The organism is Kribbella orskensis, assembly GCF_004342085.1.
GTDB lineage: Bacteria > Actinomycetota > Actinomycetes > Propionibacteriales > Kribbellaceae > Kribbella > Kribbella orskensis.
Genome location: NZ_SLWM01000004.1, coordinates 168,955 through 225,488, shown reverse-complemented (window position 1 = coordinate 225,488; position 56,534 = coordinate 168,955). Strand labels below are relative to the sequence as shown.

General features: G+C 68.7%; 50 protein-coding genes (2 of these 50 only partly in view). 14 read left to right on the top strand and 36 right to left on the bottom strand.

Going from position 1 to position 56,534, the window contains the following annotated elements; translation table 11 throughout:
* Positions 1-337 carry the 3' portion of a VOC family protein gene (locus EV644_RS13315; protein ID WP_132188557.1) on the top strand. It extends 125 nt beyond the left edge of the window, so the window shows 337 of its 462 coding nt (coding positions 126-462); the start codon falls outside the window, past its left edge; the stop codon is at positions 335-337.
* A 38-nt stretch (positions 338-375) separates the two neighbouring features.
* On the opposite strand, the gene EV644_RS13310 is transcribed toward EV644_RS13315, so the two are convergent.
* Both EV644_RS13310 and EV644_RS13305 read right to left on the bottom strand, forming a co-directional pair.
* Entirely contained in the window at positions 376-1,116 is a 741-nt protein-coding gene (locus tag EV644_RS13310) for an alanyl-tRNA editing protein (RefSeq protein ID WP_132188556.1), read from the bottom strand.
* A 24-nt stretch (positions 1,117-1,140) separates the two neighbouring features.
* Entirely contained in the window at positions 1,141-1,692 is a 552-nt protein-coding gene (locus EV644_RS13305; protein ID WP_158292817.1) for a COG4315 family predicted lipoprotein, read from the bottom strand.
* 141 nt (positions 1,693-1,833) lie between these two features.
* Here EV644_RS13305 and EV644_RS13300 point away from each other — a divergent pair, with 141 nt between their 5' ends.
* Both EV644_RS13300 and EV644_RS13295 read left to right on the top strand, forming a co-directional pair.
* Entirely contained in the window at positions 1,834-2,349 is a 516-nt protein-coding gene (locus EV644_RS13300) for a sigma-70 family RNA polymerase sigma factor (RefSeq protein ID WP_132188554.1), read from the top strand.
* On the top strand, positions 2,346-3,110 hold the full coding sequence (locus EV644_RS13295; RefSeq protein WP_132188553.1) for an anti-sigma factor family protein: 765 nt from the start codon (positions 2,346-2,348) through the stop codon (positions 3,108-3,110). Before EV644_RS13300 ends, EV644_RS13295 begins: the two co-directional genes overlap by 4 nt.
* A gap of 75 nt (positions 3,111-3,185) precedes the next feature.
* Here EV644_RS13295 and groL read toward each other — a convergent pair whose 3' ends face one another.
* From groL to EV644_RS13250, 9 genes are all read right to left on the bottom strand, one after another.
* On the bottom strand, positions 3,186-4,877 hold the full coding sequence (gene groL / locus EV644_RS13290) for a chaperonin GroEL (RefSeq protein ID WP_132188552.1): 1,692 nt from the start codon (positions 4,875-4,877) through the stop codon (positions 3,186-3,188).
* A gap of 54 nt (positions 4,878-4,931) precedes the next feature.
* Positions 4,932-5,957 (bottom strand): NAD(P)-dependent alcohol dehydrogenase, encoded by a 1,026-nt coding sequence (locus EV644_RS13285; protein ID WP_132188551.1) that lies wholly within the window; start codon positions 5,955-5,957, stop codon positions 4,932-4,934.
* Complete coding sequence (locus tag EV644_RS13280) at positions 5,954-6,670, bottom strand: iron-sulfur cluster assembly protein (protein ID WP_132188550.1); 717 nt, start codon at positions 6,668-6,670, stop codon at positions 5,954-5,956. The genes EV644_RS13285 and EV644_RS13280 overlap by 4 nt, the downstream gene beginning before the upstream one ends.
* Positions 6,670-7,713, bottom strand: coding sequence for an amidohydrolase family protein (locus tag EV644_RS13275; protein ID WP_132188549.1), 1,044 nt, complete (start codon positions 7,711-7,713; stop codon positions 6,670-6,672). Before EV644_RS13275 ends, EV644_RS13280 begins: the two co-directional genes overlap by 1 nt.
* A gap of 19 nt (positions 7,714-7,732) precedes the next feature.
* Complete coding sequence (gene mimD, locus EV644_RS13270; RefSeq protein ID WP_132188548.1) at positions 7,733-8,104, bottom strand: propane 2-monooxygenase effector subunit MimD; 372 nt, start codon at positions 8,102-8,104, stop codon at positions 7,733-7,735.
* Positions 8,101-9,282 (bottom strand): ferritin family protein, encoded by a 1,182-nt coding sequence (locus tag EV644_RS13265; RefSeq protein WP_132188547.1) that lies wholly within the window; start codon positions 9,280-9,282, stop codon positions 8,101-8,103. Before EV644_RS13265 ends, mimD begins: the two co-directional genes overlap by 4 nt.
* Positions 9,279-10,352: an NADH:ubiquinone reductase (Na(+)-transporting) subunit F gene (locus tag EV644_RS13260; protein ID WP_132188546.1), complete on the bottom strand. Its 1,074-nt coding sequence runs from the start codon at positions 10,350-10,352 to the stop codon at positions 9,279-9,281. Before EV644_RS13260 ends, EV644_RS13265 begins: the two co-directional genes overlap by 4 nt.
* Before the next feature lie 77 nt (positions 10,353-10,429).
* Positions 10,430-12,079 carry a ferritin family protein gene (locus EV644_RS13255; protein WP_132188545.1) on the bottom strand — a complete coding sequence of 550 codons (1,650 nt, stop codon included), beginning with the start codon at positions 12,077-12,079 and terminating at the stop codon, positions 10,430-10,432.
* Between the two features lie 187 nt (positions 12,080-12,266).
* Entirely contained in the window at positions 12,267-12,512 is a 246-nt protein-coding gene (locus tag EV644_RS13250; RefSeq protein WP_132188544.1) for a hypothetical protein, read from the bottom strand.
* Between the two features lie 169 nt (positions 12,513-12,681).
* Here EV644_RS13250 and EV644_RS13245 point away from each other — a divergent pair, with 169 nt between their 5' ends.
* Positions 12,682-14,463 carry a sigma-54-dependent Fis family transcriptional regulator gene (locus EV644_RS13245; protein WP_132188543.1) on the top strand — a complete coding sequence of 594 codons (1,782 nt, stop codon included), beginning with the start codon at positions 12,682-12,684 and terminating at the stop codon, positions 14,461-14,463.
* A gap of 6 nt (positions 14,464-14,469) precedes the next feature.
* On the opposite strand, the gene EV644_RS13240 is transcribed toward EV644_RS13245, so the two are convergent.
* The 7 genes from EV644_RS13240 to EV644_RS44520 are packed head-to-tail and all read right to left on the bottom strand — an operon-like array spanning position 14,470 to position 24,745.
* Positions 14,470-18,285 carry a M15 family metallopeptidase gene (locus EV644_RS13240; RefSeq protein ID WP_132188542.1) on the bottom strand — a complete coding sequence of 1,272 codons (3,816 nt, stop codon included), beginning with the start codon at positions 18,283-18,285 and terminating at the stop codon, positions 14,470-14,472.
* A 1-nt stretch (position 18,286) separates the two neighbouring features.
* Complete coding sequence (locus tag EV644_RS13235; RefSeq protein ID WP_132188541.1) at positions 18,287-19,147, bottom strand: trypsin-like serine peptidase; 861 nt, start codon at positions 19,145-19,147, stop codon at positions 18,287-18,289.
* A 7-nt stretch (positions 19,148-19,154) separates the two neighbouring features.
* Positions 19,155-20,483 (bottom strand): hypothetical protein, encoded by a 1,329-nt coding sequence (locus tag EV644_RS13230; protein ID WP_132188540.1) that lies wholly within the window; start codon positions 20,481-20,483, stop codon positions 19,155-19,157.
* 18 nt (positions 20,484-20,501) lie between these two features.
* A complete protein-coding gene (locus tag EV644_RS13225; protein ID WP_132188539.1) occupies positions 20,502-20,981 on the bottom strand; it encodes a hypothetical protein in 480 nt (159 codons plus the stop codon).
* A 26-nt stretch (positions 20,982-21,007) separates the two neighbouring features.
* Positions 21,008-22,264, bottom strand: coding sequence for a hypothetical protein (locus tag EV644_RS13220; RefSeq protein ID WP_132188538.1), 1,257 nt, complete (start codon positions 22,262-22,264; stop codon positions 21,008-21,010).
* On the bottom strand, positions 22,257-24,425 hold the full coding sequence (locus EV644_RS13215; protein WP_132188537.1) for a hypothetical protein: 2,169 nt from the start codon (positions 24,423-24,425) through the stop codon (positions 22,257-22,259). The genes EV644_RS13220 and EV644_RS13215 overlap by 8 nt, the downstream gene beginning before the upstream one ends.
* A 32-nt stretch (positions 24,426-24,457) precedes the next feature.
* Positions 24,458-24,745, bottom strand: coding sequence for a hypothetical protein (locus tag EV644_RS44520; protein ID WP_158292816.1), 288 nt, complete (start codon positions 24,743-24,745; stop codon positions 24,458-24,460).
* A gap of 187 nt (positions 24,746-24,932) precedes the next feature.
* On the opposite strand from EV644_RS44520, the gene EV644_RS13210 reads away from it, so the two are divergent.
* Together EV644_RS13210 and EV644_RS13205 are read left to right on the top strand one after the other, a co-directional pair.
* Complete coding sequence (locus EV644_RS13210) at positions 24,933-25,646, top strand: AfsR/SARP family transcriptional regulator (RefSeq protein ID WP_158292815.1); 714 nt, start codon at positions 24,933-24,935, stop codon at positions 25,644-25,646.
* Positions 25,647-25,710: 64 nt separating this feature from the next.
* Positions 25,711-26,187 carry a hypothetical protein gene (locus tag EV644_RS13205; RefSeq protein ID WP_132188535.1) on the top strand — a complete coding sequence of 159 codons (477 nt, stop codon included), beginning with the start codon at positions 25,711-25,713 and terminating at the stop codon, positions 26,185-26,187.
* Here the strand turns inward: EV644_RS13205 and EV644_RS13200 are convergent.
* Positions 26,184-26,744, bottom strand: coding sequence for a TetR/AcrR family transcriptional regulator (locus EV644_RS13200; RefSeq protein WP_132188534.1), 561 nt, complete (start codon positions 26,742-26,744; stop codon positions 26,184-26,186). The genes EV644_RS13205 and EV644_RS13200 overlap by 4 nt on opposite strands.
* Before the next feature lie 77 nt (positions 26,745-26,821).
* On the opposite strand from EV644_RS13200, the gene EV644_RS13195 reads away from it, so the two are divergent.
* On the top strand, positions 26,822-27,817 hold the full coding sequence (locus tag EV644_RS13195) for an alpha/beta hydrolase (RefSeq protein ID WP_132188533.1): 996 nt from the start codon (positions 26,822-26,824) through the stop codon (positions 27,815-27,817).
* Between the two features lie 57 nt (positions 27,818-27,874).
* Here the strand turns inward: EV644_RS13195 and EV644_RS13190 are convergent, their stop codons facing one another.
* The 6 genes from EV644_RS13190 to EV644_RS13165 all read right to left on the bottom strand — a co-directional run bounded on the left by EV644_RS13190 (position 27,875) and on the right by EV644_RS13165 (position 34,708).
* Positions 27,875-28,918 (bottom strand): ABC transporter ATP-binding protein, encoded by a 1,044-nt coding sequence (locus tag EV644_RS13190; protein WP_132188532.1) that lies wholly within the window; start codon positions 28,916-28,918, stop codon positions 27,875-27,877.
* Positions 28,915-29,913: an ABC transporter ATP-binding protein gene (locus EV644_RS13185; RefSeq protein WP_132188531.1), complete on the bottom strand. Its 999-nt coding sequence runs from the start codon at positions 29,911-29,913 to the stop codon at positions 28,915-28,917. The genes EV644_RS13190 and EV644_RS13185 overlap by 4 nt, the downstream gene beginning before the upstream one ends.
* A complete protein-coding gene (locus EV644_RS13180) occupies positions 29,903-30,826 on the bottom strand; it encodes an ABC transporter permease (protein WP_132188530.1) in 924 nt (307 codons plus the stop codon). The genes EV644_RS13185 and EV644_RS13180 overlap by 11 nt, the downstream gene beginning before the upstream one ends.
* Positions 30,827-30,993: 167 nt before the next feature.
* Positions 30,994-31,992, bottom strand: a complete 999-nt coding sequence (locus EV644_RS13175; RefSeq protein WP_132188529.1) for an ABC transporter permease — start codon at positions 31,990-31,992, stop codon at positions 30,994-30,996.
* Between the two features lie 39 nt (positions 31,993-32,031).
* The gene (locus EV644_RS13170; RefSeq protein WP_132188528.1) at positions 32,032-33,744 is read right to left on the bottom strand and encodes an ABC transporter substrate-binding protein; all 1,713 of its coding nucleotides are present in this window, start codon (positions 33,742-33,744) and stop codon (positions 32,032-32,034) included.
* A 31-nt stretch (positions 33,745-33,775) separates the two neighbouring features.
* Positions 33,776-34,708, bottom strand: coding sequence for an ROK family protein (locus EV644_RS13165; protein WP_132188527.1), 933 nt, complete (start codon positions 34,706-34,708; stop codon positions 33,776-33,778).
* Positions 34,709-34,826: 118 nt separating this feature from the next.
* On the opposite strand from EV644_RS13165, the gene EV644_RS13160 reads away from it, so the two are divergent.
* Positions 34,827-36,026 (top strand): ROK family transcriptional regulator, encoded by a 1,200-nt coding sequence (locus EV644_RS13160; RefSeq protein ID WP_132188526.1) that lies wholly within the window; start codon positions 34,827-34,829, stop codon positions 36,024-36,026.
* A 1-nt stretch (position 36,027) separates the two neighbouring features.
* Here the strand turns inward: EV644_RS13160 and EV644_RS13155 are convergent, their stop codons facing one another.
* A complete protein-coding gene (locus tag EV644_RS13155; protein WP_132188525.1) occupies positions 36,028-37,992 on the bottom strand; it encodes a laminin G domain-containing protein in 1,965 nt (654 codons plus the stop codon).
* A gap of 9 nt (positions 37,993-38,001) precedes the next feature.
* Positions 38,002-38,397 carry a hypothetical protein gene (locus EV644_RS13150; protein ID WP_132188524.1) on the bottom strand — a complete coding sequence of 132 codons (396 nt, stop codon included), beginning with the start codon at positions 38,395-38,397 and terminating at the stop codon, positions 38,002-38,004.
* A gap of 292 nt (positions 38,398-38,689) precedes the next feature.
* On the opposite strand from EV644_RS13150, the gene EV644_RS13145 reads away from it, so the two are divergent.
* Positions 38,690-40,762 (top strand): HelD family protein, encoded by a 2,073-nt coding sequence (locus EV644_RS13145; protein ID WP_132188523.1) that lies wholly within the window; start codon positions 38,690-38,692, stop codon positions 40,760-40,762.
* Here the strand turns inward: EV644_RS13145 and EV644_RS13140 are convergent.
* The 4 genes from EV644_RS13140 to EV644_RS13125 form a co-directional block, all read right to left on the bottom strand.
* Entirely contained in the window at positions 40,755-41,690 is a 936-nt protein-coding gene (locus EV644_RS13140; protein WP_132188522.1) for a nucleoside hydrolase, read from the bottom strand. The two genes, EV644_RS13145 and EV644_RS13140, sit on opposite strands and share 8 nt — an antisense overlap.
* A 100-nt stretch (positions 41,691-41,790) precedes the next feature.
* Positions 41,791-44,010 (bottom strand): NADP-dependent isocitrate dehydrogenase, encoded by a 2,220-nt coding sequence (locus EV644_RS13135; protein WP_132188521.1) that lies wholly within the window; start codon positions 44,008-44,010, stop codon positions 41,791-41,793.
* A gap of 270 nt (positions 44,011-44,280) precedes the next feature.
* Entirely contained in the window at positions 44,281-44,535 is a 255-nt protein-coding gene (locus EV644_RS13130) for a hypothetical protein (protein WP_132188520.1), read from the bottom strand.
* A 352-nt stretch (positions 44,536-44,887) separates the two neighbouring features.
* A complete protein-coding gene (locus EV644_RS13125) occupies positions 44,888-45,454 on the bottom strand; it encodes a 4'-phosphopantetheinyl transferase family protein (RefSeq protein WP_132188519.1) in 567 nt (188 codons plus the stop codon).
* Positions 45,455-45,503: 49 nt separating this feature from the next.
* Between EV644_RS13125 and EV644_RS13120 the strand changes: the two genes are divergently transcribed.
* The 4 genes from EV644_RS13120 to EV644_RS13105 are packed head-to-tail and all read left to right on the top strand — an operon-like array spanning position 45,504 to position 51,748.
* A complete protein-coding gene (locus EV644_RS13120) occupies positions 45,504-48,080 on the top strand; it encodes an AMP-binding protein (RefSeq protein ID WP_132188518.1) in 2,577 nt (858 codons plus the stop codon).
* 2 nt (positions 48,081-48,082) lie between these two features.
* On the top strand, positions 48,083-49,108 hold the full coding sequence (locus EV644_RS13115; protein ID WP_132188517.1) for an iron ABC transporter substrate-binding protein: 1,026 nt from the start codon (positions 48,083-48,085) through the stop codon (positions 49,106-49,108).
* Positions 49,092-50,693, top strand: coding sequence for an ABC transporter permease (locus EV644_RS13110; RefSeq protein WP_132188516.1), 1,602 nt, complete (start codon positions 49,092-49,094; stop codon positions 50,691-50,693). The genes EV644_RS13115 and EV644_RS13110 overlap by 17 nt, the downstream gene beginning before the upstream one ends.
* Entirely contained in the window at positions 50,690-51,748 is a 1,059-nt protein-coding gene (locus EV644_RS13105) for an ABC transporter ATP-binding protein (protein ID WP_132188515.1), read from the top strand. Before EV644_RS13110 ends, EV644_RS13105 begins: the two co-directional genes overlap by 4 nt.
* A 196-nt stretch (positions 51,749-51,944) precedes the next feature.
* Here the strand turns inward: EV644_RS13105 and EV644_RS13100 are convergent, their stop codons facing one another.
* Together EV644_RS13100 and EV644_RS13095 are read right to left on the bottom strand one after the other, a co-directional pair.
* Positions 51,945-52,391 (bottom strand): hypothetical protein, encoded by a 447-nt coding sequence (locus tag EV644_RS13100; protein WP_132188514.1) that lies wholly within the window; start codon positions 52,389-52,391, stop codon positions 51,945-51,947.
* A complete protein-coding gene (locus tag EV644_RS13095) occupies positions 52,388-52,651 on the bottom strand; it encodes a putative antibiotic biosynthesis monooxygenase (RefSeq protein WP_241998125.1) in 264 nt (87 codons plus the stop codon). Before EV644_RS13095 ends, EV644_RS13100 begins: the two co-directional genes overlap by 4 nt.
* A 155-nt stretch (positions 52,652-52,806) precedes the next feature.
* On the opposite strand from EV644_RS13095, the gene EV644_RS13090 reads away from it, so the two are divergent.
* On the top strand, positions 52,807-53,394 hold the full coding sequence (locus EV644_RS13090; RefSeq protein WP_132188513.1) for a helix-turn-helix domain-containing protein: 588 nt from the start codon (positions 52,807-52,809) through the stop codon (positions 53,392-53,394).
* Here EV644_RS13090 and EV644_RS13085 read toward each other — a convergent pair.
* From EV644_RS13085 to EV644_RS13075, 3 genes are all read right to left on the bottom strand, one after another.
* Positions 53,391-53,927 (bottom strand): PRC-barrel domain-containing protein, encoded by a 537-nt coding sequence (locus EV644_RS13085; RefSeq protein ID WP_132188512.1) that lies wholly within the window; start codon positions 53,925-53,927, stop codon positions 53,391-53,393. The two genes, EV644_RS13090 and EV644_RS13085, sit on opposite strands and share 4 nt — an antisense overlap.
* 205 nt (positions 53,928-54,132) lie before the next feature.
* Positions 54,133-54,786 carry a BON domain-containing protein gene (locus EV644_RS13080; protein WP_158292813.1) on the bottom strand — a complete coding sequence of 218 codons (654 nt, stop codon included), beginning with the start codon at positions 54,784-54,786 and terminating at the stop codon, positions 54,133-54,135.
* A gap of 166 nt (positions 54,787-54,952) precedes the next feature.
* Positions 54,953-56,534, bottom strand: partial view of a helix-turn-helix transcriptional regulator gene (locus tag EV644_RS13075; RefSeq protein WP_132188510.1) — the 3' portion only. The gene runs 1,166 nt beyond the window's last position; the window shows 1,582 of its 2,748 coding nt (coding positions 1,167-2,748); its start codon lies beyond the right edge, outside the window; its stop codon occupies positions 54,953-54,955.

The following is a 56,534-nucleotide window of genomic DNA, read 5'->3' as shown; positions in this document are numbered from 1 at the left end:
CCCGCTGGCCGCGTGGGACGAGTTCCTCGAGCGGGTCGGCGTACCGGAGGACCAGCGCAACACGAGATCGGCCGTCGAGGACCCGGACGGGGTCGGCCCACGGCTGTTCTTCCAGCAGGTGCCGGAGGACAAGGTCGCCAAGAACCGCGTCCACCTCGACGTCCGTGCGGCTCCCGGACTGCAGGGGGAGGAGCGGATGGCGGCCCTGGAGGCCGAGTGCGACCGGCTCGTCGGGCTGGGAGCGAAGCGGGTAAGTCGCAGCGAGCCCGAGCCTCCGCTGAGCCTCGGCACCATCGTGATGACCGACCCCGAGGGCAACGAGTTCTGCCTCGACTGACGCACCCGCCTGTCGTCGCGGGGAACTGGTCGTACTGGTCAGCTGAAGCGGACGCGGAGGCGGCGGAAACCGCGGCCCTTGCTCTCCATCTTGACGATCTCCATCCGGCCGATCATGGCGGTGGAGGCCACGTGGGTGCCGCCGTCGGCCTGGGTGTCCAGGCCGACGATGTCGACGATGCGGACGACCTCGATGTCGGGCGGCAGCAGGTTCGTGGCGGTGCGGATGATGTCCGGGATGGCGAAGGCTTCTTCGCGCGGCAGCGTGTCCACGGTGATCCTGCGGTCCTCGCGGATCTCCTGGTTGACGGCCTCGGCGACCCGGTCCCTGAAGTCCGGCGGGACCTCGGCCAGGTCGAAGTCCATCCGGGCGGTCAGCGGTTCCATGTTCCCGCCGGTCACCAGTGCGCCGAAGTCGCGGAAGACCACCCCGGTCAGGACGTGGAGACCGGAGTGGGTCCGCATGAGGTTCGTCCGGCGTTCGTCGTCGAGCGCGCCACGGACGGCGGTCCCGGCCGGCGGTACGGGATCGTCCTGATGCGGTACCAGGTAGAGGTCGTCGCCCTTGGTCGTCCCGACGATGCGGGTCCGCACTCCGCCCCAGAGCAGGACGCCCTCGTCCGGCGGCTGGCCGCCTCCACCGGGATAGAAGGCGGATCGGTCGAGCACGATGCCGCGATCGGGGTCGACGGCAACGACCACCGCGTCCCAGTCCCTGATCGAGGCGTCCTCGAGATCCAGCCGATGGGTGTGTCCGTGGCGATTCGGCGCGGTACTCATAGTCCTGCCGAATCTAGCAAGGACTCAGTACCCGTAGCCGCCTCCGGTGTTGGCCGGTGGGGCCTCGGTGGTGGTGGGCGCGGCTGCGGAGGTTGTTGCGGCGTGCCAGGTGAACGTGGTCCCGCCGAAGCTGTCCTGGGCGTTCTGGCCTTCGTGCTGGCCCGGTCCGGTGTCGAGCTTGAACGTGTAGAGCGGCTTACCTTCGAAGGTCAGTTGGTCCTGGCCGTTGTCCGGGCGGTGCACGGTGGACAGACCTGCGACTGCTCCGCCGGCCACACCATTCCCGGAGGCCGGGAACCAGAAGCCCAGGCAGGCTGCTGTGCACTTGATCGATCCGGCGGTGTCCTGATCGGTGAAATACAGCGTCTTGCCTGCGCTGTCCACCAGGGCCATGCCCACTCCGTCGACGTTCTTCACCGCAACGGCCCCGGTACTGCCTGCGCCGCCCGCCGCGGCGCCTGCGCCGCCGGCGCTCGTCCCGGCGTCGTTGCCGCCGCCGCAGCCCGCCAGGGCAAGGGCGCCGGCCAGCGCGCCGACGGCCATGATCGCCCGGCGTCGTCCGGATCGCGATGACATCAATTTCATCTCGGTGTTCCTCATCATCAGTTCGGCCGTCCAGTTGCGGCCTTTGCTCTGGTGACTACGCCGGCGGCGTCGCGGCGGTTCAATCGGTACGACGATTGAACCGTTGGCGGCTGATATGCGTATGTCCCGGGTGTGGAGCAAGCGCCCGACAAGGAGTCGATTGTCCGCGCCCTGTACGACAGGTACCGACGGCCGCTGTTCGGTTATGTCCTGCGTTCGGTGGGCGGGGACTACCAGTACGCCGAGGACATCGTCCAGGAGACCATGATGCGAGCCTGGCGGGATCCGGCCCTCGTCGAGCCCGAGCGGGCCGGGCCCTGGTTGTTCACCGTGGCCCGGAATCTGGTCATCTCGGGCCATCGCCGACGGACGGCACGGGTGAGCGAGGTGCCGATCGCCGAGCACGAGATCGAGGCCACCGATGACGAGATCGGGCACGTCATGCAGGCATGGCAGGTGATGGAGGTCCTGCACGGACTGAGCCACGACCACCGCGAGGTGATCATCGAACTGTTCTACCGCCGGCGGACCGTCACGGAGGCCGCCAAGGTCCTGGGGATACCTCCGGGGACCGTGAAATCCCGGAGTTACTACGCGCTGCACGCCTTGCGCGCGGCGCTGGAGGAGCGAGGAGTGACGGGCTCATGACGTGTCCGGATACCGTCGCGATCGGCGCCTATGTACTCGGTGCGCTGGACCCCGCCGAGCGGCTCGAGCTGGAGCGGCACCTCCCTGACTGTCCGACTTGCCTCGACGCGCTCCTCCGGTTCGCCAACCTGCCGGGGCTCCTGAATACGCTGACACTGGAAGAGGCCGTCTCCACAGCAGCCGATCCCGACCTCGCTGGGAGCCTCGCCCTCGGCCAGGAACACAACCTGCTGACGGCGGCCCCGCTGGACGATGCACGATCGCCTGCTCCTGCTCAGGTGCCTGCCCCAGCTGACCCTTCAGGTGGTCCGGTCATCAGCAGGTCCGCCGGCAAGCCGCGGCGGACAATCCCACGCAGACGTGCGCTGATCGCCACCGCCGCCGCAATCTGCTTGGGGCTGACGGGCGTCTTGATCGGTCGCCAGACGGTCACTCAGCCGGCGCCACAAGCGCAGACGAGCGTCAACTGGTCGGCCACGGACGGCGTCGGCGGACTCGACACCACCGCACGCCTCAGCAACCAGTCGTGGGGCACAGACATCCAGCTGCAGATGAAGGATCTCAACCCCGGACAGCTGTGCAAGCTCGTCGTGCACGCCCGCAGTGGGGCATTGGAGACGACCGGTTGGTGGACGACCAACTACATCGACCAGGCCGAGGTGCCGGCCAGCACTTCCATCGCCCTGCCGGACATCGACCGCATCGACGTCGTCACCGCGGCAGGCAGAGTCCTCACCTCGCTCTCACCGTCGACGCGGTAGGCAACACGGTAGGCAGCCGGCGAGAGCACCTGGGGCGTGCTCTCGCCGACTTGCGACTCGACCGTGGGTATCGGCTCAGCCGACAGAGGGGCCCAGGCCGAGCGACTGTGGAGTGCTGGAGTCCGGCGACGGCTGGTGGAGGCCTTCGTCGAGGGGGCCGAACTCGGTCATCAGTGCGGCGCTTCCGCCCCACGGGGTCTGCTCTTCGGCGATGAGCGTGTTGGTGGTGAGCAGCAGGCCGGCCACCGAGGCGCCGTTCTGCAGTGCGGACCTGGCCACCCTGAGCGGATCGACGATGCCCATCTCGAGCATGTTCCCGTAGCGGCCTTCGAGCGCGTCGAACCCGTCGTCCGGGCCGAGCTGCCCGATCCGCTCCAGCACCTCCTCGCCGTTGTAGCCCGCATTCGTCGCGATCAGGTACGCCGGCTCGCGGAGCGCACGCCGTACGATCTCCACGCCTGTCGCGTAGTCGTCCTTCACCTCGAGATCGTCGAGCGCTGACGCGGCGTGCAGGATCGCCACGCCGCCGCCGGCGACGATGCCCTCGGCCATCGCCGCCCGGGTCGCCGAGAGCGCGTCCTCGACGCGGTGCTGGAGCTCCTTCAGCTCGGCGGGTGTCGGCGCGCCGACCTGGATCACCGCGACCTTGCCGGACAGGGCGCCGATCCGCTCGGTCAGCACGTCCTCGTCGATCCCGAACGTCGCCCGTTCCATCTCGGCCCGGAGCTGGGCGAGCCGGAAGGCGACATCCTGCTCGTGGCCGGCGGAGGCGACGATCGCGGTCCGGTCGGCGGTGACGCGGACCTGGTCGGCCCGGCCGAGCCGGCCGATGTCCATCGTCTCCAGCGTGAAGCCCGAGTGCTTGCTGAGCACCGCGCCACCGGTGATCGCGGCGATGTCCTCCAGCTTGTGCAGCCGCCGGTCGCCGAATCCCGGCGCCTTGACGCCGACGCACTGGAAGTGCCCGTTGACGTGGTTGTGCACGAGCATGCTGAGCGCGGTGCCCTCCAGGCTCTCGGCGATGATCACCAGCGGCTTCGGATCACGCATGATCTTGTCCAGCAGTGGCATCAGCTCCTGCACCTTGGTGATCTTGTCGCTGCAGAGCAGGATGTAGGGGTCGTCGAGCACCGCCTGCAGACTGCCCGGATCGGTCACCATGTACGGCGACAGGTAGCCGTTGTCGAACTCGAAACCCTCGACGAAGTCCACCCGGATCCCGTGCGCGGTGGACTCCTCGATCGTCACGATGCCGCCGTCGCCGACCGAGTGCAGGGCCCTGGCGATCACCGCGCCGACCAGGTTGTCGTCGTTGGCCGAGATCGCCGCCACCCGGGCGTAGTCCTCCTCGGTGACGACCGGGTGCACGACCTGGCGCAGCCGCTCGACCAGGCGCGCGACCGCGATGTCGATGCCGCGCTTGACCAGCACCGGGTTGCCGCCGGAGCCGATCGCCAGCATGCCCTCGCGGACGATCGCGTGCGCCAGCACCGTCGCGGTGGTGGTGCCGTCGCCGACGATGTCGTTGGTCTTGATCGCCGCTTCCTTGACCAGCTGGGCGCCCATGTTCTCGAACTGGTTCTTGAGGTGGATCTCCCGGGCGATGGTGACGCCGTCGTTGGTCACCACCGGCGAGCCGGTGATCTTCTCCAGGATCACGTTGCGGCCCTTCGGGCCCAGCGTCGACTTCACCGCCTCCGCCAGCTGGTCCACCCCGGCCAGCATCAGCTCGCGCGCCTGCTCACCGAATCGCAGTTCCTTGGCCATCGGTCTCCTCCTTGACTGCCCGGTCAGGGCGAAACGGTGTGTTGGAACGGGACACTAGGGAACGAGGATCGCCCGGCCCCGCACCCGGCCGGCGTCGAGATCCGCGACCGCCTCGACGGCGGCCTCCAGTGGGTAGGTCCTGGTGTGCAGCGTGACCTTGCCGGCCTGTGCGAGCGCCATCAGCTCGGCCAGCTCGTTGTACGTGCCGACGATGTTGCCGATGATGTTCCGCTCGGTGGAGATGATGTCGAGGGTCGGGACCTGCAGCTGGCCGCCGTACCCGATCACGAAGTACGACCCGTTCGGGGCGGTCATCGCGAAGCCGTCCTGCTCGGCGCCCTGCTCGGCGACGAAGTCGAGGACGACGTTCGCGCCCGCGCCGCCGGTCAGCTCCTGGACCGCCGCCACCTGGTTGCCATCAGCAACGATAGTGTGGTCGGCGCCGAGCTGCTCGGCGAGTTTCAGCGCGTCCGGGTTGCGGTCCACCACGATGATCTTGGTGGCGGTCAGCGCCGCCAGGCACTGGATGCCGATGTGGCCGAGCCCGCCGGCGCCGATCAGCACACAGGACGTCCCCGGGTACAGCAGGGGGAGTGCCTTGCGCACTGCGTGGTACGCCGTGATGCCGGCGTCGGCCAGTGCCGCGACGTCCTTCGGCTGCGTCTCCGGGTCGAGCTTCACGCAGGCCCGCGCGGAGGTGAGCAGGTACTCGGCCATCCCGCCGTCGCTGTCCAGGCCGGGGAAGGTGCTGGCCACGCAGTGCATGTCGTCGCCGGCCCGGCAGGCCTGGCAGAGCCCGCAGGTCGGCGTCGGGTGCAGGATCACCGTGTCGCCGACCCGCACGTTGGTGACGGCGGAGCCGATCTCGTGCACCCAGCCGGCGTTCTCGTGGCCGATCGTGTAGGGCAGCGTCGGGTGCATCGCCTCCGCCCACTGGCCCTCGATGATGTGCAGATCGGTGCGGCACACCCCGGCGCCGCCGATCTTGACGACCACGTCCAGGGGGCCTTTGACGCTCGGTTCCGGAACGTCCTCGACCACTGGTTGCTGGTGGTACCCGTGCAGCCGAACGGCCTTCATGCCTCGTCCTCCTCTTCACCCGCACCGGTGGTTGCGTAGCGGTGCTGCAGCATTCCCCGGCAGATGCCGGTGTTGGCCTCGATGCCGACCCTGGTGAGCCGCGCCTTGCCCAGGTGCAGAGACACCGCGGCACCGGTGATCGGTTCACCGGTGCCAGGATCGACGAGCAGGGGCGCAGCGGGGTCCGTACGCAGCCCGAGCTCAGCCCGCCGTCGGCACAGCCTTTCGAGCTGTGCCGACGGGGGCATGTCGCCGAGCGTCATCGTCGTCAGCGCCGCCGGGTCGAGCCCGGCGGCCAGCAGCGGACGGCAGACCTGATCAGTGCCGGCGAGCACCGCCTTCGTGATGAAGGTCCGGCGTAGCTCGTCCAGTTCGCCGACCGCCTCGCCCTCGAACGACACGGCGAAACCTGCCCGGGCCGCCACGCCGGCATTGATCGCCGCCGACGCGAAATGGTCCTCGAGCGCGACGTCGGCATGGCGCACCTCCGGCAACGCCGCCACCACGTCGTACGCGTCGGCGACCATCAGGAAGGCGAAGTTGGGCGCGCAGAAGTACGTCGGCAACCGGAGCCGGACCACGACGTCACCTGCGGCCGACACGACGCACGACGACACGAACCCGAGCGTCGTGATGGGCTCGTCGAGCTCCGGGTCCCGCACCGCGTCGAGCGCGGTGAGGACCCGGGACCGCTGCGCGACCGCAGCCGGCATTACTGCGTGACCAGCTTCGCGTCGTCCTGCGCGGCGGGCTTGCCGAAGTCGAGCTGCAGCTCGTCCGGCACCTTGATGTCGTAGAGCTTCGCGGCGTTCAGCCCGAGGATCTTCTTCTTGCCCGCGGTGCCGAGCCGCGGGTAGTCGGAGTACGCCTCGTCGTCCGGGAAGTCCCAGTCGACGAAGCCCTCGACCTGCCACTTCGGCTCCCAGATGGCGTAGTCGCTGCCGAACGTCATCTTGTCCTCGCCGACCCAGAACAGCAGCTCGCCCATCACCTTGGCGAAGAACCGCGGCCGGGCGGCCATCAGACCGCCGATCACCACCGACAGTCCGGCGTACACGTTGGGCTCCTGGGTCGCCATGAAGCAGAAGTCCTCGATCCGCGGCAGGCCGACGTGCTCGACGATGAAGTTGAGCTCGGGGAAGTCGGTTGCGGCGTGGTCGACGTCGGACACGTCGAACGCGTCCTTGTCCAGCGGCCAGATCGTGGGGCCCTTGTGGACGTGGATGTTCTTGATCCCGAGTTCCTGGGCCGTCTCCAGGTAGCGGTACGCCGCGGTGTCGGTGAGCTTGTAGCCGCGCGACCCGGCGTTCCACTCGGCCGTGTAGAGCTTGACGCCACGGGATCCGTACCGGTCGACGTTGGCCTTCAGCTCCTCGAGGCCGGCGTCACCGTCACGGGGGTCGAACCGGGTGTTGTGGACGAACATCCCGGGGTGCTTCTCACCCAGGGCGGCGTTCTTCTCGGTGGTGTTGAACCCTTCCTTGTACCACTCCTTCAAGTACGTCGGCTGGAAGATCGCCACGTCCACGTAGCCGTCCTCGAAGACGTCCTTCATCAGGTCTTCCTCGGTGTAGCTCATGAACTTCTCGATCGGCCAGTGGGTCTCCTTCGGTGCGAGGCTCTGGTAGGCGTGGAAACACTCGATCCACCCCTTGGCGTACTGTTCCGCTCCCGGCACCCAGTTGTCCGGTCCGGCGTTCCAGAAGTGCATGTGGCTGTCGACCACGAAGTACTTCTCGCCATCCTTCTCGTACACGGTCGCCTCCCTGCGTTTCTCAGACCGCCCTGAGGTCGAAGCCGAGATACTCGGCGGCGTCCTCGGGGTTGGCGACCAGGATCGTCCGGTCGTCGGTGTGGATCATCCGGCCGTAGTGCGTCGACATGTTCTCCTCGAACTCGGCCTGGTCGAAGTAGCCCGGCTCCTCGCCCAGGGCCTCGGAGATCTCGTCGTAGACGACCTCCATCTTGCCGACCGCGTCGACCCTGATCATCGACGGCAGCGGCATCAGGGTGACGTTGTCGTTCTGACCCATCACCTCGGCGACGACCTCCCCGACCTGGTTGTTCATCAGCGTGAATCCGCACCGGTTGGACGCGGTGCTGTCGGACTTGAACGGACTCTCTGCGGTGGTGAAGGCGGTGGTCACTGTGCCAGCTCCTTGGGCTCCTCGAGGCCGAGTCCGATGACGATGCCGCTGAAGCGGCTCTTCGCCCGGTCCAGCCCGTCTTCGAATCGTGGTGGCTTGCTGTCCGGCTGCGACCAGAGCGGCTGCATCGTCCGGGCCGCCTCGATCGCGCGGGTCGTCCAGTCGGACAGCCAGTCCTGCAGGATCGCCTTGTTGTGGTCGGCGAACTCCTTGTCCGCGGTCAGCAGCTCGAACATCGCCCTGGTGTAGCGCAGGTCGCGTTCGGCGAAGTCGTACTCCGCCGCGCCGACCACCGTCGGCGTCACGAAGTCACCGTTGCCGGGGGAGGCCTGCTGGACCAGCTGGCTGCGGAACAGCTCGCCGACGAGCGGTTCGAACACGACGTTGGCGGCGAAGATCGCCTCGCACCAGTCGTCGATCCCGGTGAGTTGCTCGGCCAGGTCACGCACGCCCTGCCAGGCCGGGTCGGAGTTCCAGGTCTCCAGGTGCGCGCTGCCGTCGAAGTCGGGCAGCTCCTCGCTCAGGGTCAGGTTGTAGAGCGCGAGGTCCTGCGCGGCGCGGATCCGGTGCATGCTGTTCACCGAGATCGCGTTGTTGTGCATGTTGGTCGGAGCCCGCCGGTTCGCGTTCGCGAACAGGTAGAGACCCAGGCCGTGGTCGACGTGCATCCACGCGCCGACGTGGTGCTCGATGAAGCGGATCCAGTTGCGGTTCCACTGCTCGAAGGCCTTGGACTGCCGGGCCGCCTCGACGTTCTGGGTCACCTGCCGGACGACGTTGGAGTTGTACCGGTAGAGCGTCATCTCCCATTCTTCGTTGGGGTCCCGGAACTCGTGCCAGCCGGTCGCCGGCCAGTCGTAGCCCTTGCCGCCGGTACCGGGGCCGCGCGCCGGCTCGGGCCGGTCTGAGCCCCAGGCCTTCAGTACGGTCCAGTCGAGCGGGTAACCACCACGGCCGTCAGCGAACCCGTACAGCCAGCCCTGGCTGAGGTAGTGCCGTGGGTCCGGCTGCACCTCGACGGTGACGTCCTCGTAGTGGCTCTGCTTGCGCTTCTGCGGCGTGTAGTAGTTGAAGTGACGTTCCGTCGAGTCCGGGAACACCTTGGCGCCGGCCTCAGCATCGGTGAAGACCGGCTTCGGCACGCTCCGTACTTGGGGGGAGTCCTGTGTGGCCGTCATCTGGTATCTGCCTCCAGCACCTTGGGATCACCGGCGTCGCCGGTGGTGGTGAACTTGTCGTAGAAGATTCGCTTCTGCGCGACGCCCAGCCGTTCCAGCAGGGGTAGCGCGGCTTCGACCATCGGCGGCGGGCCGCAGACATACGCGTCGGCGCCGGCCAGGTCCTCCTCGTGCCGGGCGACGACGTCGGTGATCAGACCGACCTCGCCGTCCCATTCGTCGTTGTCGGCCGGCTCGGACAGCGCCGGCACGTAGCGGAAGTTCGGCAAAGTCTCGGCCAGCGCCCGGAGCTCCTGGTCGAAACAAAGGTCACGCTTGGCGCGCGCCCCGTAGTAGTAGGTCGCCGGCCGGTCGATCGCCCGCTCGGCCATCGACCGGAGCAGCGCGAGAATCGGCGCCATCCCGGCTCCGCCCCCGAGGAAGACCAGCCGCGCGTCGAGGTTGTCCCGCAACGTGAAGACCCCGAACGGGCCGGTCAGATCGAGCCGGTCACCAGGCGACACGCTCTCGTCCAGGTACGCCGAGAACAACCCGCCCGGGTAGATCTTGATCACGAACTCGAGCAGTCCGCCGTCACGGCTGGACGTGTTCGCCATCGAGAACGACCGGGTGGCCTCGGTCCCCGGTACCGCGATGTCGACGTACTGGCCCGGGAAGTACTTCAGCTCGCCCGGCTCCAGCAACCGCAGTACCAGGTGCCGCATGTCGTGCGTGACCGCGTCGTTCGCGACCACCTCGGCGACGGCCTCCTGGATCGGCAGCCCGGACCGGATCATGTCCTCGTCGTAGTTGAGCAGCTCGATCGTCAGGTCCTCGTACGGATGCGCCCGGCAGAGCAGCGTGTAACCCTCGTTCAGCTCGTACTCCGGCAGCGCGAACGTCGAGTACCGCTCGAGCTCGATGTCGTCACCGTCGAGCACGAACGACTTGCACGACGAGCACTGGCCCTCCTTGCAGCCGTGCATCAGCATCACGCCCTGCTCGGCCGCCGCCCGCAGGATCGTCTGATTCTCGTCGACCTCGATCTCGATGCCGACGGGCTCGAACCGTACGACGTGCTTGTCGCCCATGGCTCCTCACAGTCGCGCTGACAGGAAGGGATGCCGGGAGGGCAGGGATACCTGCCCTCCCGCGTGACGTTGCGCGGTCAGCCGTCGGCAGGAGCCCGTCCGGCAGGTCCGCCGCGGACATAGCGGGCTGCGAAGGCCGTCCGCTCGTCGTCGGACATCTCGTTCAGCAGCACGTTCGGGCTCTGCAGTGGCGGGCACCGCCGCAGGTGGTCCAGGGTCCACATCTTGTCCGGGTTCAGGTCGAGATGCGGCTGCGCGACCATCGTCTTGCCGTCGTCGCGGACGAATCCCATGTCGGACACCACGTCAGCCCAGTTCCAGCCGTGGTACAGCGTCTCCCACTCACGGTGGCCGATCAGCTGGCCCATGTTCGGCGTCTGCCGGCCCTGGTACGTCGGCCGGAACGCCGTCTCGTCGGTCCACTTGCACATCTCGTGGCAGTACGTGCGCCACTGGCCGTCGACCTTCGCCATCACCATGTCCTCGCGGACCAGGCACGGCACCATGCAGGTCCAGCAGCGGTGCGGGTACTCGTAGTCGACGTCCTCGAACACGATCGGCTTGTGACCGTTCGGCATGGACAGCCGGTTGTAGTTCTCCCACCACTTGCCGTACTTCTCGTACCAGCCTGGGTACTTGAACTCGAACCACTCGAAGTCCTTGTCGGTCATCGGGTCGATCCGCCAGTAGTTCGCCAGCCAGCCGGTGGCGAAGAACTGGGCCACCTCGTGCACGTAGCCCTTGTTCCAGATCTGGTTCCAGGACTCCTCGATCAGGTCGTGCGGGATCTCCAGGCCGTACTTCTCCAGCGGTACCAGGTAGCTGCGGTAGTAGTCGTCGTAGATCCACCGGCGCCACATCTCGGCGTAGCTCTCCCGGTCCTTGCGCCGGTCCTTGGTGCCGTACTCGATGAAGGTGCCGATGGCCGCGTCGACGACCCGGTGGTTGTTCCACCAGGCGTAGCGCAGGTCGCGGGCGAGCAGCTGGTGGTTGCCCTCGTCGGACAGGGCCATCAGGAGGGTCGCGTAGCCGTTGCTGATGTGCCGCGACTCGTCGGACTGCACCGAGTGGAACACGGTCGGCAACAGGTAGTCGCCGTTCGCGGCCGCCTCGGCGGGCATCGCGACGAACAACGTGTTGGTGAAGGCGGTCTCGGCCACGATGGTGAGGTAGATGCTCGCCGCCGTGATCGCGTCGCCGGTGATGAAGCCTTCCGCGAACTGCCGGCCGATGGTGCCGCAGTAGTCGTTCTGGAAGTTGCGCAGGCTGGAGTTGAAGCCCGCCGGGTCGATGTAGTTGTTCATGTACAGGCGCTTGAGGTTCTGCTGGATCGTCGAGTGCCTCACCTCGTCGATCATCTGGATCGCCTGGCCGTTGTGCAGCTCGGGGTTCGGCACCGTCCGGAACAGCAGCGGCATCGCCCGGGCCGCCGAGATCTCCGGCAGCGGGATGATGCTCAGGAACAACTTCTGCCACTCCAGCCAGCGCTCCTGCACCTGGCGGAACATGTTGCCGCGGATGGCTCCGTCCGCGGCGCCGTACACGCGGTGGTCCTTCTCTTCCTGCATCGGGAAGTACGACCGCAGGACCTGCTTCAGCGGGTCCTTCTTCTGAGCCTTCTGGAACGAGTAGTCGGTCCCGTACTGCGAAACGGGCTCGTGGTACGCGGGCTCCCAGGAGAGTTCCTGGATCTTCTGGTGGGCCTTAGCCACACTCTGGCGACTCATGGCACTCCTCACGCTTGCTGTGGCCGCGGGCCTGGCCCCACCCACCGGTCCGGCATCTCGGTGCCGTCCAGGCCGCGGGGCTCTGCGGGCGTGGGCCCGCGGCGCGAGCCCACGTCTTGCTAGCGTTTGGTGTAAGTAGATCGCCGCCGTGCCCGGCGGGAGGTCTCAAATTGAGACACCTCTTGCGTCAGGAGTCTCCGAACATGGCCTGCCGGAGCTCGGCGAGTTCGTTCTTCGCGTCCTGCAGGGGCCGTACATCACCATGGGTGGACGGCCGGATGCCGAGCGCGACGAGCAGAGCGGCGGCTGCTTCGCTCGGATCGCCCGCCGCTCCGAGCACCGGATGCAGGCCGGCATCGGCCAGTTCGCGGAAGACCGCGTTCACGATCGTCCACGGGTTGTAGGTCTCGTCGGCAGGAATGTCGTCGTCCATCCGCTACTCCTATCCGGTCCCTCTCATCAGACGCCTGGGCGACGGAACCGGCTGTCTCAATCTGAGACAACCAGATGCTCGCGAAGCACTACGCTGAAAGGAGCGATGCCACCGGTGGGGGAGGCCTCCACATCCAACAGGGTCTCCCGGCCGGTCGCCAGGAGGCCTCGTGGACGAAGTGGAACCCGTGTCAGGCCGCCGGACCGCCCAGGCCCGGCTGAGTTTTCTGACCTTCGACGCGTTCCCGGTAGGCGACGTACGCCGTCCGGTGCTGGCCTCCTGGGTGCGTTCCCGGCGGCGCAACCTCCCCGCCGACCGGATCGACCTGCCGTACGTCGCGGACCCCGACCTCGACCAGCCCCTGGCCCGCAGCGCGACCCCAGTACTGCGCCGGCTCCGCGAGCACCTCGACGGACAGCCGATCAGCGTCATCCTGACCGAACGCAACGGCCTGGTACTGCGACGCCTGACCGCCGATACCCAGCTGAGCAGACACCTGGACCAGGTCCACCTCGCGCCGGGCTTCAGCTACTCCGAACAGTTCGCGGGAACCAACGGTATCGGCACGGCCCTCGAGCGCGGTGGCCCGATGCACGTCTTCGGGCACGAGCACTACGCGGAGGATCTCGAGGACCTCGCCTGTGCCGGGGTACCGATCAAACACCCGGTCAGCGGCAAGATCGTGGGTGCCATCGACCTCACCTGCTGGCGCAAGGACGCCGGATCGCTGCTGATCACGCTGGCCAAGACCACCGCGGACCAGATCCGCGCGGCCCTGATGAGTGACAGCTCGGCCCGCGAGCTGGAGCTGCTCCAGGAGTACCTGCAGGCCGGACGCCGGTCTTCCGACATGGTGCTCGCCTTCGCCGACGACCTGCTGTTGATGAACGCCACCGCGAAGCAGAATCTCGACGGCAGCGACCAGGCGGCCGTCCTCGCGCATGCCACCGAGATGCTGGCCGAGGCCCGCGCCGTGGCCTTGGTGGAACTCCCGAGCGGGAGCCGGGTCCGGATCAGCTGCCGGCCGGTGCCCGAGGGGGCACGGGCCACCGCAGCCGTCCTCCAGGTCACACCGCAGGCGTCCGGTCTCGATCTGGCGGTCAGCGCGCACCGGCCACCACCGCGCCCGGACCTGCCCGGCATCGTCGGCAGAAGTGGTCCTTGGCTCGCCTGCAGCCGCGAGGTGGACAACGCCTATCGCTCCGGAAACTGGATCGTGCTCAGCGGCGAGGCAGGGTCCGGGAAGCTGGCCCTCGCGCGGGCGGCCCATCGGCAGAACAGCCGGACGAGGTCGCTGCGGGTGCTGGACGCCACCGATGCGGCGGATGACTTCGCGGACGACGTCGAGGCGGAGCTGACCGACGACATCGTCCGGTCGCTGGTGATCCGCCACGTCGAACGGCTCGGCCAGATCCGGCTCGACGAACTGATCGGCGCCCTGTACAGCAGCCGCGAGCGCCGGCTGTCGGATCCGCCGTGGGTGGCGCTGACGCTGACGACCGGTGGCTCGAACCAGCCCGACCTGGGCGAGTTGCTGACGTTGTTCCCCCTCACCGTCGATGTGCCACCGCTACGGCACCACATCGACGACGTTCGTGAGCTGGTGCCGTTCTTCCTGAGCCAGTTGAGCCACGGCGACCTGAGCTGCTCGCCGGAAGCGATGCAGCAACTGCTGCGATCGGCCTGGCCGGGCAACACCGCGGAGCTCCGCCAGGTCATGAAGCAGATCGTCCAGCACCGGCGACGCACCGGCGTCATCGTCCTGGCCGACCTGCCGGCCGACCACCAGGCGACCAGCCGCCGCAGCCTCAGCCAACTGGAAGCCCTGGAACGCGACGCGATCATCCGCAGCCTCCTCGACAACAACGGCAACAGAAGCGACGCCGCCCGAGCCCTCGGCATGTCCCGAGCCACCATCTACCGAAAAATCCACGACTACGGCATCCGCTGACCGCGATCAGATCGGAACTCGGAACGGGGTGAGCAGGGGGCGGAGGAGGGTGCGGATCGTGTCGTCCTTGTCCGGTTTCGGCGCCGGGATCTTTACCGCGGGGGGCGGGTCGATGTGGATGTTCGCCTTGCCTACGTCCTTGCGGACGGATGCTTCCAGGTTGCTCGCGGCTTGGAGCAGGCGCCGGCGGTCGACGACCTTGCCGTCGTGACCGACCAGCTCGGCCACGTCGGTGTCGACGGTCGGCCAATCGCCCTGCCGCCAGGCCCGGACGAGGGCGTCGGCGCGCTTCTTCGGCAGCAGCACCGGCCGCGCGAACTTCACCCGGGTGAAGAGCCTGTCGAGTCGTAGCGCGTCGAGCTGCCGGCGGTACTCGGGCACCTTCGAACGCTTGTCCGCGATCGCGTCCAGCTTCACCAGCAGCCGCTCGATCCGTCGGTGCCGGCGTTCCAGCGCCTTGAGTAGGCCGTGTGACTCGTCGGCGAGACACATCGCCTGGTTGTGCGCCAACTGCCGGGCCTTGCGCTCACCCGAGGCGGACGCCGCCGAGAACGCGACACCCGCACGGATCCGGAGGTGCGGTGCGTCGGCCGCCTGGCTCGTGCCGGCCGGACCCGGGGCCGTCGCGGACAGGTCGGCCACGAGGTTGGCGACGTACGCCGCGAACCGTGGATGCGCGGCCACCATGATCTCGTCGCCGCCGAGCATGATCTGGACGTCGTCGGCGAAGTCGCCGAGCTTCGCCGGTGCGGTGCCGAAGGCTGCCCGGGCCGCCGTGGTTCCGTCGCCCCGCTTCAACAACTCGTGGTACCGCCTGAAGGTGGTGACCACGAGCTCGTGGGTGGAGCGTCGCAGCTGGGTGATCCCGTCGGTGCACCGGAAGGTCTCGTGCATCAGCCGTTCACCGGCAAGGCGTTCGTCGAGGATCTTGGCGTTGGTCCGGTCGTAGATCGACATCACCTCGACCCCGAGGTCGACGACGTCCAGCACGAAGAGGATGCGCGCGTCGTGGTCGGCGGCCTCGGCGTAGTACTGGTACTCCGAGGCTGTGCCGAGCACGGCCAGCCGCTTGGTGCGAACGTCCTCGGTGAGGAAGCGCTCGGTCCGCTCACGGTCGACCGGGCGCTTGGCGTCGCGGAGGTTGTCGAGCACCTGGACGGCCCGGTCGTGCTGGTCGACCACGACGCCGGTGAACTCCCGGTCGAGGAAGTCCTTGATGAAGTCGACCAGGTTCAACGTCACCAGCCACAGCTCCAGCAGCTCCTTCTGCGCGGCGAACGTGTACTTGACGTTCGGCAGCGAAGGCTTCTGGAGATCCTTCTTCCGGACAGCCCTGATCATGTCGCGGTCACCGGTGCTCTGCCGCGGGTAGAACGCCTGGGTCCACACGGTGTCGACGTAGATCGTGTTGTAGTCCGAGACCGGCGTGTGCTCGATCGGCGCCTTGAGCATGAACGCCTTGATCGCCGGCGCCGCGCTCGCCACCTTCAGGAACTCCGCCTGGCCGAACGCCTTGCCCCGCGGGTCGACCTTGCGATCCGGACTCGCGTTCTCGCCGAACCGGCGGGCGACGCGTGCCTTCGTCGACTGGCCCTTGGCGATGTAACGCCCCACGGCCGCGGCCTTGAGGGCCTGGGTGAGCAGCAGGTGGACGGCGGTGAGCACCTGCTGCCCGCTCACGCCGACCTCGAGCGTGTCCATGCCGTAGTACACGTCGAAGCGGTAGTCGGGGTTCTTCTCCAGCACCCGGCGGAGCTCCTTGGCGCCCTCCTTGGTGGATCTGGGCAGGAAGTCCTTCAGCAGCAGTTCGCGCAGCTTCTGGTCGAGCTGGTGCAGGCGGCGATCGTACTCCGGCCGGTTCTGCTCCCACGTGACGAAGACGGCGATCTTGTAGTCCTGGCCGGCGACGACGAACTGCGGGTGGAAGATGCGCTTGATCTCCTCGTGGCGGCGAGCGATGTACTGCTGCTGGAGCGTGTAGCCGAGCACCTTGTCGTTGAGGTCCTTGATCCCGGTGTTGTCGCGTGCCTCGCCCGGGAACAGCAGCGCGTAGACCGTCAGCCGCCCGGGACTGGTGGCGTGCGCGACGATCTGCCGGACGATGTCGTACATCGTTGCCGTCCGCAACTGACGCTCGACCGCCCGCTGCAGCACCGCCCGGTCCTCGCTGTCGTGACTCTTCTGCCGGAGCAGAGCGCGGAGTCGATCCGACAGCAGCCACACGGGCGGTACTACGTCGTCCTGATCGCATCCGTAGCGGGGATCGACGTGGAGCCGGTCGTTCTCGACGGGGTTCTCCGACCGCACCGCGACTGCGGCGAGATCCGCCTCGGGCGCGAATTCCTCGTACTCCGTCCCGTCCTCGCTGTCGCTCTCGTCGTCATCGGACTCGCCGTCGTCCTCGCTGTCGGCCTCGGTGGTCACGGACTCGTCAGGCAAGCTGTCGTCCGCGCTGACGAGCGCCGGCAGTTCGTCGGGACGCCAGGCCGCCTCCTCGGCCGATCCGGTCGGCTTCGGCCGGTACACCCAGTGCCAGGTCTCGGTGGTGTAGGGGCGGAAGTCGAACCGTTCGGCGTTGTCCACCAGCCAGCGGTGGAACCAGGCTCTGCGGCCGATCTTGCCGAGCGGCTTGCCCTCTGGCGCGGTGCCGAGGTCCAACGCCAGGCCGTCCTGGTGATTGCTGTAGCCCGGCGCGGCGATCCACTTCTTCATCACCTTCGCGAGCAGGTTCACCGCTGCCGGTCCGTGCTCGTCCCCGGTCGCCCGCCGCTGCTCGGCCGTGATGCGGTAGTAGTGCGGGAAGCCGCGCTTGCCGCCGTGGCCCTTGCCCTGCCAGATGGCGAACTGCTCGTCGGCAGACCGGTACGCGCTGGTGATACCGACCGCGACGCCGGTCTGGCCTTCCTTCACCAGGTCGGCTCGGGCCGCGGCGACCATCCTGATGGCCGCATCGGCCGCGGGGATCCGTGCTCGGTGTTCGCCTTCGATGGTCCTCAGCGCGGACTTCGGCAGCGTGTCGACGAACGCTCCTTCGGACAGGGTGACCTGCCGCTCGTAGACGGCGCGCAGGAAGGTCAGGAGCTCAGGTGTCGCCTCACCCGGCCCGTACCAACGCAGGCCGCTGGACGGAATCGAACTGCGCCCGGCCCGATCCGGTGAGGACACGGAGGCCGTACGGCGTTGCAGCGTGGGACGGACGATCGTGTCCCGGATGTGGATCCACTCGCGCTGCAGGTCGCGCTCGTCCGGCTGGATCTTGCGACCGAGCACGTCCGGATGGCGGAAGTAGAAGATCACGTTGGTGAGGTCGTTCTCGCTGCGATGGCCGACCGCACCCAGCAGGGTGAGGGCGGCGGCGTACGAGCCCTTGCCCAGCGCCTCGACCGCCGCGAGCGGCACTCGGAAGAAGCGCGTCACCGGATGCTCGGCCTCGCTCTCGCCGACCGAGGGTCGGTACGCCGCGTACTCGTCCTCGTCGCCCGCCGGCTCGAGTGCTTCGTGGGCGGGTTCGTAGGCGTCGGCGGCTTCGTATTCGTCCGCGGGTTGGTAGGCCTCGTACTCGTCGGCCGTCGCCTCGAACTCCTCGTCACTCGGCTCGAGTGACTCGTCGGCCGGGCTTTCCACCTCCTCGTACCCGACGGCCGGCTCGAGTTGCTCGCTCGCGACCTCGGACTCGATGTCGGCCTGCAGGGACTCGAAGAGCTCCAGCTCCCGATCGGGCACCTCCGGCTCGGCGTACTCCGCCTCGCCGAAGGTCTCGACCACCGCGGCCTCCAGGCGGAACGGCGACGTGGGTTCCTCGAAGGAGAACGTCTGACTCATCTCAACGCCCCAACCAGCTGTGCACGAGCGCCATCAGCTCCTTGTCCAGGAACACACCACGGTTGGCCGTGACCCGAACCTGGCCGGTGTTGGCGTCCACCACGCGGTGCGCGTCGACGTGGACCCCGACCAGTGACCGTCGCCCGCTGGTGAACCTGATCCACACGGGCGATCCGCTCTGGCCCTTGGACGTGTCCGCGGCGTACAGGATGAGGCCCGGCAGGCCGGCGCTGAAGGAGGCGCTGCCGAAGTGCGACCACATCGTGTTGGCCTGTTGCTCGCGGGTCCACCCTCTGACCGGGTCGCAGGGGTCGCCGTCGCACTTGTCGCCGGGGAACCCGCACACGGTCACCGGACGGCCGCCCAGGAAGCCGCTGTCGAGGGGAGAGAGGTCGGTCAGGGCTCCGTTCACCGGACTTCCCCAGTAGCCGAGCTGGGCACCACCGAGCGCGCGGGACCTGGCCGCGGACGCGTCGGATTCCAGAGTGACGAGCGCGACGTCGAACCTGCTGCCGGGCCGCGGTTGCTGGAGGTAGCGGCTGCTTACGGTGAAGGCGCTCGCCTTGAACCGTCCGAACGGCAGGTCCATGCCGTTGCGGGCCGGCGCGACCTGTACTGCGTCCGGTCGCTGACCTTCGGCGTTGTAGATGTTGTGCGCGGCAGTCAGCACTTGTCGCGGTCCGACCAGCAAACCCGAGCCGCGCGACAGCGTGCTTCCGCGGGTGATGTCGAGCGAACACACCCAACGGAACGGCACCTGCAAGGTGTTGCGGATCCGGACGCGTTCGTCGGGCGGGATCACCTCATAGTCCTGCTGCCCGGCGGCCGGGGTCAGCCACTCGGTGGCGAACGGCGAGCGCATGGTGCGGCTACCCGTGGCCGTTCTGCGCGGCCAGGGCCTGCGCCGGGGGAGTCCCAGTGACCATCACCGGCGCGGTCGGCGGCGGTGGTGGCGGTGCGACTCCGGGGGACGCCGGGTTGGGCAGCCGCACAGGTTGTGGCCGGGTGCCCGACGGCCTGTCCTTCACCCGGTCGCCGGTGGCGGACTGCCACAGGTCGATGATGCGATTCATGTCCTGCAGCAGCGTCTGGTTCGTGCCGAGGTTGAGGTAGAGCAGCTCGGCCTGGTCGCCGGTGGTGAACACGTTGAGCTCGATCGCGCGCAGCAGACCCGACATCAGGTCGGCCAGCTCGAACAGCTCGCGTGACCTGGCCGCGGGCGTCATGCCGACCTTGGCGGCGATCTTCTCGAGTCGCTCGGCGGGTCCCGGACCGCGCGCGTCGAGGTCGCTCACGATCGGGGTCTCGGTGGTGCTGCCGGTGTCCAGCGTCAGGTGGAAGTAGCTGAGGTACGCCACATAGGTGAACTCCTCGCGCGCCAGCATCGCCCCGCGCCGTCGCATCGCCATCATGTCGCGCAGCGCGGTGCAGAGGAAGGCGACGTACTCCTTGTCGGTGGCGTTGGGCCCGATGCCGTTGTTGGCGTTCTCGAAGCCGAGCCAGACCTGGCGCAGCAGTTCCGTCCACTTCTCCCGGAAGCCGCTGTTAACGCCGCCGCCGGTGTCCTGCTTCCACGCCTCGGCCGGCAGGCCGGACCGCGCCCAGCGGGACGGGATCGAGTGTGGCGGTTCGAGGCCGAACATCCGCCAGTACGCGTTGCGCCGGTTGATTCGTTGGTCCGGTCGCATCTCGCTGACGATGCCCTGGATCGAGTACAGCGGCGGGTCGCGGAAGAACAGCTCCTCGGTGGTGCGCAGCCACCGGGTCGCCGCGATGCCCACCGGGTTGAGCGTCTCGCCCACCGCGAACCGCCGGACGACCTCGGCCATGATCTCGACCACCCCGGTGGACTCCAGCAGATAGGCGTAGATCAGGTGGTCCGCGATCAGGCCGGGCGAGGTCGGGAACGGGAACGGCACCCCGGAGAACGTCTCCACCGACCCGGTGGTGATGCCCGACGGCACCGGGAACGGCCGGCCGGTCGGCGAGGGCAGCGGCAGGTCGATCGCGGCGATGATCGCCGGATCACCGAGGAACGGCGCCGGCGGCGTCGGTGGCGGGGGCGTGACGTTGATGCCGATGTCCGGCACCGTCGAGGCCGTCGCCCAGGCCTCGTCGAGCCATCGGCTCAGCTGAAGCGGATGGATGTCGAACAGCTGCTCGGGGAGCGGGAGCAGGCGAGCCAGGTTGCGGAACATGAGTGTCCTTTCGAGTCCTCAGACCGCGGCCAGGCGCGGACCCAGCCGGAGCGGATAGCCGTCTTCACGCAACAGCTCCAGCCGGATGATGGGCCGGTCGTTGGTCACGACCGACAGGTCGACGTCGACGAACTCTTCGCCGCTGGTCTTGTCCACTCCGCCGTCGGGGAGTGCGACGATCTCGGTGGCCGGTCCGGCGGTCGCGAACACAGCCAGCTGCGTGGCCTCGGCCGGTGCGGTGTAGATCCTGATGGTGGAGAAGTTGGTGTTTCCGCGCCGGGTTCGCGAGGCCGCGAACACGAGCGACGTGGCGGGGTCGGGAGGACGGCGATCCCGTCCCATCAGCTCGCGGATCGCCAGGTAGTCGAGATGGTTGGCCGCGACGTTGGCCGGTACCTCGGTGCTCAAAGCCCGCGACTTCGGGTCCTTGAGTGCCTTCTCGATCGCCCGGAGGGCTTCCAGGAGCTCCTCGAACGGTGGTGTTGTGCTGGTGGCCACGATGGGTTTCCTTCCAGGCAAGGCGATCAGGCCGCCCTCGGCAGCGGGAGCGGAGCGAGACGAGCCAGCCAGTCGTGCAGGCGCGTAGTCCGCGCCGTCGCCTCGGCCGGGTCGTTAGGTTGTTCGGAGGTGAGCAGAGCGAGGATCCGCAATGACTCGGTCCGGGCCAGGTAGGTCGACGTCAGCAACGAGTCGCCCGCGATACGGCCCAGCTGGCGCAGTGCCGCCGGCGACACCCGGCCGGGGTCTGCGAGGGCACTGAGCGGGCGCCCGCCGAAAGCCTTGTAGGGCCGGCGGATGCACGCGTCGGCGATCGGGGCGAGGAGCGGCACGCTGGCGGCTGCGACCTGGGCGTCGGCGCCCTCGGCCGCACTCGGGTCGTGTCGTGCCTGCCACGCCTCGGCCAGGTCGCTCCACGGTCCTGAGGCGCCGAACCAGTTCCGGCAGAACTCGACGTTCAGCATCACGCGGAGCCAGGAGGGTGGGTGCGGGTCACCGGGCCTGACCCGGTGCACGGTGGCCGTGGGACCGTCCACCACGTTGGCCAGCGCCGGTACCGGAGACCAGCCGGCCAGGGCGAAGGCGCCGGCGTCTGCCGCGATCTCGCCGGCCCACGAGCTCCAGAGGTCGGCGAGGACGACTGACCGCGGCGCCACGACGGACCGCAGTACGGCGCGTAGCTCGGCGTTCCAGCCGCAAAGGTGCGCAGCTTGGTGTGTTGTCTCGTGGACGAGTGCCGTCGGGTGGGCGAGGTTGTGCCGGGTGATCTTGATCGCCGCCACCGGAGACAGGCCGCCACGGTCCCAGAGCCTGATGCCGGCCCGGAGTACGGCGGCGCCCAGGCCCTTGTCGGGATAGGTCAGCGCCGGTGGCGTCTCGATTCCCAGTGGTCGAAGCAGTGTCTCCATCGCGTCGACCGCGATCGTGTCCAGCCCACGCAGTACCGCACCCAGTCGTGGCGTGGTCCGTTGCTGGACAGCGTCTCCGTACCACTCGACTGTCGCCTCCACGGCCAGGTAGCGCTGGCGCAGCCGCAGCAGTGCAGCACGGGCTTGCTCCGGCTGCGTGCTGGTCTCGAGCTGAGTGGCGAGGACGGTGCCCTCCGCCGCCAGCGCCGTGATGGACGACATCAGCCGCTCACGCAGCCGAAGCCGGAGGTAGTCCTCGAGCTGCGCCCAGGCTTCCGGAGCGGCGACGGTGTCGAGGTCGGCGAGCTGAGCGATCGCGCCGCGCCAGTGCGCCAGCTCGGATCGCAGCTGCCGGCGCAGCGCCTCGTCAGTCATTGTGGGCGCCCGGTCTGATCGTGAGCGACGGTGCACCGGGCTCGCCAGTAGCCAGGGCCGCGGTGTCGGCGAACGGGAAGGCGAAGGTCAGCGTCAACCCGGGCTTGGGGTCCTTGGCGGCCGCGCTCAGTGCCTCCTGCGAGGTCGCGAGTTCCTTCGCGAGCTGGGTCTTGACCTGTTCCAGCACCTGGCCGGCGAGTTCCCGGCCGCGGGTCGCCGATCCCGACTTGGCCCGGCTCAACAGAGCTGTCAGCCGGCTGGCGACGTGCTCCTGTACCCGTGGTCCGAGCAGCCGTCCGAACAGGGCGACCACCTCGGTCTGGTTGTTGCGGGACAGCATCGTGGCGATCTGGCCCGCGAGCCGCTCGCCGATCCGTACGTGCACGCGGAGCTCCGGCTGAGGTCCCTGCGCCCGCAACCGCAGGTACACGCGGTGGCGGCGGCGCACGACCTTGCGGCCAGGCACGACGAGCCGGAAGAACCGCCGGGTCACCGGCCCTCCGGGGACGTACCGCGTGCCGAGCGCGGGACGGCCGAGGAGGAGTGCGGCGTTGACCGGGCTCAGCTCCTCGAACTCCGCCGGGCTCGCGTCGGCACCCTCACCGGCGGCGAGGTGGCCGGCCTGGGTACCGACCATGGCCTCGAACAACTCAACCTCGGCCGACACCGGCCACGCCGAGACGCCGGCCTCGAGCAGGCGGTCCTCCAGCGTCTCCGGGCCGGGCAGCTCGACGCCACTTGCCTGGGGTCTGGTGATCTGGACGTCGTACCGACGGGCCGACCTGCGGTAGCGGCGATGCCTGGTCCGCCGCGGCATGGTGATCCACGGTCCCGTACCGGCCTCGGTGTCGTAGCCGGCCAGGTCGTCGCGCAGGAGTTCGGCCGGCAGGTGGTGGACGGCGGCCGACGCCAGCGCCTCCTGAACCTCCGCCTCGAGTCTGAGCGGCTCCTCGAATGCCTCCGGAGGCAACCCGACGACCCGCGTGACGGCCTCTTCCAGGGTGCTCACCAAGGCCTCGGCTCCGAGCAGCTCCGGTGACTCGCCCTCCAGCGACAGCAGTCGCAGACCTGTGTCCGCCACCTGTGGCGCGAGGGCCCTGGCCGCCTGCGGGCCGATATAGCCCTGGATGAGATTGGCGAGCTGGCTTGCCAGGAAGTTCTTGATCCGCGCGCGCCCGATGATTCGTACGCCGGTCCGGATCAGCGGCATCGCGGCCATCACGGCTGGAATGAACTGCTCGAGCTGCTCGGTCGGCGGCCTGCCGGGCTCGGCCTCGGCCAGCTGGTGGGTGAGGACCTCGCGGGCCTGGTCGAGGGTCGTGATGGGGCTCTCCGCACGACCTGACGTGTCCTGCTCGAGCTCGAGCAGCAGCTCTGCCTGATCGGCTTCCGACGGTGCCAGGAGCAGTTCGGCGTACTGCCGGTCGAACTCCTCGGTCAAGTCCTGCCCCGCCTCGGTGGGTTCCTCGGCTTCGGACAGTCCGAGCTTGGCGGCGAGCTGGGTGGCCGGGGCCCGGAGTGCGGGCGGCAACCGGTTGATCGCCTTGTCGAGCACTCGCTTGAGCAGCGGCCGCACCAGCTTGCGCAGGACGCCGAAGACCGGTCCCAGCGGAACCAGCCTGCTCAGGCCGGCGACCGCGCCCTTGGCGACCGACTTGGCGACGTTGAACGCCTTCTTGACCAGGCCGCCGAACAACTGCTCGCTGAGCGAGTCGGGGTCACGGGCGTACTCGCCCAGCACGGAGTCGATCTCGTCCGCCGTGAGGGAATCGATCCGCCGGTTCTCGTACCGCAGCTCGAGCTCGCTCAGGCCGCGATCGACGCTGTCCGCGAGACCTTCCACGAAAGATGTGGCCTCCGCTTCCGCGACCGCCTCGCTCTGCTGGTCGTCCGGCCAGCGCTCGGCGGCCATCAGGTGGCGACCGGCGACCTCGTCGACGAGCGACTCGACCGCCTCCCGGAATCCCTCGTCCTCCAGCTCGTTCATGAGCGCCTCGGTCGCGCTCGGGCCGGCGTCGTACTCCGCCGTACCCGAGAAGCCGCCGGCGAACGGCGAGACCAACGCGGAGCCGGTGGCCGCAGGGGACTCCGTCGCGGCCGGTTCCCGCCAGGCCAGCCCACCGCCGGTGAACAGCCTGGCCTCGGTATCGGTCATGGACATGTGGGACTCCGATCGCTCGTCCTGGTACGACGTTAGGGAGCGGCTGTCTGCTCGCCCGTCTCCGGTTCGTCTCCTCGATGTGTAGGTCGTCGTCGTGTACGTCGTCGTCGCCTGCGGTGGGGCGCGGCGGCAGGTGTCGCGGGCGGACCTGCCTCGGCGCTGCGCAACCAGGCATCGAACCGACGGCAGGCCGCCTCGACGGATCCCTCCACCGCCGTCGAAGGTGGCAGCTGACCGGTCTGGACGATGAACCGCACCTTGAATCCGTCGCGGTCGTGCCAGGCGCGGACGATCAGGGTGTGCCAGATCTGCTCGGTCATGGTGGGCCGACCTTGCCGCATCGCCGTCCGCCGGATCGTCGTCGCGGCGTCTGCCGTCCGGTCGTCGTTTCCGTCAACCGGTGTCCGGTCATCGGCAATTCGTGAGGTTGGCTGCGACAGGGCATTGACGCTGCGTAGACGCGCGATTGATATGGACTGGGAGTCTGCGATGTCCCCGGGGGTGGGTATGACAACGACAACAGCGGACGCCGCACATCCAGCCATCAGAGTGCTGGGTGCCTTCGCGGTGTGGGTGAACGGCCGAACTGTCGCACTGCCGAGCAACGGACAGCGTGTGCTGGGCTTCCTGGCGGTGACCGGGCTCGAGCAACGCCGGGACGCGGTCGCCACGCACCTGTGGCCGGCCGCCGCGCCGGATCGTGCGATGTCCAACCTGCGTACGGCGTTGTGGCGGGTGCGCCAGGCCGATCCGGCCATCGTCCGGGCCTGCCGGGACTCGGTGCGGCTCGACGATGCGGTCGAAGTCGACTACGACCGGTTGTCGGCGCAGGCGCGTCGGCTCATCGCCGAGGAGAGACCCGACGACGCCACGGTGCTCGAACCCGACCGCCTCGAGGCGGACCTGCTGCCAGGATGGGACGAGGAGTGGCTGCTCCTCGAGCGCGAGCGGTACCGCCAGTTGCGGATCCATGCGCTGGAGACTCTGAGCAGCCTCCTCACCTCCCGTGGCCTGTTTGCCCGGGCCATCGACATGGCGTGCGCGGCGATCCGGGTCGAACCGCTGCACGAGTCGGCCCACGCGGCTCTGATCGCCGCCCACATGGCCGAGGGGAACCGGACCGAGGCGATCCGGCACTTCAACAGCTACTCCCGCCTGCTGGCCGACGAGACCGGTCTCACCCCGTCGACCCTCCTCACAGCCCTGATCTCCTGGGATTGACGCCAGCTGGCCTGGCCGAAGCCCTCTCCTGGGGTGCAGTGGTCACGCGATCTAGTGTGGCGGGGTGGACGATCAGGCGAGCTGGCGGGAGAGGCGGCGGGAGGCGTCGGCTGTTCAGGCTGCTGCGCTGGAGCGGCGTAAGGCTGCTGAGACCGAGCAAGCTCGCGCGCAGTTGGTCGAATTCGTCCAGAAGATGAAGGAAAAGGGCATCCAGCCGGGCCTGCTACGGGCGCCGGTTGTGGGATCGGGCGCGAGTTATCGGACCGGGATCACCGGCTGGTATCTGCGCCGTAATCGGTCGCTCGGTGTGGACACCGACGGCAACTTCTACATTCTTGGTGCGCCCGCCAGTCTGAAGGCGCGGCTGGCGGGCGTGCGGATCTCGCCGTCCGACCCGCCGCTCACGGTCGGCCTCGGCGCGCGCGACGGTGAATCCTTGCCCCTCAAGAAGCTCCTGCGGCTCCGGCTGGAGGAGATCGACGACGCGCAGCGGCCGGCCGGCGGCGAAACCCAGGAGCCGGAGCACCCCGGCACCGACTAGCGCAGTACGGGCAGGACCAGGTCGACCAGGGCGTCGACGTCCTCGTCGACCATCGGCTCGCCGGTCATGCCCATCCGGTGGAGCAGGGTTCCGACCACGACATCGATGAAGAAGAGGACCCGGTTCTCGGGTTCGCCCAGCGCGTCCTGGAGCGCGAGCCGGTACGGGTCCTGCAACTGGGTGGACAGGATCCGGCGCAGGTCAGGATCGGCGACGGCATCGGTGAAGACGCCCGCGAAGGCCGCGCCGATCCCGGGTTCGCCGATCTTCGCGGCGATCCAGCGGATGGCTGACGACAAGACCTCCTCCCGGTCGGCGCCCTCCAGCGGCACCGGGCCGAACGCGTCGACGAGGCAGGCGGTGATCAGCGCGCCCTTCGACGGCCAGCGACGGTAGACCGTCGTCTTCGCGACGCCTGCCGTGGCGGCGATGCGGTCGACGGTGGCGCGCCCGTAGCCGAGTTCGTGGACCGTGCTCAACGTCGCCGCGAAGACGGTGGCGTCGACGCCGGAGCGGGGGCGGCCGGGTGATCTGGTGGGGGTGGTTGCTCGGGCCATGGTGACACCTTAGCTAGTTATGCTACTTTCGGTATCGATACTTCCAGTAGCGAAACCAGGCCGGCCGAGGAGAAGACATGCACGCCACCACCACCGCCACGACTAAGCAGCAGCCACCGCTGGGCATCCGCTTGCTGCACGCCCTGAGCAAGGAGCCGGACTGGTTGACGATGTCGGCCGAGGCGCTGGCCGCCTTCCGCGACGCGGAGAACCGCAAGCGGGCCTCTGGTCTGGCGCGGGTGATCACCGGGTTCCCGGACCGAGGCGCCACGATCAGCTGGCAACAAGTGACGCTGCCCGACCGCGTACTGCGGGTCCGGGTGTACCGGCCGTCGTCCGGGCGCGGCGGCCCGGATGCCGGCCTGCCGCTAGTGCTCCATGTGCATGGCGGGGGATTCGTGGGCACGGCAGTGCAGTGCGACTGGGTCAACAGTCACCTCGCCGCCCGGTTGCCCGCGGTGGTCGTGTCGGTCGAGCACCGGCTGGTCTCTCCGGAGATCCCGCTATCAGAGGCAGTCGACGACGGCTGGGACGTACTGCGGCACGTGGTGCACGACGCTGCCCAGTGGGGAGTCGACCCGGCACGAGTGGTTGTCGTCGGAGAAAGTGCCGGTTCGATGGTCACTGCCCTGGCCGCGATCCGGGCCAGGGAGTCCGACTTGCAACTGCGGGCGCAGGTACTGGTCAATCCCTGTGTCGATCTGACCTCGACAGCGTTCGACTACCACTCGATGGCCGACCATGCCGACACTCCGACCCTCACCGTGAACCAGATGGAGCTCTTCCGCCGATTGGCCGTTCCAGTGGGTACGGATCCTCGTGCGGTGTCGCCGCTGTATGCCGACGACCTGAGCGGGCTGGCCCCGGCGCTCGTGGTGGTGCCGACACTCGACCCGGTGGCCGATCACGGACGCGCGTACGCCGATCGGCTGCGCGAGGCCGGAACGCCCGTGCAGGTGAGCGAACACCCCGGGGCGGGGCACGCGTTCCTCAGCATGCCGGGCGTCGTGCCGCAGGCCAGGGCCGCGCGGACCCGGATCACCGAGTTCCTCCGCGACCGTCTCGCCGGCTGACAGGCCTTCGGTCGCCTTGCACCGGGGGAGGTTGCCGCTGGCAACTAGCTGCGGTGTCTACGGTTTCGTGGCGTGCATGCCGGCATCCGGCTCGGCGACGTGACAGGCCGCCTCGTGCCCGTCGCCCAGCAGGCGGAGGGTGGGGGTGACGTGGTGGCACTCGTCGACGACGAGAGGGCAGCGCCAGCGGAAGCGGCAGCCGGGCGTCGGGTCGATGACCTTCGGCGGCTCGCCGGTGTCGCCTTCGACGGCGACGCTGAGCGGTGCGCGGGGATCGGGCACCGCTCCGAGCAGCAGGTCGGTATAGGGGTGCTTGGGGTTGGCCAGAACCGCCTCGGTCGGGCCGGACTCGACGATGTGACCGGCGTACATGATGAGGAGGCGGTCGGCGACGTACCGGGCGCTCGCGATGTCGTGGGTGATGTAGAGGAACGAGACGCCGGCCGACCTGCGCAGCTCCGCCATCAGGTTGAGCAGGCCGATCCGGATCGACACGTCGAGCATCGACACCGGCTCGTCGGCCAGGATGAGCTTGGGCTTGTGCGCCAAGGCCTGGGCGAAGCCGATGCGTTGCCGTTGTCCGCCGCTGAGCTCGTAGGGGTAGCGGTACATGAGGTCGGAGGCCGGCGCCAGGCCGACCGCCTCGATCACTCGCTCGGCTTCCTCGTTCCGCTGGGTCCGGGTGAGCTCGGGCTGATGCAGCTTCAGGCTGCGCAGGATGCCGTGGGAGACGCGGAAGGCGGGATTGAGGGAGCTGAACGGATCCTGGAACACCATCGGCACATCGCCGCGGTAGGCCAGCTGGTCGCGTCGCGATCGCATGCTCGACACGGCGCGGCCCTGGAAGTAGATCTCGCCGCTCGTCGGTGTGTAGACACCCGCGAGCAGGCGGGCGATGGTGCTCTTTCCGCTGCCGCTCTCGCCCGCGAGCGCGACGATCTCCTGCCGATCGATGGTGATGTCGACGTCGTCGACCGCGTGCAGCATCTTGGGGGAGAGCCCGCGGCCGACCCGGAAATGGCGGGTCAGCTTCCTGGTCTCGATCAGCGGCGCTGTCGGCACGGCCGCCTGCGGGTCGGTGTAGACGCTCACATCGGTCATGACCTCGCCTCCTGGACGGGTTCTGCCGCGGTCGCGGCGCCGGGAGCGTGCAGTAGGCAGCGGGCCTGCACGGCCCCGACCTGATAGAGCTCGGGCTCGATCTTCGGACAGTCGGCGAACACCTCCGGACAGCGCGGATTGAAGCGGCAGCCGCTCGGTGGGTGGGCGAGGTCAGGCGGACTCCCGGGAATCCCGATCAGTGGCACCTTCGGTCCGCGGATCGACGGGAACGCGTCGAGCAACCCCTTGCTGTACGGATGCGCCGGATGATCGAAGACCGCACGAGTGGCCCCCAGCTCGACCACCTGGCCGGCGTACATCACCACCAGCTGGTCGGAGAAGTGGCTGATCAGGGACATGTCGTGGGTGACGAAGACGACCGCGAAGCCGAGCTGCTGCTGCAGTTCCTTGATCTGCACCATCAGGGACCGCTGGGCCACGACGTCGAGGGCCGACGTCGGCTCGTCCATGATGATCAGGTCGGGCGTGAACAGCAGCGCCATCGCGATCATGGCCCGCTGCCGCATCCCACCGCTGAGCTGGTGCGGATAGCTCCTGAGGTGGATCGGGTCGATGCCGACCAGTCGCAGTACCTCGGCCGGGCGATCGTCGGCCACCGGTTCGTCGTGCGCCATGATCGCGTCCCTGAACTGGGTGCCGATGCTCGTCACCGGGTTGAGGGCGTTCATCGCGCTCTGCATGACGACGGAGAAGTCACGCCAGCGCAGGGCGGCCAGCTTCTTCTCGCTCATCGCGACGAGGTTCTGGCCCTGGAACCGCACGTCTCCGCTGGTGATGGCGGCCGGTGGGCTGAGCAGTTGGGCGATCGCGAACAACAGCGTCGACTTGCCGCAGCCCGACTCGCCGACCACACCCACGAACTCACCGGCATGGACGTCGAGATCCACCGCGTCGACGGCGACGACGGGCCGATCGCCGCCGGTGTCGTACTCGACGGTGAGATCACGGACCTCGAGAATGGGCCTACTTGGCACGTCGCCTCCGAACCGGCCGCAGCGCGGGGTTGCTGATCTCGTCGAACGCGTAGTTGAGCAGGGCGAACGAAACACCCAGGAGCGCGACCGCCAGTCCCGGCGACAGTGCCCAGGCCGGCAGGCCGTTCACCAGCGCACCCTGGTTCTGCGCCCAGTACAGCATCGTGCCCCAGCTCAGCGAGTTGGGATCGCCGAGTCCGAGGAACTGCAGGCCGGCGGCGGTCAGTACGGCGTACAGCGCGGCGCCGAGGAAGTTCGCGACGATGAGGGAGGTCATCGTCGGCAGCATCTCGACCACGATGATGTACGACTGACGTTCACCCCGGACGCGGGCCGACTCGAGGAAATCACGGTTGCGCAGGGAGAGCGCCTGCGCGCGCATCTGCCGGGCGCCGTACGACCAGCCGGTCAGGATCAGCACCACGACGATCACGGTGAGGTTGCCCTTGCCGGCGTAGGTCGCCAGCACGATGATCAGCGGGAACGTCGGCAGCACCAGGAACACGTCGGTCAACATCGACAGCGCGTTGTCGGCGTAACCGCCGAGATAGGCGGCCGAGACACCGATGATGACCGACAGGAAGGTCGCGCCGAGACCCGCGACGACCGCGATGATCAGCGACTCCCGCGTGCTGTAGACCAGCTGGGCGTACACGTCCTGGCCGAGGCCGGTGGTGCCGAGCCAGTGCTTGCCGGAGGGATGCTCCAGCGGCAGGTCGCCGATCGCGCGTGGATCGCCGTGCAGCCACGGCACGAACAGATGCGGGAAAGCGGCCAGCAGAATGAAGAGGAGGAGCAGCACCGCGCCCAGCATGGCCTTGCGGTTGTGCAGGATGGCACGCCACAGACCGCCCCTCGGGCGGCGGGCCGCAGTCGGTGCGGGCGCGGCGGTGCCGGCGACGATCGCACTCATCGGCGTCCTCGCTTCGCTCCGGGCGCCGATGAGCGCGGGGAGCAGCTGTGCTTGATGGTGACCTCGCTACGCTCGCTCACTGACGTCCTCGCTTCGCTCCGGGCGCCGATGAGCGCGGGGAGCAGCTGTGCTTGATGGTGACCTCGCTACGCTCGCTCACTTGCGTTCTACCCCTTCGTCCGGGCTCGCGGGTCGAGCAGGAACACCGCGAAGTCGCAGAGCAGGACACAGATCAGCACGGCCAGCGTCGACAGCAGGAACAGGGCCTGCAGTAGCGGGTAGTCCGTGCTCACCGTGGCGTTGTAGAACATGTAACCCAGGCCGGGATAGTTGAAGACGTACTCGACCAGGATCGTGCCGGAGATGACGAAACCGAGCGACATCGCGAAACCGGACAGATTGGGCAGGAACGCGTTCCGGCCCGCGTAGCCGAACATGATGCGCCGGTTCGGGATGCCCTTGGCGCGGGCCATCCGGACGTAGTCCTCGGCCAGCGTGGTCACCATGTTGTTGCGCATCGTCAGGATCCAGCCGCCGATGGCGGTGATCAGGATGGTGCCGGCCGGCAGGATGCCGTGCTTCAGCACGCTGCCGATGAAGGGCCCGTTGAACCCCGGCGTCAACCCCTGCTCGTAGTTGAAGTCGTTGGGCAGGATCGGATTGCTGCCGATCGCGAAGATCGAGATGAACAGCAGCGCGACCCAGAAGTACGGCAGGGCCGAGGTGACGATGAAGACCGGCGGCAAGATCCCGTCGATCAGCCCGCCGCGTCGCCAGCCGGCGATCGTGCCGATCAGCGTGCCGAGGACGAACGCGAGGACGGTCGCGATGCCGACCAGGCCGAGCGTCCACGGCAACGCGTCGCCGATCAGCGTGGTCACCGGGGCGCCGAGGCTGCTGCCGATCGACACCCCCCAGTGTCCGGTGACCATCGCTTTCAGGTACTCGCTGTACTGGAGAATGATGTTCTTGTCCGGGTCGAAGCCGAACTCGGCCAGGACCGTTCGCAACTGCTCCGGCGTGACGACCGAGCCGCCCTTGCTGAACCGGTCCCGCAGCGCATCCTCGGGACTGCCGGGCATCATCCGCGGGATGAAGAAGTTCAGCGTCATCGCCGCCCAGAGGGTGAGCACGAAGAATCCGAGGCGACGGATCAGGAACCTCACGGACACCAGCTCCTCGTGCTCACTCTCACGAACTGTTCCTTACTTCTGGGCCGACTTGGAGTACAGGTTCGTCAGGACCTGTCCGACGTCGGGGATGTTGTACGGCGCGGGCTGGGCGTAGGGGTCTTCCTGCGTCGGCCAGCCCTCGATGTCCTTGGTGTTGTACTGGTACCAGTCGACCGACTCGGTGGTCGGAATGATCGGCACGTCCTTGATCATGTAGCCCGAGATCTGCTTGATCAGCTTGACCTGCGTGTCCGGGTCGGCACTCGCGTACTGGTCGAACAGCTTGTCCACCTCCGGCTTGATGTAGCGCGAGTAGTTGCTGTTGGCCTGCTTGCCGATCGGGGCGCTGTTCTTCGAGTACAGCAGCTGCCGCAGCTCGTAGTACGGCGTGGGGCCGCCGGACAGGCTGGAGTAGGCCAGGTCGTAGTCACCGGTGTAGAGCTTCTGGTTGTACGACTGCTGCTGCAGGTCCTGGATGCTCAGCTCGATCCCGACCGGGGCGAGCTGCTGCTTGACGACCGCGAGCGAGGCGTCCCAGTCGGTGTAGCCGGTGACCGTGATGACGCTGAGCTTGAGCGGGTTGGACGACGAGTACCCGGCGGTCTGCAGCAGCTGCTTGGCCTTGTCCGGGTTCGGCTTGTCGTAGCCGGCGGCCGTCAGCGCGTCCTTGTCGAAGTACTTGTCGAAGGTCGGCGTGACGACGCCGGTCTGGTTCGCGGCCGGCTGGTAGCCGCTCTCACCGATCTTGGAGATCTGCTCCCGGTCGAGCGCGTAGGCGATCGCCTGCCGGACGGCCAGGTTGCTGGTGGCCTTGTGCGACGGGTCGTTGTTCGCGACGATCGCCACGTTCGCGGTCGGCGGGAACCAGTAGTTGTTGTCCGGCGACTTGGACTTGTAGAAGTTGTCGATGTTCGGGATGTACTGACCGCCCCACTGCGCCTTGCCGCTGGCCAGGTCGAGGTTGGCCGGGTTGTTGTCCAGGTACGCCGGGTACTGGACCTTCTCCAGGTACGGCTTGCCCGGCTGCCAGTAGCTGCCGTTGGCAACGTAGGAGATGTTGTTGCTGGTGCAGGACTGGACCGTGAACGCCCCGGTGCCGACCGGTTTCGGATTCGCCCAGGTGGCCGGCTTGGCGGCCGCGTCACCGGTGGACCAGATGTGCTTGGGCACGATGCCGACCTGGTTCGCGAAGTTGAAGAAGTACGGCTCGGCCGGTGCCTTGAACTTCAGCGTGACCTTGTCACCGGCCGCGGTGACACTGGTCAGGCCGGCACCGGTCCACAGCGAGTACAGGTCGAGGGCCGGCTGCTGCTTCATCAGGTTGAACGTGTAGACCACGTCGTCGGCGCTGAACGGCTGCCCGTCGCTCCACTTCACGCCCGAGCGGATGGTGAAGACGATCGAGTCCTTGGTCGGCGACCAGCTGAAGGCGGAGGCCAGCATGGGCGTGGTGGCACCGCTCTTCAGCACGTTGACGAAGGTCAGGGGCTCGTAGACGAAGCCGAGCGCCACCTGGTTGACCGCCGGGTTGAACGGGTTGAACTGGCACGGCCAGGTCTGCCCGCCCACGTTGGCGATCGTGACGGTGCCGCCCTTCTTGAACTGACCTGTGCCTTGGCCTCCGCTGCTCGTCGAGGACGACGGGTTGCTGGACGCGCTCCCGATCGGCTTGTCGCCGCCGCCACACCCCGCGGCCAGTACGCCGACCGCCACCGCGGTGACGGCGATACGTTTGATGCCACTCATCGTCTCTGCCTTTCGCTCCTCGAACTCATGGTCATGCGAATGCCTCCGCACCGAGCACCGCACCCGCGGCCTCGACGCCGAGGGCGAGTGCCCCCACCAGCGGCGCGTCCGAAGGGAATCGGGCCACTGTCAGCTCCGGTGGGAAGGGGACTGCCGCGTCGAGTGCCCGACGCAGCTCAGGTGCGATCCGGTCCCACGCACCGACCAGGCCGCCACCGACGGCGATCCGGACCGGGTCGATGGCGATCGCCAGGTTGACGACATGCATCGCCAGTTCGCGCTGGAACTCATCGGCGAGTACGGCGGCGTCCGGCTGCGTCCGCGCCATCGCGAACACCTCGGCCGCCGTGACCGGCTTGCCCAGCCGGGCGCTGCCGGTCGTCTCGAGTGCTTGGCCACTGACGACATGTTCCAGGATCGTGCGCTCTTCGGCGCCGATCCAAACGTCCGCGGCCGACCGCAGGTTGTAGCCGATCTCGCCGGACGCGCCGTGCGCCCCGGAGATCACGGTGCCGCCGGCAACGATCGCCGTCGCGAGACCGGTGCCGAGATTGAGGTAGATGCCCGGATCGCAGCCGGCCAGCGCTCCCCACCGCAGCTCGGCGGCAGCGGCCGCCTTCACGTCGGTCCCGAGCCGGACGGGGATACCGGGGAAGGCGTCCCGGACCAGCTGCCCGAAGGGGAGTGCGCCCCAGCCGGGAAAGGTGGGCGCGAGCTCGACGCGGTCGTCGTACGGAATGCCGAGCGTCGCCGCTCCGACCCCGGCGAGCTCCTGACCCGGGGCGACGTCCGCGAGCAGGTCGCGGGCCGCGGTCAGACTGCGAGTCATCGCCGCCTCGGCTCCGGCCTCGGCCACGCTGTCGACGGTCGTGACACCGAGACGCCGGCCGGACAGGTCGCCGACGGCAACGGCGATCTTCGTCCCGCCGTAGTCGAGTCCGAGGACGACAGGCCTACGTTTCATGGACTGGCACCTCCTCGTGCCGACCAATAGAATCGATAGGAAACTAACTTAACAATCACCCGGGCACAAGGGCTAACTCTGACTGTGTCCCGAAGTGTTAACGAGCGAGGAGATCGACGTGACGGTTGTCGCCGGGGGTGCCTCCGCGGCCCGCCCGCAACTGATCCGCGCGATCAATGGGAAGGTCCTGCTGGACCACCTCCGGCGGTCCGGGCCGCTGTCGAGGACAGAGCTCGCGCGGCTCTCCGGCCTGTCGAAACCGACGGTCTCCGCCGCGCTGGGCACCATCGAGCGCGCCGGACTCGTACACGCGACCGGTCAGCGGACGGGCGTCCCCGGTCCGGCCGCGATCCTGTACGGCGTACGGCCGGAAGCAGGGTTCATCCTCGGGCTGGACGTCGGGCGGGAGTTCCTGCGTGGCGCGGTCGCCGATCTGGCCGGCACCGTTCGCAGCCGGATGAGCGTGCGCGCGAAGGCCGTGGACGCGATGGCCCGGATCCAGGAGCTGGCCGGCCTCGCGACGAAGCTCCTGGGTGACGCCGGCATCGGCGCCTCGCAGCTCACCCAGACCGTGATCGGAAGTCCTGGTGTCTACGATCCGAAGCTCGACACCCTGACGTTGACCGGGCGCCTGTCCGGCTGGGACTCCCCGGCCGTGCTGCCGGCGCTGCGCGACGCGTTCGGGCCGGCGTTGATGATCGAGAACGACGTGGACGCGGCGGCCCTGGCCGAACGGGTCCACGGTCATGGTCGCGACGTCGACAGCTTCGCGTTCGTGTCCGTCGGCACCGGGATCGGCATGGGCCTGGTGCTCGACGGCAAGCTCCGGCACGGCTCGCACGGTGTGGCCGGCGAGATCAGCTACCTGCCGTTCGCCGAAGGCACCGGCAGCGATGCGCGGGATGCCCGCAAGCGGGGCAGCTTCGACGCTTCGGCCTCGGCGGCGGCGGTGGTCCGAGCCGCCAGACGTGCCGGCGTCCGTGGTGCGTCGTCGGCCGAGAAGGTGTTCGCCGCCGCGGCGCGCGGCAATGCGGTCGCCGCCGGGATCGTGGCTGAAGAGGCACTGCTCGTGGCCAAGGCGGTGTGCACCGTCATCACGGTCGTCGACCCCGACCTGATCGTCCTGGGCGGCGGCATCGGCCAGGCGCCAGGTTTCCTCGAGGCCGTCGTCGACCAGTTACGGCTGCTGGCACCGGTCCTGCCGGAAGTGAAGGTCAGCGTCCTCGCCGCCGACACGGTCGTCGCCGGCTGCATAGCCGCCGGCCTCGACCGAGCATGGCAGCACGTCGCAGCCCGAATAGGGAACTCAGCCAGTTGAGCTACAGCGGCACGCCCCAGGCCGCGAAGGTGGCGGGCGCCGCGTCGTAGTACTGGCCGGGGTTCTGGTGGAGCCAGCGGACGTTGGCGGCGCTGATGGGGGAGTCGAACAGGCGCAGGTCGTCGACGTCGGCCACTGACGAGTCCGGGTTGTCGCCGCCGACGTTCAGCTCGTTCGGCTGGAGGAGTGCGCCCACCGAGTAGGGCTCGACCGTGAACACCTTCCCGTTCAGGAAGAACTGGATCGCCTTCTGATCGCACGATGCCGCCACGTGCGTCCAGGTCTCGGCGGCGATCGGCCCTCTGGTCGAGCTGATGATGCCGGTGGTGCCGCTCGCGCCGAACAGGCGCACCCAGAACAACCCGTCCAGGTAGCCGGCATGGGTGACCTCGTCACCACCGTTGCGCAGTACCAGGAATCGGGCGCCGCTGCTGCTGGTGCGACACCTCACCCAGGCCGAGAACGCCCAACCCGGGGGCGACGCCGGCCACGTGAACGAGGTCCTCGACGCGCCCGGACCGGTGCCGTTCGACCCGAGCGCGGATCCCTGGACGCCGGTCACCCAGGACCCGGCCGCCGTGAGGGTGAGGTCGTTGCCGGACGGCGACCTGTCGTCGACGACCGTCCCGGTGTTCTCGTTGAAGTGGAAGACGCCGCGCGCGACGTTGGCCGGCCGGTACGGCGTGACGACCGGCGCGCCGCTCCAGTACCCCGAGGTCACCTCGGCGAGGAAGTTCTTGGTGAAGGTCAGGTAGTCGTACGACACCCGGCCCCCGGCGGTGGCATCGCCGCCGACGTACAACTGGTCCAGCCCGTCGATGGCCGGCGTCACGTGCGGGACACCGTCGCCGATGTTCGCCGTCGCGTTGTCGGCCTCGAGCCGGACCTGCACGTAGGTCGGGTTGATCGCGAACTGGAACCGGGTCCACTGGCCGACGGTCAGCGTCGCGGTACTGGTCACCGAGACGGTCCCGTCGTCGATCGTGGTCCAGGTGGCGGTGACGGTTCGGGCGGTGTTCACCACGACGCGGACCCGCGCGCTGCCCAGGGTGTCATTGATGGCCAGGATCGGGGCTGCTGTGCCGACGGGCGCGGTATCGAGGCGGAGCCAACCGCAGATGGCGAGCCGGTCACAGTCGGGGAAGGTGACGGCACCAGTTGCGCCGGCCGCCGTCGCGCCGGAGACCAGAGCGCCGCCGTACAGGCCCGTGGTGAAGCTGGCGGACGGTGCGACCGCGAGGTCCCGGCCGTAGCTGCCGAAGTCCTCGGCGGTGTCGTTGTCGAACGGGTAGACCGCCAGTTGGTGGTCGACCTGCTCGGCGGCCACGAGGGTCGGCCAGTACGCCGCCTCGACCGGGTCGTTCCACCAGCGCAGGTCGTCGACGATCCCGTCGAGTGCGTCGGTGCCGGTGAGCGTGTTCCGTCCGGCCTCCATCGTGACCTCGGTATCGGAGTAGGTCATCGCGGCGCCGGCGTTGACCGACAGCACCTGGACGCCGTCGACGGCGATCTTCACGGTATCGGTGGGCGGCGTGGCGTCGTACACGACGAGGACGTGATGCTGCTGGCCGTCGCGGATGCTCGTACTGGTGCTGTACGTCGTGCCCGCGATCCTCGCCTCCACGTTGCCGGTGGCGTTGGAGGCGTACACGGCCCAGTTGAGAGTGCCGTCGCTGGTCGCTGACGCGATGCAACGGGCCGCGGCGGTGTTGTTGTTCAGTTGGACCCAGGCGGCGACGGACAGCCCGCCGTCGGTGTTGAGAGGGTAGAAGTCGTCTCCGGCCTTCGGCGGCCGCACGAGGACGTGCATCGCGCCACCGGTGCAGTTCAGGCCGTTGCCGTACCTGCCCGTCGTGAGCGCTGCCGATCCGACGATCGTGCCGTGCAGGAAATAGCCGGCGACGTCTCGTACCGTCGTGCCGTCGACCGTGTCCGCGTTGAACGTGTAGCCCGCTGCTTGCGCCACGGCCGTCGCCTAGCTGGCCTTGCGGACCCGGACGGTCACCGTCAGATCAGCGCCCGCGGCTGTCGATCCGACCTGGTCGACATCGACCGTCAGGTAGTCGCCGGCGGCCAGCGCGGTGACGGCCGGATTGTTGCCGGTGGCACTGTTCGTCCCGGCCGCGATACTCGGCCGGCCGCCCTGGTCGCTGTAGATCGTGGTGCCGTTCTTGTTCACATCGACCACCAGCGCGGCGCCGGTCGGCGCGGTGTTCACCGCGGCCCGGACGGTCTCGACGACGTAATCGCCCTCGAGGTAGATCCGCGACTTGCCGGTCGCGACCGCGACGGCACCCGTCACGGAGAACGTGTACGCCTCGATCGGCACGGCCAGGACGCCGTCAATCGTGAGACTGCCCTGAATCTGCATCAGCGATTCCCCCCAGCACAGTGGTGAACTCCCCGGCCGCCGTCACCCCACGACGACCCACATAGCGGACGAGCGTACGGGGTGAACCGGCCGCCCGGAAGTGGACGGCGACGAATATTCGGTGGCGGCTCGTCGGGGGCGCTGGTAGCGTACTCGGCCTGTCTTTTCGGGTGGTTTCCCTGCACTGCGTGAAGGATCGAATCGAACCGGATGGTTCTCCGGGGCGGGACCCTGTTGATCGCCTCCAGTCCGCCGTTCGTACACCTGCCAACACGAGTTGAGGCCCCTTCCGATGGTCCAATCCGCACTCATCCCTGCCGGCTCTCCGGAACTCGAGGCCGAACGGGCCTTCCTGGCCGAGGCTCGCGCTGCCCTCTCCCGTATGCACCAGGTGGTGGAGGAGCGGGATGTCCCGCTGATCGGTGGCGAGGACAACGACGAACGCTTCACCAACGAGTCCAACATCCGCGCCAAGCAACTTCGTGCGCAGGCGCTGCTCGACCTGCCCGATGTACCGCTCTTCTTCGGGCTGCTCGACTACGAGATCGGCACCATCGAGGGGCTCGACCGGGTTCACATCGGTCGCCGGCACGTTCACGACGGCAGCGGCGCCCCACTCGTGATCGACTGGCGGGCGCCGGTGTCGGTGCCGTTCTATCGAGCGACCCGCAGTGACCGGCAGCGGGTTCTGCTGCGGCGCCGCTACGGGTTCTCCGATGCGGCCGAGCTGACCGGCTTCGAGGACGAGCCGCTGATCGGAACCGGCGAGTCAGGTCAGGCCGACGCGTTCCTGCGGGCCGAGATCGAGCGCCCGCGCACCGGACCGATGCGCGACATCGTGGCCACGATCCAGCCGGAGCAGGACGACCTGGTCCGGGCGCCCCTGCATCCGAGTGTCTGCGTGCAGGGCGCACCCGGTACGGGGAAGACGGCTGTCGGCCTGCACCGCGTGGCGTACCTGCTCTACACCGAACGGGAACGCCTGAGGCGTGGCGGCGTCGTGATCGTCGGGCCGAACCGCTCGTTCCTCTCGTACATCCGCAAGGTCCTGCCGGCGCTCGGTGAGGTCGACGTACGGCAGATCACCATCGACGAGCTGATCAGCCAGCCTGCGACGGCGTCGGACGAGCCGGAGGCCGCGAGCGTCAAGGGTGATGCCCGGATGGCCCGCGTACTGCGACGCGCGCTGTGGTCGCACGTCGGCACGCCGACGGAAGGAGTCCTGTACAGCAAGGGTTCCCAGCGTTTCCGGGTGCACGACTACGAGGTCGCGGAGATCGTGTCCGCGCTGCGCGAGTCGACCAGGTACGCCCCGGGGCGAAACGCCCTCGCGCAGCGGATCGCCCATGCCGTACTGGTCCTGATGGAGCAGCGCGGCGACTCGCCGGACGACCGGGTGCAGAATGCCGTGGCCCGCTCGAAGCCCGTGAAGCAACTGCTCGACGCGGTCTGGCCCCGGGTCGTTCCGGAACAGGTCCTGCACCGGCTGTTGTCCGATGCCGACTTCCTGGCGCAGTCGGCCGATGAATTCACGGTGGAAGAGCGCACCGCGTTGCTCTGGCGCAAGGCTCCCCGCTCCTGGAAGTCGGCGAAGTGGTCGGGCGCCGACACCCTGTTGCTCGACGAGCTCGAGGACCTGATCGAACGCAGCTCCGGCTCACTCGGCCATCTCGTCCTGGACGAGGCACAAGACCTGTCGGCCATGCAACTGCGCGCTCTGGGCCGGCGTTGTCGCACCGGCTCGGCAACGGTCCTCGGCGATCTCGCCCAGGCGACGACCCCGTGGGCCGCGGGCTCCTGGGACCGGGTGCTCGGTCACCTCGAGAAGACGGACGCCGTCGTGGCCGAGCTCGATCGGGGTTTCCGCGTACCGGCCCAGATCATCGACTTCGCGGCGAGGCTACTGCCGCAGATCGCCCCCACGCTCGGCGTGCCGAGCGGTATCCGGACGCGCGCCGACGCACTCTCGATCGTCTCGACCGATGAGCCTTCTTTCGCGGACACCCTCGTCGCCGCCTGCAGGACCGCCCTCACCGGCGAAGGCTCGGTCGCACTCATCGCGGCCGACGAGCAGATCTCAGACCTGCACGACGCGCTCGCCGCCGCCGGTCTCCATCCGGCCCTCCTCGGCGCGACCGAGGACGAGATGGACACGGAACGACTGGTCTGCGTCCCGGCAACCCTCGCGAAAGGCCTCGAATTCGACGCGGTCATCGTGGCCGAACCAGCCCAGATCGTCGCAGCCGAACCCCGCGGCCTCCACCGCCTGTACGTCGTCCTGACCCGCGCCGTCACCCGTCTCCAGATCGTCCACGCAACACCCTTGCCCACCGCCCTGACCGAGGTCCCCGCGGGCATCAGCTGAGGGCAGTCACAGCAGCGATGAGCCTGGCCCAGAAGGCCGCCCGATCGAGCTCCATCGCGACCTGGGCGTTGGCAGGACGGCCGGTGTAGCCGTGCAGGTCGACGGCTGTCGCTCCCGCCGTCCAGCGCCCGGCGGTCTCTACGACCACGTTTGCCTCGACGCACCGGACGCTCGACGGGTCGATGACTCGGGCGACGGCGACCGGGTCGTGCAGCGGTGGTGCGTCGAAGCCCCAGAGCTGCCGATAGGTCGAGGCGAAGAAGGTCATCCACTCGACGCAGATCTCGGCCAACGGCGTACCGATGCGCGCGAACGCCGCCAGTACGTCGTCGGTGACCAGCGCCTGGTGGGTGACGTTGAGGCCGCACATGGTGAACGGGAGGCCGGACCGCAGGACCTGATCCGCGGCCTCCGGATCCACGAAGGCGTTGGCCTCGGCGTACGGCGTCACGTTGCCGCGCTCGGTCGACCCACCCATCCACACGATCTGGTCGATCCGCCCGGACAGGTCCGGCCGGTCGGAGAGCAACCTGGCGACGTTCGTCAGGGCCCCGGTCGCCACGATCGTGACCGGCCCGTCGTGCTCTCGGAGTACCTCGAGGAGCAGTTCGTGGGCCGTCAGAGGGGACTCAGGTACCGCCGGTTCGCCCTCGAAGCGGGGGCCGTCCAGACCCGTCACGCCGTGCACGTCGTCCGCGATGCGCAGCGGCCGGGCCAGGGGGCGGGCGGCGCCGCGGGCCACCGGAACGTCTACCGCTCCCGCGAGCGACAGCACCCGCCTGGCGTTGACGGTGCACTTCTCGACGGTCTGGTTGCCGGCGACCGTGGTCACGGCCAGCAGGTCGACGGCCGGATCGGCCACCGCGAGCAGCAACGCCATCGCGTCATCGTGCCCGGGGTCGCAGTCGAGAATCAGCGGTATCGCCATGCAGCAGTTTGTACCAGCAGCCGGGCGCAGAACTCCGCCCGCAGACAGCAAGACGCCCGGTGACCTATCACGTGGTCACCGGGCGACTGTGCGGCTGGTGTCAGCTCAGAGACGCGAGCGCTTCGTTCCAGGTCTTCGACGGGCGCATCACGGCCGCGGCCTTGGCCGGGTCGGGCTGGTAGTAGCCGCCGAGGTCGACCGGGTTGCCCTGGACGGCGAGCAGTTCCTTGACGATGGCCTGCTCGTTGCCGGCGAGGGTCTCGGCCAGCGGGGTGAAGGCCTTGGCCAACTCGGCGTCGTCGGTCTGGTTCGCCAGCTCCTGCGCCCAGTACAGGGACAGGTAGAAGTGGCTGCCGCGGTTGTCGATGCCACCCACACGGCGGGTGGGGGACTTGTCCTCGTTGAGGAACGTCGCGGTGGCGCGGTCCAGGGTGTCCGCGAGCACCTGGGCGCGGGCGTTGCCGGTGGTCTGGGCCAGGTGTTCGAAGCTCGCGGCCAGGGCGAAGAACTCGCCGAGGCTGTCCCAGCGCAGGTAGTTCTCCTTCACCAACTGCTGGACGTGCTTCGGCGCGGAGCCGCCCGCGCCGGTCTCGAACAGACCGCCGCCGGCCATCAGCGGAACGACCGACAGCATCTTCGCGCTGGTGCCGAGCTCGAGGATCGGGAACAGGTCGGTCAGGTAGTCGCGCAGTACGTTGCCGGTGACCGAGATGGTGTTCTCGCCCCGGCGGATCCGCTCCAGCGAGAACCTGATCGCGTCCACCGGCGCCAGGATCTTCAGCTCCAGGCCGTCGGTGTCGTGCTCGGTCAGGTACTGCTCGACCTTCGCGATCAGCTTCGCGTCGTGGGCGCGGGTCTCGTCCAGCCAGAAGACCGCCGGGTCGCCGGTGGCCCGGGCCCGGGTGACGGCCAGCTTGACCCAGTCCCGGATCGGGGCGTCCTTGGTCTGGCAGGCGCGGAAGATGTCGCCCGCCGCGACCTCCTGCTCCAGTACCACGTTGCCGTCCGCATCGACCAGCCGGACCGCACCGGCTCCGGCGATCTCGAAGGTCTTGTCGTGGCTGCCGTACTCCTCGGCCTTCTGCGCCATCAGACCGACGTTCGGGACCGAGCCCATCGTCGCGGGGTCGAACGCACCGTTGGCCCGGCAGTCGTCGAGGACGACCTGGTAGATCCCGGCGTAGCTGCTGTCCGGCAGCACTGCGAGGGTGTCGTGCTCCTGGCCGTCCGGGCCCCACATGTGCCCGGAGGTACGGATCATCGCCGGCATCGAGGCGTCGACGATCACGTCGGACGGCACGTGCAGGTTGGTGATGCCCTTGTCGGAGTCCACCATCGCCAGCGCCGGGCCTTCGGCCAGCTCCGCGTCGAACGACGCCTTGATCGCGTCGCCGTCCGGCAACGCGGACAGGCCGGCGAAGATCCCGCCGAGCCCGTTGTTCGGGGACAGCCCGGCCGCGGCCAGCGTCTCGCCGTACTGCGCGAAGGTCTTCGGGAAGAACGCGCGGACCACGTGCCCGAACACGATCGGGTCGGACACCTTCATCATGGTGGCCTTCAGGTGCACCGAGAACAGCACGTCGTCGGCCTTCGCCCGGGCGATCTGGGCGGTGAGGAACTCGCGCAGCGCGGCGACGTGCATGACCGAGGTGTCGACGACCTCGGCGGCCAGCGCCGGCACCGACTCACGCAGTACGGTCGTCTCGCCGTCGGCGCCGACGAACTCGATCCGGAGCGAGCCGTCGGACTCGATCACGGCGGACTTCTCGGTGGAGCGGAAGTCGTTCTCGCCCATCGTGGCGACGTTCGTCTTCGACTCGGACGTCCAGGCGCCCATCCGGTGCGGGTGGGTCTTGGCGTAGTTCTTCACCGAGGCGGGCGCGCGGCGGTCGGAGTTGCCCTCGCGCAGGACCGGGTTCACGGCGGAGCCCTTGATCTTGTCGTAGCGGGCCTGGATCTCGCGCTCGGCGTCGGTCTTCGGCTCGTCCGGGTACTCCGGCAGCGCGTACCCCTGGCTCTGCAGCTCCGCGATGGCGGCCTTGAGTTGCGGGAGAGAGGCGGAGACGTTCGGCAGCTTGATGATGTTCGCGCCCGGCGTCTTGGCCAGGTCGCCGAGCTCGGCCAGCGCGTCCGGGATCCGCTGGTCCTCGGTCAGGTGGTCGCCGAAGACGGCGATGATCCGCCCGGCCAGCGAGATGTCCCGGGTCTCCACGCCCACCCCGGCCTGCGCGGCGTACGCCTGGATCACCGGCAGGAACGAGTAGGTGGCCAGGGCCGGGGCCTCGTCCGTGTGCGTGTAGATGATGGTTGACTCAGTCACCGCGTACTCCGCTTCCTCTACTCCGTCGATGTCGCTCCCGGTCACGCCGTGGAGGCATCCCCACCCTAATGGGCGGACCGCCCGCGGCAGCCGGGGAGTGGCGATGGTCACCGCCTGTACCGGAGGTTGACGCCCCGGCCGGGCTGAGCCTCGCCTGTGCGAGGGTCGGGGGCGTGGCCATCGAGTTCGACGATCGGCCGTCCTGGAGCTGATCAGCTCGACAGTATTCGAGAGCCGCGTGGTCGGGCTGTATTACAAGCCCACTACCGGCTAGGCGGCCAGTTGCAGGGGTGGCGATACCGCGAGGCCGTCGTGGTGGCCGCTGACGCGCGGTAGCCGGTGCGTGGTCTGGACAGTGGCGGACAGCTTGGCCAGCTGGTAGCAGCCTGCTGTGATCGCATCCTGCAGGGTCGGCCATTGGTCGACGCACCAGTAGGGGTCGTCGGGCTGGCGGTCGTGGTCGTCGTCGATATCGGCGCACCAGCCGCCGGTGAAAGCGTGATGGATGTGCAGTCTGAGGTTCATGGCCGTTTGTCTGTCGGGTTGTGTGGGCGGGCTGGATCAGAAGGGAAGCGGTCGGCCTGACGGCGTACGGAGGTCGAGCGGTTGCGTGCTTTTGCGGGTGAGTGGTCGTTGTGGTCTTCGCTGGATCCGAATCTGTCGCATCGTCTTGCTCCTACCTGGGGGAGTGGTGCGACGGGCCGCCGTACCGCTCGATTACTGGTAAGAACAACATCCCAGCCCGAAAGTTCAGACGCATGCGGGGAATTACCTATATCGCTACCTACGCACCCCTGACCCACTCCATAGGGATCCTCACCCGCCCCCTGACCCCACGCTCAGGGTGAATCGGCTCCGAGCCGTTTGGCGGCTGGGCTCATGCCGGGTGCAGCCATGCGCTGAGCAGCGCGGTTCCGTCGCTCACCTCGGGTGTGGCGTCTGGCTGGTCGGTGGCGACGGTCAGCACGTGGCCCGGCGCCGGGGCTGGGAGTTCGTGAACCGTCAGGCCCGACCCGCCTCCCGCCTTGAAGCGGGCTTCGGCGATCGTCCAGGCAAGCACCTCCGTCAGTGGCCGATCGGACGCCCTCTCGACATCGACGCCGACACGGCCGCCACCTCTAAGCGTGGCGACGGTCACTATGTTGCCGCTGTGTGACACCGACACGTCGAGGTCGGTGCCGCGTATCGTCGGCCGGCCGTGCCAGTCGCCGCAGCCGACGCAGGTGCGGTCTACTGCCAGCGCTCCGGCCGATACGCCGAGCAGCGCGCCCGCGGCGGCCCGCAGCAGCGCGGCGCCGAGCAGCATCCGGCCGCGGTCCGCCTCGCCGGTGCAGCGACCGATGCGATAGCGCTCTCGGTCGTCCAGCAGGTCAAGCAATCCGATGTCCGCAACGGTCAGGCCGACAGTGAACACCGTCAGGCGCGCGGCTGGTTGAGCGCTCACGAACGTTTAGGTTAGCCTAACCATCGTGTTCCCGCCGAGCTTACGGCCGATGCCTGGTGCTGTCCCGGTGTCCGACACGGCCGATACAGACCATCCTGCCCTCGTCGACCCGGCCGGCCCACTGAGCTACGGAGCGTTGGCCGAACTGGTCGACGGGCTCGCTGCCGGGCTTCCCGAGGTGCGCACAGGACGCCGGCTGGTGCACATTCCACTCGCCGCCGAGCGGGACCTGGTGCTCGGCTACCTCGCCGTACTGAAGGCTGGGCACGTCGCGCTGGTCACTCCGCCCGAGCACGCGTCGATCACGGCCGCCTACCCGCCGGACATGTGGCTCCGCGAAGACGGCACCTTCGCCGCGGCAACCGGCGGGGCGCTGAACGACCGCACCGGTCCGCGGTATGAGCTGCACCCGGATCTCGCTCTGCTGCTGAGCACCTCCGGCAGCACCGGGTCGCCCAAGCTGGTACGGCTGAGCCACTCCAATCTGGTCAGCAACGCGGACGCGATCGCGGCCGCGCTGTCGATCACGCCCGCCGACCGGGCGATCACCTCATTGCCGCTGCACTACTGCTTCGGCCTGTCGGTGCTGCACTCTCAGCTCCGGGCCGGTGCTACCGCGGTGCTGTGGCATGGGTCGGTGACGGACCGCGCCTTCGCTGACGAGCTGCGCAGCAACCAGGTCACTCTGCTGCCCGCCACACCACACGTCGTCGACCTGCTCGACGTGCAGGGAGTGCTGGACAACTTGCCTTCGTTGCGGCTGCTTGCCCAGGCGGGCGGCGGGCTGCCGCCCGCACGGGTCCGCGAGCTGGCCACGCGCGGCCGCGCGGACGGCTGGGGACTGGCGGTGATGTACGGCCAGACCGAGGCCACCGCGCGGATGGCGGTGCTGCCACCGGAACTGGCGGGCCGGTACCCGGACGCGGTGGGCTGGCCGATCGCGGGTTCGGCGTTCCGGCTGGACCCGGCAGGCATCGAGCAGCCCGCCGGCGCTGATCCCGCCGACGGCCCGGTCGGCGAACTCGTGTTCACCGGTCCCGGCGTGATGCTCGGGTACGCCGAACACCCCGACGACCTAGCGCTGGGCCGGATGCATTCCGAACTGCGCACCGGTGATCTGGCCCGGATCAACGCCGATGGCGTGGTCCGGATCGTCGGGCGGCGCTCCGACCACGTGAAGATCATGGGGATTCGGATCGACCTCGGCCAGGTCGAGCGTTCGCTGCGCGGCGACGGTATTCCGTGCTGTGTCACCGGTACCGACGGGCAGCTACAGGTCACCTACGAGTGTCGCGGCCGGGAGTCTGGGGCGATCCGCGCGCAGGCGGCGTCGGCCGCCGGTCTAGGCGAGTCTGTGGTCTCGGTTCAGGAGGTTGCCGACCTGCCGGTCCTGCCCAGCGGCAAACCCGACCGCCGAGGTTGCGCCGCGTTGCACAGCACGAATCCGGCCCACAAGGACGCCGCGATCACCGCGGACGACTCGCTCGCCGCGATCACGAGCGTGCTCGCACCGCTGGTCAACCGCCGCGCGATCGACCCGGACCGATCGTTCGCCGAGCTCGGCGGCGACTCGTTCAACCACGTCGCGGCGTCCCTCGGACTGACCCGGCTGCTCGGCGACCTGCCACCCGACTGGCACCACCGGCCGGTCCGCGACCTGGTCGCACTGGCCGCGCGGCGGCGGCCGGCACGGCGTGCCCTGATCCACCGAGTCGAGACGACCGTGGTGATGCGTGGCGTGGCCGTGGTGACGATCTGTGGCAGTCACGTCGGTCTGTTCCGGCTGGCGGGCGGCGCGCACATCCTGCTCGCGGTCGCCGGAGTCCTGTTTGCGAGGTACGTACTCACCGCCGCTGAGACGACCGATCGGGTCCGGCGTACCGCCCGAGCCGCGATCGGCGTCGCCGTCCCGGCGGTGGTGGTGGCCGCACTGATGGTGTTCGTCTTCAGATCGATCCATTGGTCGAATCTGGCGCTGGTGCATTGGCTCGTGAGGCCGGGGGATATCAACATCTTCTGGTTCGTGGAGGCCCTGCTGATGCTGTCGGCAGTCACGACCGCGCTGGTGGCTGTGCCGCGGGTGCGGGCGGCGTACGCCGCAGACCCGTGGCGCACGGCGATGGCTGCGCTGGCCGTGCTGCTGGTACCGCGTTATCTGGTGCCCGCGTTGGTCGACGGGCCGGTGCGAGGCCTGCCGGGCACGGTGGCCTGGCTGTTCGTCGCCGGAATCGCGATGGCGGTCGCGGACACCCGGCGCCGCCGGGTAGTGACGGCCGCGGTCGCTGCCGCCGCGACGATCGGGTTCTTCCCCGAGTGGGAACGCGACCTGATCATCCTGGCCGGACTGGTGCTGCTGGCATTGCTGCCCACAGTGCCGGTTCCGGGCCTGCTCGTCCGGCCGCTCGGCGTACTGGCCGCTGCCTCGTTGCACGTCTATCTGGTGCAGTTCCAGGTGTTCGCGTTCGTCGACACTCCGCGTGTCCAGTTTGCCGCCGCCCTTGGCGTCGGCCTCGTGTTCTGCGCGGTCAGCACTTATGCGCTGCGCCGGTTGCCGTTGCCGGGTCCCACCGGTGGCGCCCTGATCCGTCGTCTCGGGACGGCGAAGCACTCTGTGAGAGAGGTTTGACCATGCGTCGACGCACATTCCTGACCGGCCTCGGGGCCCTCGGCACGATGAGCCTGGTGGGCTGCGGGTCGAAGGACGAGCACGGGTATGTCGCGGACCCCGGCTCGCTCCAGGTGTACTCCGCGCAGCACGAGAACCTCACCAAGGCGTGGGCCGAGGCGTTCACCGCCGCGACCGGTGTCAAGGTGCAGATCCGGAAGGGCTCCGACGCCTCGATGGGTCACCAGATCGTGGCTGAGGGGTCCGAGTCGCCCGCCGATGTGTTCCTCACGGAGAACAGCCCGGCGATGACCCTGGTCGAGCAGAACAAGCTGCTCGCGCCGCTCGAGGAGGCGACCCGTCGCCAGGTGCCGGCCAACCTGACCCCGTCGTCGAAGGCCTGGACCTCGATCGCGGCCCGGTCCACGGTGCTGGTCTACAACCCGTCCAAGCTTCCCGAGGCCGACCTGCCGAAGTCCCTGATGGATCTGGCCGGACCGGAGTGGAAGGACCGCTGGGCCTGCGCGCCGGGCGGTGCGGACTTCCAGGCCATCGTGGCCGGAATGCTCGCCGCTCAGGGCGACCAGCAGACGACCGAGTGGCTGAGCGGCCTGAAATCCAACGCCCGGGCGCTGCAGAACAACATCGCCACGATGAAGTCGGTCAACGCCGGCGAGATCCCGTGCGGCGTCATCTACCACTACTACTGGTACCGCGATCAGGCCGGCACCAAGGAGGGCAGCGGCAACACCGCGTTGCACTACTTCCGCAACCGGGACCCGGGTGCGTTCGTGTCGCTGTCGGGTGGTGCGGTGCTGGCCGGGTCGAAGAAACCCGCGGAAGCGCGCAAGTTCCTTGCCTACATCACCAGCAAGGCCGGCCAGAAGGTGCTCGTGGACTCCCAGTCGATGGAGTACGCGGTCGGCACCGGAGTGCCCTCCGCGTCCGCGCTGCCGCCGCTCAACACCCTGCAGGCGCCGCCCGTCGACCCGTTCGCCCTGAACTCCGACAAGGTCACCACCCTGATGACCGATGCCGGAATTCTCTGAGCCCGCCGGCGCCGCCGTTCGGTACGACGGCCCGGCGCTGGCCCCGCCCGTGGTCCGGTCTCGCCGGTCCACGCGGACGCCGTGGCTCGTCGTGGTGGCCGCGTTGCTGGTCGCCGTACTGATGGTGGCCCCGGTGCTGGTGGTGTTCGGTCAGGCGACGGCGGCCGGCGCCGCCGAGGCGTCCAGGCTGCTGTTCCGGCCCAGGACTGCCGAGCTACTGCGCAACACCCTGGTTCTCCTCCTGCTCACTGTGCCCGTGACCGTGGTGCTCGGGTGTGGCGCCGCTTGGCTGGTGGAGCGGACGACTCTGCCCGCGGCCGGTGTCTGGCGCACCCTCCTGCTGACCCCGCTCGCTATCCCCGCGTTCGTGAGCAGCTATGCCTGGACCTCGGTGCTGCCGTCGATACAAGGGCTCGGCGGCGCCGTGTTCGTCACTGCCCTGGCCTATTACCCGTTCGTCTTCCTCCCGGCGGCCGCCCTGCTGCGGGCGCTCGACCAAGGCCACCTCGACGCCGCCCGCTCACTCGGTGCCTCCGGGCCCGGCGCAGTGTTGCGCGTGGTGGTGCCGCAGTTGCGCCCGGCGGTTGCCGGCGGTGCGTTGCTGGTGGCGCTGCACCTGCTCGCCGAGTTCGGCGTACTGCAGATGATGCGGTTCCCGACCTTCACGACGGCGATCCTCCAGCAGTTCGCGGTCGGGTTCAGCAACGCGGCCGGCAGCCTACTGGCAGCGGTGCTCGTGGTGCTGTGCCTCGGCCTGCTGGCTCTCGAGGTACCGCTGCGCGGCCGGGCCCGGATCGCCCGGCTTGGTCCCGGAGCCCGGCAGCGGCCTGTCGCACACCGCCTCGGCGTGTTGACCATACCGGCTCTCGGCGCGCTGGCCGCCCTGATCGGGCTCGCGGTGATGGTGCCCGCGGTGATCGTGCTGCGCTGGCTGGTGCGGGCGATCCGCACTGGCGCGGTGGAGGCAGGACCGTTGCTCGCGGCAACTGGCTCCAGCATCGGCCTGGCAGCACTCGCGGGACTGGTCGCGACACTTGCCGCTCTGCCCGGTGCCTGGCTGCTGCACCGGTACCCGTCCCGGCTCGCTGCCAGCCTGGAGCGAGTGACCTATGTGGCGAGCGCCCTGCCCGGTGTGGTGATCGGGCTGGCGCTGGTGTCTCTGGCTGTGCAGTGGGCCCGGCCGGTGTACCAGACAGCCGCGCTCGCAGTCGCGGCGTACACGATTCTCTTCCTGCCCCGGGCGATGGTGGCCTGGCGGTCGGGTCTGGCCGCGGCGCCGACCGAGCTGAGCGAGGCATCGCGTTCGCTCGGGGTGTCCGGGCCGGGTACCTTTGCCCGCGTGGTGCTCCCGCTCGTACTGCCTTCCGCGCTGAGTGGATTCGTGCTGGTCTTCCTCGCGACGGTGACCGAACTGACCGCGACTCTGCTGCTCGCTCCGACCGGGACCGAGACGCTGGCGACCGCGTTCTGGTCGGCGAGCGACGAGTTGGACTACGTGGCGAGCGCGCCGTACGCCGCGGCGATGATCGCCCTGTCCGTCCCGCTCACCCTGCTGCTGCGCCGGCAGATCCTGGACCAGCGATGAAGAGCGCCGGCATCACCATCAGCGGTCTGACCGTCGGGTACGGCGGTCCGCCGGTGCTCGACCAGGTCAGTCTGCAAGTGCGGCCGGGTGGCACCACAGCGGTGCTCGGCCCGTCCGGCAGTGGCAAGACCACGCTGCTGCGAGCGCTGGCCGGATTCGTCCGGCCGGCACGGGGCCGGATCGAGGTGGACGGCAAGGTCCTCACCGGCGGGCAGGTGCTGGTGGCGCCGGAGCGGCGCGGGATCGGCTACGTCCGGCAGGATGGCGCGCTGTTCCCGCATCTCGATGTCACCGGCAACATCCTGTTCGGGCTGCCCCGGGTCGAACGCCGCCGAGCGGACCAGGTCGGCCCGCTGCTGGAACTCGTCGGACTCTCCCCCAGCCTGGCGCGGCGGCGGCCGGATGAGTTGTCCGGCGGCCAGCAACAGCGGGTCGCGCTGGCCCGGGCGCTGGCCCGCGAGCCCGCGGTGGTGCTGCTCGACGAGCCGTTCTCGTCCCTGGACACAGCGCTGCGTGCCGCCACCCGCGAAGCCACCCTGAACGCTCTCACCGCCCGCGGCGCGACCACCGTGCTCGTCACCCACGATCAGGCCGAGGCGCTTTCGTTCGCCGACCAGGTGGCGGTGATCCTCGACGGCCGGCTCGCCCAGATCGGCAGCCCGGCCGAGGTGTACGACGCCCCCGCCACGCCCGAGGTCGGTCGCGTCCTCGGCGACACGATGCTGCTGGCAGGGCGAGCCGACAGCCGCGTGGTCAATTGCGTCCTGGGAACTCTCGACCTGGCCGAACCGGCTACCGGCGAGGTCCTGGTGATGATCCGGCCCGAGCAGCTCGTCCTCGGCAATCCGTCCGGTCCGGCGGCGCGCGTGATGTCGGTCGCCTACCACGGCCCGGAGGCGATGGTCCGGCTCGGCCTGCCGGACGCCACGACACGACTCGTGGCCCGCGTCCCGGGCCACCACGCACCCCAGCCGGGCGACACCGTCCACCTCACCGTCCCAGCCCAGGTCCGGTCGTTCCCGAAGAAGCACCCGCATACCTCGCCCGACAGCTAACGGCTCCCCACGAATGACCTGCCTCAGTGGGCGCTCGGGATGAGGTGGGTGCGGAGGAAGGCGACGATGTGGCGTCGAAGCCTGCGGCGACTTCGGCAAGGTTCGAGGGACGACCTCGGAGCGGACCGCGATCGAGTGGTCGCAGCGCTGAACCTCCTTGCGGACGTGCTCAGCCGGCGGGTCTAGTACCCGATCGTCAACGCCAGGCGTCTCCGGGCGTTTGGACGTAGCGCCTCCAGGTGTATCGCCAAGGGATGACGGCGACGATGACGACGACGAAGGAGCAGTTGAACAGCATTTCGCGCGTTGCGGCGTTCAGATCGTCGGAGACCAGGTGGGGAATGGCGACCGCGGCGATCCAGATGACCTTCCAGGTCACCTCGAACAGCAGGATCGGCAGCATCCGGACGGGGTATCTGAGGCCGAGGAACGCCAGGAGCGACATGGCCGTCAGCAGGCAGGCGACGACCCCTTCCATCACCGGGAGGGAATGGGCGTTCTGGATGAGCGGCCACTTGACGATCGCCAGTCCCACCCCCATGAACGCGTAGCCGAAACGCAGCACGTTCAGCCGGCGCGTAGGCAGCTCTTCGTCGACAGCGGTCGCGTCTACGATCCGGGCAGCGGGTATCACCCGGCTCACCTGTTCGCGATGCGGGTCAAGAGGCGTCGGCGGAGTCGGTGCAACTGTGGCATCAGCCCGTAGATGACGATCGGTACTGCGACGGTCGCGAGCACGAACGTGCGCACGACCGGTGTCAGCGTGCGGAGCCAGTCCCCGAGGGCAAGGTTGATGACGGTGAGGGTCGGGAAGACGGCCAGCCAGATCATCAGCGCCAGCTGGTGCTTGGTCGGCGGTTCAGGAACGTCGCGCGGGGTGGGGTCGGACGCTGGGCTGGTCACGGTCACTCCTTCGGGTGGGCGTGCGCGCTGAGTGGGGGCAGAAGCCGAGGACGCGGACGGCGGATGCGCACGTCGTACTGGCTCATGTCCCTAAGGCTGGAGGCGCCGGGGCCGTTCACCTACGAAGGTTGCTGTTTGTGGGAAATGGGCGTCAGATGAGTCCCGTGGAAGACGCCTCAGCGGCCGAGATCGCCGCAGTGCTCGGCCGGGTCGGTGGCCGGCTCAAGCGAGTCCGCAGACAACGCCGGATGACCCTCGCGGATGTTGCGAAGGCGACTGATATCTCGAAGAGCACGCTGTCGCGGCTCGAGAACGGCCGGCGGCGGCCCACCCTGGAACTGCTCCTGGCGTTGTCGCATGCCTATCGGGTGCCGCTGGACGACCTCGTCGCGGCGCCGGAGGAGGGCGATCCGCGCATCCGGCTCAAGCCTGGTCTGGTCAAGGGCAGAACGGTGATCCCGCTGACCCGACAGCCCGATGGCACGCAGGCCTGGAAGATCGTCATTCCGACCAGCAAGGTCACCCCGCAGCCACGGGCGCACGACGGCCACGAATGGATCTACGTTCTGTCCGGCCACCTGCGCCTCGTTCTCGGCGACCAGGACTGGGTGCTCGGCCCCGGCCAGGTCGCCGAATTCGACACCCAGGTCCCGCACTGGTTCGGCAGCTCAGGCAACGAGCCCGCTGAGATCCTCAGCATCTTCGGCCGCCCCGGCGAACGAATGAGCGTCCGAAGCACCTAGATCGAAACCCCATGGCGCCTTGTTTCGGCGAGGTGAAGAGGGATGGTGCGGTCGGCCGGAGTGGGCTGCGGGATCAGGTCCACGGCAGCCCAGTCGTAGACCCGGTGGGCGGCGACTCTCCGCCTCATCCAGGGAGTGCCGGCGCGGCGGAGCAGTGTGCCGATGCTGACGTCGGCGCCCACCAGGAGGATCTCGTCGATCATGCAGGCCAGGACAAGATCGGACACCCGCACGATCCTCCCATCGGGGTCGAGGATCTGGCGATCGAGCAGGTCGCCGGCCAGCGCGACCAAACCGTGCTGGCCCGGAAACGGGTGCGGCTGGAGACCCGAGGTGGTGAGATACACCTCCCACCGATTGATGCCCGCCATTGCGGTGTAGGGGATGAGGACGACTGTGCGGCGCGCACGGACGAGGATGCCGTGCAGCGACGGGTGCTCGCCACCATTGCCTAAGGCAACGACCAGATCGTGTACCCGCCCGACGCGATTGCCCCTGCTGTCATAGACCGAGCGTCCCGTCAGACCGGCCAAAGACACGAGTGTGGAGACAGGCTGGGCCCGCAGCCGCTGGTCGAACGCCGGTCCTCGCCGCAGCGAGCGACGCGGAACAGGACAGCCTGAGATCGAGGTCATGAATACCACCCGGTCGAGAACGGATGTAGGGCCGTAGTTGGCGCGCGTTGCCGGCCGCCAGGCACGGGCGGCGTCGTGGCGTCGCCCGTGCCTGGTTCGCTGGTCAGTACTTGATCGTCAGCTCGTCACTGACGGACGTGACCCCCGGCGCCGCCCACGCCGCGGCGATCGCCTCATCGTGCTCGGCCCACGATCGGACCGCTCCCTTGACGGTCACGGCGCCGTCGCGGGTCGAGATCTGCAGCTCGTCGGCATCCAGGGCGGCATTGCGCTTGAACGCCTTCTTGATCGACTCCTGCGTGTCCGCGGCGTTCGGCGCCGGCGGGACGATCTCGATCTCGTTGTAGACGTCGAGCAGGCCGGCGACGCTCGAGGCGATGAGGTCCGCCTCGTCGCGCTGGAACTGCCAGCTCACCGTTCCTGTCAGCGTGACGAAACCATCCTTCACCTTGGCGTCGACCGTCGCCGGTACGAGGCTGTCCAGCATCAGCGCCTGCAGGACGAAGCCGCGCAGTTCGGAGTCGGAGCGCCCTTGGCCACCCAGCAACCGCACCTTCAACTGGTTGTCGACCGAGTTCACACCGAAGACTCGCTGTGCCGCCTTCCGCGCCTCCCGCTTCTCCCGCAGACTGCCGACAGTGCCACGAAGCGTCACCGTGCCATCGTCCGCGGACACGGCGATCGCAGCGCTGTCCACCTTCGGATCCCAGAAGAGCTCGTCACTGACATTGGCCATTACATCGTCGTCCCAGGACATTTGTGTCCTCCTTCGCATCGGTTCATCGGACACTTCGATCCTCTGTGCCGGGCCGCTCCGCCACATCGGAGTTGCCGCTGACCGGTTGCGGAAAGTACGCGACAAAGGCCTCTGGCCGGCGCTGGTACGTCGCGCACGCGTGGACGCCCCGGACCACCGGCCGGGGCTACGGCCGGATCGGACGGAGATCCTTGCGTGAGGTGATGCCCAGCTTGGTGAAGACGTTGCTCAGATGCCATTCGACGGTACGTGGGCTGATGAACAGGTGAGTGCTGATCTCCTGGTTCGTCATCCCGTCTCGCGCCAGCCTGGCGATCTGGGTCTCCTGAGCGGTGAGCTGCGCGAAGTCGTCCACTGCTCTGCGGCGCACCACCTCGCCGGTGGAAACGAGCTCCCGGCGCGCGCGTGCCGCGAAGCCGTTCATCCCCATCTCGGTCAGCATCTCGTAGGCGACGCGCAACTGCTCTCGCGCTTCGACGCGGCGGTTCGCGCGACGTAGCCATTCACCGTGGACCAGGTACGCCCGGGCCAGTTCCACCCGCATCCGGGTGCCGGTCAGCCGGGTGATCGCCTCACGGTACAACTCGTCAGCGGACTCGCCCTCGCTCAGCAGCGCCCGTGACCGCGCCTCGATCCCAAGCGCCCAATCACCGCCCGCCACACTGGTTGTCTCCGTCAACCGACGGAGGGCGTCCGTACCGAGGTCGGGCGACCCGGAGCGAGCGGCCGCCTCGATCCCCTCCACCAGGCCCCAGGCCACCTTGGTCACGTCCGGTGGCGATCCGTACGCATCCGCAGCCGCCGCCAGAGCGACGTGATAGTTGCCCAGACCATTGTTGAGCAGCGCGGTCGCCCACTTGGCGATGAAGTTCCCGATCGATTCGCCCCGCAGGACGAAGTCCTCCTTGGCGGCGCGAGCCAGGGCTGCGGTCTCGGCTTCGTCGCCGCGCAGCGCGGCCAGGGCCAGGGCGGCGTACTGCGTGCGGCTGCCACCCATCGCTTCGGTCGCCGCCTGCGCCTCCTCGACCAGTGCGGACGCGGCCATCAGGTCGCCCGCGAACAGGACGACATATGCGCGTTGGTTGAGGGCGAAGGGAAGCTCGCTCAGCGCGCCGGAGTCTCGCGTGAACCGTACATGCCGGCCGGAAAACATGTCCCATCGCCGTTCGTCCCACGCATGGTTGGCAGCGATACCGGCGAGCCACAGCCAACGATGCTCTGCCTCCGTGGAGTTGTCCCGTTCAAAGGCCGTCAAGGCGCGCCGGATCCGGGGCAAGCCGGCTGAATAGCCCTCGCTGAAGTTCGTGGCCAGGCCATCGAGGAGGAGATCGCGGGCGCTCAACGGAAGTGACGCGGCCAGCGCCCGGCGCGCGGCCCGAGCCACCTCCCGCGTACTTCCGCCCGGACGTGCCCGGCTGCCGGCGAAAATCGCCGCGTTGAGAGCATCCAGGTAGGTTGCGCGAGCAAGGTCGACGTCTATCGGCTCCAGCCTCCTCGCCGCCGCGACCAGGAGTGGCGAAGCTTCGCTGCCCCGGTTCGAGACGAACGCCAGCTGGGCGGACAACAGGTCGATCCGAGCGCGCCTGAGCTCGTCGAGAGGTCTCGCTTCGGCCAGTGCCAGCAACTTCAGCGCCCCGTCGAACGCGCCCGACCGAGTCTTCGCCTCGGCCGCGGCCAAGGCCCTGTCGGTGCGCTGCCAGGAGTCCGGTGTCAGTGCCGCTGCGCGCTCGAGGAAGGCGGCCGCGGCA

What these genes read in the sequence shown, in the direction of transcription:
- EV644_RS13285 (WP_132188551.1), bottom strand. Translation starts at nt 5,957, where the DNA reads ATGAAGGCCGTTCGGCTGCACGGGTACCACCAGCAACCAGTGGTCGAG.
- EV644_RS13280 (WP_132188550.1), bottom strand. Translation starts at nt 6,670, where the DNA reads ATGCCGGCTGCGGTCGCGCAGCGGTCCCGGGTCCTCACCGCGCTCGAC.
- EV644_RS13305 (WP_158292817.1), bottom strand. Translation starts at nt 1,692, where the DNA reads ATGTCATCGCGATCCGGACGACGCCGGGCGATCATGGCCGTCGGCGCG.
- EV644_RS13105 (WP_132188515.1), top strand. Translation starts at nt 50,690, where the DNA reads ATGAAGAGCGCCGGCATCACCATCAGCGGTCTGACCGTCGGGTACGGC.
- EV644_RS13260 (WP_132188546.1), bottom strand. Translation starts at nt 10,352, where the DNA reads ATGGGCGACAAGCACGTCGTACGGTTCGAGCCCGTCGGCATCGAGATC.
- EV644_RS13235 (WP_132188541.1), bottom strand. Translation starts at nt 19,147, where the DNA reads ATGCGCTCGCCGTTCGCCACCGAGTGGCTGACCCCGGCCGCCGGGCAG.
- EV644_RS13180 (WP_132188530.1), bottom strand. Translation starts at nt 30,826, where the DNA reads ATGAGTGCGATCGTCGCCGGCACCGCCGCGCCCGCACCGACTGCGGCC.
- EV644_RS13120 (WP_132188518.1), top strand. Translation starts at nt 45,504, where the DNA reads ATGCCTGGTGCTGTCCCGGTGTCCGACACGGCCGATACAGACCATCCT.
- EV644_RS13255 (WP_132188545.1), bottom strand. Translation starts at nt 12,079, where the DNA reads ATGAGTCGCCAGAGTGTGGCTAAGGCCCACCAGAAGATCCAGGAACTC.
- EV644_RS13090 (WP_132188513.1), top strand. Translation starts at nt 52,807, where the DNA reads ATGAGTCCCGTGGAAGACGCCTCAGCGGCCGAGATCGCCGCAGTGCTC.
- EV644_RS13140 (WP_132188522.1), bottom strand. Translation starts at nt 41,690, where the DNA reads ATGGCGATACCGCTGATTCTCGACTGCGACCCCGGGCACGATGACGCG.
- EV644_RS13210 (WP_158292815.1), top strand. Translation starts at nt 24,933, where the DNA reads ATGACAACGACAACAGCGGACGCCGCACATCCAGCCATCAGAGTGCTG.
- EV644_RS13130 (WP_132188520.1), bottom strand. Translation starts at nt 44,535, where the DNA reads ATGAACCTCAGACTGCACATCCATCACGCTTTCACCGGCGGCTGGTGC.
- EV644_RS13110 (WP_132188516.1), top strand. Translation starts at nt 49,092, where the DNA reads ATGCCGGAATTCTCTGAGCCCGCCGGCGCCGCCGTTCGGTACGACGGC.
- EV644_RS13265 (WP_132188547.1), bottom strand. Translation starts at nt 9,282, where the DNA reads ATGACGGCCACACAGGACTCCCCCCAAGTACGGAGCGTGCCGAAGCCG.
- EV644_RS13150 (WP_132188524.1), bottom strand. Translation starts at nt 38,397, where the DNA reads ATGCAGATTCAGGGCAGTCTCACGATTGACGGCGTCCTGGCCGTGCCG.
- EV644_RS13220 (WP_132188538.1), bottom strand. Translation starts at nt 22,264, where the DNA reads ATGACTGACGAGGCGCTGCGCCGGCAGCTGCGATCCGAGCTGGCGCAC.
- EV644_RS13215 (WP_132188537.1), bottom strand. Translation starts at nt 24,425, where the DNA reads ATGTCCATGACCGATACCGAGGCCAGGCTGTTCACCGGCGGTGGGCTG.
- EV644_RS13190 (WP_132188532.1), bottom strand. Translation starts at nt 28,918, where the DNA reads ATGACCGATGTGAGCGTCTACACCGACCCGCAGGCGGCCGTGCCGACA.
- EV644_RS13080 (WP_158292813.1), bottom strand. Translation starts at nt 54,786, where the DNA reads ATGTCCTGGGACGACGATGTAATGGCCAATGTCAGTGACGAGCTCTTC.
- EV644_RS13200 (WP_132188534.1), bottom strand. Translation starts at nt 26,744, where the DNA reads ATGGCCCGAGCAACCACCCCCACCAGATCACCCGGCCGCCCCCGCTCC.
- EV644_RS13240 (WP_132188542.1), bottom strand. Translation starts at nt 18,285, where the DNA reads ATGAGTCAGACGTTCTCCTTCGAGGAACCCACGTCGCCGTTCCGCCTG.
- EV644_RS13295 (WP_132188553.1), top strand. Translation starts at nt 2,346, where the DNA reads ATGACGTGTCCGGATACCGTCGCGATCGGCGCCTATGTACTCGGTGCG.
- EV644_RS13310 (WP_132188556.1), bottom strand. Translation starts at nt 1,116, where the DNA reads ATGAGTACCGCGCCGAATCGCCACGGACACACCCATCGGCTGGATCTC.
- EV644_RS13145 (WP_132188523.1), top strand. Translation starts at nt 38,690, where the DNA reads ATGGTCCAATCCGCACTCATCCCTGCCGGCTCTCCGGAACTCGAGGCC.
- EV644_RS13115 (WP_132188517.1), top strand. Translation starts at nt 48,083, where the DNA reads ATGCGTCGACGCACATTCCTGACCGGCCTCGGGGCCCTCGGCACGATG.
- EV644_RS13170 (WP_132188528.1), bottom strand. Translation starts at nt 33,744, where the DNA reads ATGAGTGGCATCAAACGTATCGCCGTCACCGCGGTGGCGGTCGGCGTA.
- EV644_RS13230 (WP_132188540.1), bottom strand. Translation starts at nt 20,483, where the DNA reads ATGTTCCGCAACCTGGCTCGCCTGCTCCCGCTCCCCGAGCAGCTGTTC.
- EV644_RS13195 (WP_132188533.1), top strand. Translation starts at nt 26,822, where the DNA reads ATGCACGCCACCACCACCGCCACGACTAAGCAGCAGCCACCGCTGGGC.
- EV644_RS13250 (WP_132188544.1), bottom strand. Translation starts at nt 12,512, where the DNA reads ATGGACGACGACATTCCTGCCGACGAGACCTACAACCCGTGGACGATC.
- groL (WP_132188552.1), bottom strand. Translation starts at nt 4,877, where the DNA reads ATGGCCAAGGAACTGCGATTCGGTGAGCAGGCGCGCGAGCTGATGCTG.
- EV644_RS13165 (WP_132188527.1), bottom strand. Translation starts at nt 34,708, where the DNA reads ATGAAACGTAGGCCTGTCGTCCTCGGACTCGACTACGGCGGGACGAAG.
- EV644_RS44520 (WP_158292816.1), bottom strand. Translation starts at nt 24,745, where the DNA reads ATGACCGAGCAGATCTGGCACACCCTGATCGTCCGCGCCTGGCACGAC.